Raw genomic sequence first — 57,671 nt, 5'->3', positions numbered from 1 at the left:
GTTCATCGCGCTGCTTCCAAACGATTTGGCGGCCCTTCCTACCGGGGCGATAAACTCATATGACCCAAGTTCTCTAAAAAGTTCTTAGCCCTGCTTTCCCGCGGCAGCCGCCGACTCAGTCTTGATAGGATAAAGCAACGGTCCGGAGTTGTTGCGAGCGTAAGAATCCGACTGTGGGAAAAGGATCTTCTGAACGATGGGGCCGGCGACAATGCCAGCAACAAGAGCAAATGCAGCGACGATCACGCCAACTCGCCCGTAAAGAGCGGCCATATCCTTGAGTGCCATCGATGTCTCCTTGGACTGCTTCGCTCGAAGAATTTTAGGAAATACATTCCGCAGGGCCAAGGCTTGAACGAGATTTTAGCTGTCCGCGCTCTAGAGGAAGGCAGGTCACGAATGGCCAAGATTCAGGAAACCAAGGTAATTTTTCATCAACCATGACAGTGAAATAGTTATCCACAGCCCTAAGAATGTGATCGCATTCTTACATATAGTTACAAAACAGAGGCCAGGGATGCATCTCTGTTTCACAGAATGTGGTAATTTCTAGTCACGATCATCGTCCAGCGAGATCCCCAAACTCATCTGAACAAACCTGTCTGCTTGGTATTGGAAGCAAGATACAAGCGGAAACTCAGCCGATGCCATTTTCAAGCACATTCAAACCGTCGAAACAGCACGAAGGTCTCGGCGCCGAATTTTACGACGTCGTCGAACCGGCCCGATTTCCGCAGCACGTGTTGCGTTACAGAAATCAGCGCTGGGCCGCCCGCATCGGCCTCGAAGAACTGACGGATAAAGAGTGGATCATGCACTTCGGTGAGTTCACGCCACTCCCTGGAAGCCTGGAGCACCCACTCGCTTTGCGCTATCACGGCCATCAGTTCCGAACCTATAATCCACATCTCGGCGATGGCCGCGGCTTTCTCTTCGCCCAAATGCAGGAGCATGAGAATGGACGTCTTCTCGATCTCGGCACGAAGGGCAGCGGCCAAACGCCCTGGTCACGCCATGCGGATGGACGATTGACTCTTAAGGGCGGTGTGCGCGAGGTGCTGGCCACGGAGATGCTGGAAGCGCTCGGCGTCGAAACATCGAAGAGCTTCAGCTTGATCGAGACCGGCGAAGAACTCGAGCGAGGTGACGAGCCCTCCCCCACGCGCTCGTCCGTACTGGTGCGCCTCAACCATTCCCACATCCGGATCGGCACATTTCAGCGGCTGCTCTACCTTGATGACGCGCTTCGTATAGAGCAACTGCTCGATTATACGATCCAGGCCTACATGCCTGATGTGTGGCGTGAGAGGGCGGAAGATCGTGCAGTCGCTTTTCTGGAGGAGGTCTGCAGACGCGTGGCGCGCATGGGCGCGCAATGGATGGCAGCGGGCTTCGTACATGGGGTGTTGAACACGGATAACATCAATGTCACTGGCGAGAGCTTCGATTATGGCCCATGGCGTTTTTTGCCTGCCTATGACCCGTCCTTCACAGCCGCCTATTTCGACGAGACAGGACTCTATGCCTTCGGACGGCAGCCCGATGCCCTTATATGGAATCTCTTCCGACTGGCAGAGTGCTTTCTCCCGCTCGCGGCGCAAGGTACGCTGGAAGCAGCCTTAGGTGCTTTCGAACCCGCATTGCACGAGGAATTCCCAAAGACAATTCTTCGAAGGCTCGGCCTACGTTCCAACGGGCGAGAACGGGATAGCATTCTTGCCAGGGCGCTTTGGACCTTCCTTCACGAAACGCGGGCGCCCTTCGAGCAAACTTTCTTCGATTGGTATGGAGGGCTTGCGAGCGGTGAACGTGCCAAGAATAGCCCATCCGAACTGATTTACTCTCAACCTGCCTTTGATCCTCTTCGCTCGGCCTTGAAAGGTTATGTGCCTAGGACTGACCTTACGCTCGAGCATCCTTATTTTGCGCGACAGGTTCCATGTACGCTGCTTATCGATGAAGTGGAAGCGCTGTGGAAGCCAATCGCTCAATCGGATGATTGGTCAGCCTTCAACCATAAGCTTCGTGACATCCGCTTGATGGCTGATGCTTACGGCAGAAGAGGCCCCTGAGACTTTTATGTACGCGACAAGAAGCGCTCGTAAGGTTGCTCGCGCCTAGGGCCTTATGGATTCGCGGGAGCAGGTGCTGCCGCTCCTCCCTGCTGATCACCCGCAGGGCCGGCGCTGTAGCGCTGGATAACGGCCTGCGTTCGTTGCCCATCGCCATGAATATGAGTGTTCATGACATAGGGAGGCCAGGGATCGGCCGTATGCACCACGCTGTTCCAGGATTGCGCTTCACCGGCGGCAAGGGTGATCGTATCGCGGCGCTTCACGTAATCCGCGCATCCACCCAGGAATACAGCTGGCAGAATGGTGGCGAAGAGCACGAACCGGGCGTTACTGCTTGACGACTTTTTTGACGGCATTCCGTTTCCCCGGTTTCAGTTCGACGATATGTCCATAGGGACCGATGACACCGGCTCCTTCAGCGAACCGTTTCTGCATATCGCTATCGACTTCCATTGTGCCGAGCAGAAAAAGTTCCAGGTCATTGCTGGGCTTCGCACTGTCGAGAGGCGTACGAAGCGGCTGACCGGGCTTTCCGGGCCGCACAAGTCTTGGCGTCACAATGATGACGAGATCAGTTTCCTGCTCCTGAAATGCGGAGGAACTGAAAAGCGTGCCGATGATGGGCAATTGCCCGAGCCAGGGAACCTGCTCACGGCTTTTCGAATGAATGCTCTGAAGCAATCCCGCCATCGCGAAACTCTGGCCATCCCGAATTTCGATCGACGTGCTGGCGCGGCGCGTGATGAATCCGGGAATGGCAATCGTTCCGGTGCTGATGCTGACTGTTTCATCGACCTGGCTGACCTCAGGCTCAAGCTTCAGGTTGATGATCCCGTTCTCAAGGACGGTCGGTGTGAAGTTGAGGCGCACGCCGTATTCCTTGTACGTGACGGTTACCTGCCCATCTTCAGCCGAGACCGGAATGGGAACCTCGCCGCCCGCAAGGAAGCTCGCCTTTTCACCCGACAACGCAATAAGGTTGGGCTCCGCAAGTCGCCGGGCAAGCCCTCTGTCTTCAAGTGCCTGCACGAGGATATCGGCCTTGACGCCGCCGACAAGGAAGTTGGCGATCAACGTACCGAAGGGAGTGCTGCCGCTCGGAAGTAGCGGGTTGTAGGTGATGCCGGACCTTCCGGTTTCGGGAGGCGCGAAGCTTCCCAGCGCGACGCCCCGCCCGGACGAGTCGTTTTTCTTGCGACCAAACCAGCTGACGCCAAGTTCACGTCCAGCGGTACGATTTGCTTCGATGAAGCGCACTTCCAGCATGACCTGTTGGCCACCCGTGACGCGCAATGCATTGATGACGCCGTCGGAACCATATTGCTGTGCGATCTCGACCGCCCTCCGCAGCGCAATCGCATCCGGAACCGTCCCGCTTAGGCGAAGTCGTCCATTGACGGTCTCCACGCGAATGTTGGCGTTGGGAATGGCATCCTGGATGGTCAACGCAAGATCGGGAGTGTCTGCTCCAATCTCGACATTGACTGTACCGAGAAGTGAATCGTCGGCTCCATACACGGCAACATTGGTGCGGCCAGCGGCTTTCCCGAGCACATAGAAGGAGCGTCCCGTCAAAGGAACTGCTGTTGCTATGTCGGGATTGCCCACGACGACCCGCCCTACATCGGCGACAGTCCGTGCAGTGAGGAACTGCCCCTGAGCCACATTAATGTCTCCAACGGCACGACCGCTGGTGAAACGAAGCAGTCGCTCCTGCGCATCTGCGGAGGGCACGATAAGGAGAAGGGCAGCAAGCATACTGAATACAGCGAATGCAGATTTGACCCTGCTCAGCGCAGCTCGAGAGCACGCCAAATTCCATGTCATCCGCATTCCGCGTACCGCCCATATGATGTGAAACTTTGTTCTACAAGTTGATAGAGGAACAGCCGGTCCCTCGATCATCCTGGAACATCATCAGATGTGGCTGCTCGTGGTTAATGGACCGTAAAAAAAGCGACGCCTAGGCCATCTGGTCTATTGCAATGAGATCAATCATCATCCCAGTTATGAAACGGCATAACGCTGAAAGAGCATTGCGGCGTCTGAGGGTTGCGAGCATCGCGTGTCCATTGCTACATCGTGAAGCGAGTCGCATGAACGCCCTCGGCGAAAAGCTGCAGGCATAAACCAAAATAGGCTCGTCGAGCGCGACAGAAAATGCACGAAGGGGGTCGTGGCATGAGATCGTTTGAACGAAATCTGGCGACCGGATTGACTATCTGCATGTTGCCGCTTCTAGCAGCCTGCAATAGCACGAGCGGATCGGCTTGGGGCAACAGTGTCACCGAGCTTGAACTGCCCACCACCGTCGATCYTTATCCCGACAGTGAGGTCTTTACTGTTGCCAAGGTGCAGTTCACCGAAGGAAATTTCGGTCATGCGGCCCGTTACTACGAGCGTAGCGTCGAGATCGAACCGAATAATGGCGAAGCATGGCTCGGGCTTGCAGCTTCCTACGATCGCGTACGGCGCTTCGACCTTGCGGACAGAGCTTACCGCGAAGCCGGACGCCTGATCGGCGATCGAGCCGAATACTACAACAATATCGGCTATTCATACCTTCTGCGAGGCGATGCAACCAAAGCGCGCAGCAATTTCCTGAAGGCTCATGAAATCGACCCGGCCAGCCCAATCATCAGCAACAACCTGGAAATGCTCAGGGATAATTTGATGCGCCCGCGAACCGGTGCCTGATTGCGCGTCAGGGCGGAAATGAATATTTACCAAGTGAACTTTGCCAAGAGCCGACAGCAGCTTGCCAACCGCTCTAGGCCATATGGATGAATGGAAATACGCCTTGATCCGTTCAAGAATGGCGCCGTAGACAAACCGAAGAATGCGCCACTTCTTGCGTTTCGAGCATGGCACAAGTTCGAATAATTTTCTGCCCGAGTAATTTTCAACTCGCACATCCTCAAGAGCTCCGCTGGCAAATCTAAGGATGCAAGTTTCTCATTCAATCACGATGTTATTTTTACTCACTTTTTAGAATGCACAGACAACGCTTACTGGAATCGAAAAATCACTCGGTGACAGCCCGCTCTCTCAGAACAATTGCTCACGTCTTTGATTTCGTAGCTTTCAATATTGCAGCAAGCAACCTCGGGTGAGAGACGCAATCTCGCCGATAAGGATTTTTCCTTAGACCGTTTGGCCGATTTTAGTCCCTCGGAAGCTCTAGGCCATTAAGCTGAATAGACTGGCGCAGGAAAAGGCCTTCTCATTGCATCAACACAGCCACGGGGCTTGTGGGGGGCCGCATCGCGAGTGCGGCAGACCAGTGAATTCAATCGAGGAATAAAAGTTATGATGTCTCTCGTTTCGCGCTTCAAGAAGAACGAGTCCGGCGCCACCGCTATCGAGTATGGCCTGATTGCCGCCCTCATTGCGGTCGTGATCATCGGCGCAGTTGGCTTCGTCGGAGACGAGCTCAAGACGACCTTCACGACCATTCAGACAAAGCTCTCTGCTGCTAATACTCCGGCGCCGGCTACTACGCCGTAACAGCGAAAAGTTAGATGTCTTAAAACTCAAGTCGCTTCCAACTCGCGGAGGAGATCAGTCTCCTCCGCGGAATTTTAAAACAGGTCGCACTTACTGCGTCATAAAGTATCAAGGGGCAGCAATGACGATCTCCGCTATTGCAGCGCTCACGGCAAGCCTCTGTTTCGCCGCCGCAATAGTCTGGGCAGGCTTGATGGATCTTGCCACACTGAAAATCCGCAACGAACTCGTTCTCTTCCTTGTCGGTATTTATGCCGCCTTGGCCCCCCTTGCAGGATTGGGAGCCGTACAGATCGGGATGAGCGCTGCCGTCGCCCTCAGCGTTCTGGTCGGCATGTTTATTTTCTTTGCTCTGGGTTGGATCGGCGGTGGAGATGCGAAGCTCAGCGCCGTCGTTGCTCTCTGGCTAGGCGCAGAGCACGCGCTTCCCTATATTGTCTACACGGCTCTGTTCGGTGGCCTTCTGACCCTCGCCCTGCTCCAGTTTCGCGCGATCTCTCTGCCTGATTCTGTTCGTCGCGTGCCTTGGATCGCCCAACTGCATTCGCGGAATTCAGGCGTGCCTTACGGCGCCGCGATTGCCTCGGCAGCCTTGTTCACATTCCCTCATACTCCATGGGTGAAGGTGCTGTCATGATCAGTCGACACCCCCACGGTCCTGCCCTGCCAAGCACCTCGACTGAGCGAGGTTTTTGACCATGGTTCGCATCATCATTCTCGTCATCGCAATCGGCGCAGGCAGTCTTGCCGGTTGGCTCGCATTGTCCATGAAGCCTGGTGTCGCCGTCACACCAGCGCAGACGCCGGCTCCGCAGGTGGCTATGGTGGATGTTCTCGTGGCGGCCAGTGACCTCGGTCAGGGAAACTTGCTGGCTGAGAATGCCGTGCGCTGGCAGTCTTGGCCAACCAATGCCGTCAGTCCAGGTTTCATCACGCGGACCTCTCAGCCGGAGGCTGTGAAGTCGATGACTGGAGCGATGGTCCGAAGCCAGTTCGTAACCGGTGAGCCTATCCGCGAGGACAAGCTCTCGCGAGGCTCTAACCTTCTCGCTTCCATCCTCGCTCCGGGCAAGCGGGCAGTTGCCATACGCATCTCAGTTGAGAGCACGGCCGGCGGCTTCATACTCCCGAACGACCGTGTCGACGTCATTCAGACGATTGCTCGGCCCGGCCAAGGCGATAACGAGAACTTGAGCCGTACCTTCCTCAACAATATCCGTGTTCTGGCGGTCGACCAGAAGGTGGAGGAGACCAAAGGCCAGGCTGTCGCGGTAGGAAAGACGGCAACGCTTGAGTTGAGCCCCTCTCAAGCGGAGTCCATCACAGCCGCGCAAGCGAGTGGCACTCTCTCCCTATCGCTGCGCTCAGCCTCCGATAACGAGGAGAAACCTCTCGTTTCCACTCCCAGCAGTGCCTCAATCCGCTTCCTGCGCGCGGGCCAGAGCGAAGTAGTAAAATTCTAGTTGGCACATTGGGCTGACAGGGCCGCATGACGATGACGGAATCGACTTTCGACATGACGAACGATATTGCTCGACAGGCTCGCGAAAACGGCTCAAGCGATCCCGCAAACCCAAATATTGAAAACTCTGCCGCAGCAGCCGCGCGCGCCAGAGAAACACTGCGCATTCCAAGAATTACGATTGAAGCGTTTTGCGATACCCCCGACGTTGCTGGCGCCATAGAGAACGCAGCTCGCGATCGCTTGATGGCGCGGACAAGAGTGAACGTCCAGATGGGCGGAGTGAATGCCGCTATCGAACATTACAAGAGCACAGCAACGCCCAACCTCGTAATCATCGAGAGCCGCTCATCAAACGATCTTTTCCTCATTGAACTCGATCGCCTGGCTGAGGTCTGTGACTCCGGCACAAGGCTCATGGCTATCGGCCATGCGAATGATATCGGCTTTTACCGGGAGCTCATCAAACGAGGCGTCAGCGAGTATGCTCTAGCGCCTGTCGATCCTGTTTCACTGATCTCGTCTGTTTCCAGCATTTATGGTGAAGCGAGCGCAAGCAAGCTTGGGCAAACCTTTGCCTTCATCGGCGCAAAAGGCGGCGTGGGCTCCTCGACGGTCGCGCATAATGTCGCCTCTTCCATCTCTCGACGGCTCAGCTCGGACGTGATGGTGGCCGACCTTGATCTGCCCTTCGGCACTGCAAGCCTTGATTTCAATCTCGATGCAGGCGTTGGCATTGCGGAAGCAATTCACGATTCAAGCCGCCTGGACGAGGTTCTGCTCGACCGCCTTCTGACCCAGTGCAGCGATCACTTGAGCTTGCTGTCAGCGCCTGCTGCACTGGAGCGCGCTTATGATCTCTCGGACAGCGCCATTGAGCAGTTGATCGAGGTTGCTCAGGCAAGCATCCCATTTACCGTCTTGGACGTGCCTCATCTGTGGACTTCCTGGGCGAAGAACGTCTTGATCTCAGCGGACGAAATCGTCGTGACGGCAATTCCCGATCTTGCCAATCTCCGCAATGCCAAGAACATCATCAATGTTCTCAAGCAAGCGCGTCCCCACGACCCGCCACCTAAACTGGTTTTGAACCAAGTCGGAATGCCGAAGCGTCCCGAGATAAAGCCGAAAGAATTCGCCAAAGCTGTGCAACTGGAGGCAGTTGCCTGCATCTCCTTCGATGCGCACCTGTTCGGAACGGCAGCCAACAAGGGTGAGATGATCGTGGATGTTTCCGCACGATCCCCATCTGCCAAAAGCTTCATGGACCTTGCGGATCTTTTGTCAGGCCGCCAGAGGTCAAAGCTGAACGGGAAACGCCCTCTTGACCTCGCGTCTCTTTTTGGAAAATTGAAGCGGCGCCCGTAAGGTGCCAGTCAGTCCTTTCTGAAAGCTGGCCCTACTTTTCCGGCGCAACCTTGCCTATGGGCCGACAGGCATCGACGCAGGAATAAGTCTGCTGCGCGGTCCCATTGTAGATGGTCGTAATCTGACTGCTGTTTGCCAGAACTTGGATCCGCAGGCTCGCCAACTCCCGTCCAGCTTCTCCAAGAACGATCATGTTGGTCACCCCTACAGCCTTACCGGTCAGTACAAGAGTGGCCTCGTCATTCAGAGTACCGTCCACAATCCCAGGATTGCCAATAACGATGGTTCGGGCGGGCTCGCTGAAGGACAGGATCCTGGCAAAATCGAGCGTGACATCGACGGAAGACATGTCGTTACTGACTGCGATGACGGAACCTGTTGACGCCAGCGGCCTGACAACCGCTTCATCCGCATTGCCGGGGCCTGAGACAACGAGAGTTCCAAGCAAAAGAGACACGGCGAGAATCGGCGGGGAGCGGTGATGCATTTCGTAATTCCGGCTTTGTGGCATTCTTTCTTCAAAGCATTTCTTCTGCAAGATCGGCAATTAGGCCGTTTGGCTGACCCTGTTCGTCGCGGGACCTAGTCCATGAAGCCGAATAGACCCCAATGACAGGCGGGCTCTAATAGGAAGTCCACGACATGCGGCAGCGAGCCTGAAATTCAGGCCAGAGGATCTGTGGAGAAAAGGCGGGGCGCCATCATGTTCGGCAAAAGAAGTCTGCAGGATGAGAAAGCTGTTCATCTCGAAGCACTCCCATCAAGCCTCTCAACTGAACGGCCTCAGCAGATATCCGCGCCTGCGGGTGCTAAAACCTCCAATGCCAACCAGGACACTTCTTCTGCCCCGGTGCCGGCACAGAGCGCGACAGGCACCGAGAACGCCGCCGCGCGCCCGCAATCGAGCCGCAGGACGGACGAGTACTACTCTCTCAAGGCCCAGGTCTTCGCTGCTCTCATCGAAGCAATCGATGTAGCGCAACTGGGTAAGATGGACGTTGAGCAGGCTCGGGAGGCCATCGGCGAAATCGTCCGGGACATCGTGACAGCCAAAAAGCTCGTCATGTCCGTCGCAGAGCAGGATGAACTGCTAGAGGATATCTGTAACGATGTTCTCGGATATGGTCCGCTCGAACCGCTTCTGGCTCGAGACGATATCGCCGACATCATGGTCAATGGGGCGGATACCGTCTACATCGAAGTGGCGGGCAAGGTTCAGCGGACGGATATTCAGTTCCGCGACAATGCCCAGCTCCTGCATATTTGTCAGCGCATTGTCAGTCAGGTTGGACGCCGCGTCGATGAGTCGAGCCCGATCTGTGACGCGCGCCTTCCAGATGGCTCTCGCGTGAACGTCATTGCGCCGCCTCTTGCCATCGATGGTCCCACTCTCACGATCCGTAAGTTCAAGAAGGACAAGCTCACACTGGATCAGCTCGTAAAGTTCGGGTCGATCACGCCCGAAGGAGCTCAGATCCTGGAGATCATAGGCCGTGTCCGCTGTAACGTGATCGTTTCCGGTGGTACCGGCTCCGGAAAGACAACGCTGCTGAACTGCCTGACCCGCTATATTGAACCGGGCGAGCGCATCGTGACCTGCGAAGACGCAGCAGAGCTGCAACTGCAGCAACCTCACATCGTCCGTCTGGAGACCCGCCCTCCGAATATCGAGGGTGAAGGACAGATCACCATGCGCGATCTCGTCAAGAACTGTCTGCGCATGCGGCCTGAGCGCATTATCGTCGGCGAGGTGCGCGGATCGGAAGCGTTCGATCTTTTGCAGGCCATGAATACAGGCCATGACGGCTCCATGGGCACCCTTCATGCCAACTCCCCTCGCGAGGCGGTATCCCGTATCGAGTCCATGATTACGATGGGCGGCTACAGCCTCCCCTCCAAGACCATTCGCGAAATGATCGTCTCCTCGGTCGACGTCATCGTGCAGGCCGCCCGCTTGCGCGATGGGTCGCGACGCATCACGCATATCACCGAGGTTCTCGGCCTCGAAGGAGATGTCATCATCACGCAGGATCTCTTCACCTACGAGATCATTGGCGAGGATGCGAAGGGCAATGTCATCGGACGGCACCGTTCCACGGGTGTCGGCCGGCCGAGATTCTGGGATCGCGCCCGCTATTACGGCGAGGAGAAGCGTCTTGCCGCGGCCCTCGATGCGGCAGAGAAGACCGGCAGTTAAATGGAACTACGGAAGAGCTGATCCATGTTGACGCCTGAGATGATCCCTGTCGTGATCGCGCTTCTGGCAACCTTCTGCGCTACCGGCGTTGTCGTCGCGATATTCTATTCCTATATCGGCCGGCGGTCCGAGAGCCATAAGCGATTTGCAGCGATTGCTGCATCCGGAAACGTTCCCACGCGCTCTGCCAACCCCGACGATGCCAAGCGAAGGAAGGCCGTCGAGGCGACGCTTCGGGAGTTGGAAGAGAAGCAGAAGCTCAAGAAGACTTCCAAGCTGACTCTAAATGCCAGAATACGGCAGGCGGGGCTGAGTTGGAGCCCGAAAACCTATTACATCATCTGCATTGCCGTAGGAATCCTGACCTTCGGAATCTCATTCACCGTTTTCGGACTTGGATTGTTTACTTCGGTCGGCTTTGGCATCTCCGGTGGCATGCTGATTCCCAATTTCTATGTGAACGGCAAAAGAGCGAACCGCTTCAAAAGATTCTCCAATGAATTCCCGAACGCGGTCGATGTGATCGTTCGCGGTGTGAAGGCCGGCTTGCCTTTGGTCGACTGCCTTAGGATCATATCCCTTGAAGCCCAGGAACCCGTGAAAGCCGAGTTCCGCCTTCTCCTTGAAGACCAAACGCTTGGCGTGCCGATGGATCAGGCCGTACAGAAATTGCCCGAACGCATCCCTCTTCCAGAGGCAAGCTTCTTTGCGATCGTGATCGCCATGCAGACTAAGACGGGCGGTAGCCTCGCCGAAGCGCTCTCGAACCTGTCCAAGGTCCTCCGTGAGCGGAAAAAGATGAAGGCCAAGATCAAGGCTGTCAGCTCGGAGGCGAAGGCTTCCGCCGGTATCATTGGAAGCCTTCCCATCATTGTCGCTACCCTGATCTACTTCACTTCACCTGACTATATCAGCCTCCTCTTCAGCACGAGCACAGGGCATATGACCCTTGCCGCCTCCGGACTGTGGATGGGCATCGGCGTATTGGTGATGCGCAAGATGATCAATTTCGATTTCTGAGGACGCACGAACCCGATGTTGCTTCTCGCAAATACCGAACTATTGATCGCCTTATCCGCGGCCATTTCCGTAGCCGGCGCTATTCTGGTCGTATCCTGGCCTTACTTCGCTCGTGACCACCTCGGCACTCGCATGGCGCAGATGGCCAATGAACGTGAGCGGATCAGGATACGGGAGCGCACACGCCTAAATGCCAAGGCAAAGCCGCTTTCGCTCCGCAGCGAGCCGAAGAAACTCTACAAGGCCATCGTCGACAGGTTCGATCTGGCAAAGCAGCTTGAGGATGGCGAACTGGCGCAACGGCTGCGAATGGCCGGATACCGTGGTCAGGGACCGGTCATAACCTTCCTGGCCATGCGGGCAATTGCCCCCCTCGCCATGGTACTTCTGTCGACCCTCTATGTTTTCGTCATCCTGCGCCTCCAATATCCTCTCTTCATCAAGCTTGCGATCGTCGTTGCGGCTGCTTGGATCGGCTATTTCGGCCCTTTGATTTATGTGAAAAACAAGGTCACGAAACGTCAGAATGCGATCCGCCGATCCTGGCCAGATGCCCTCGACCTGCTTCTGATCTGCGTTGAATGCGGCATGGGCATCGAGAGCGCATTGCGCAAGGTTTCTGAAGAGATCGGCTCACAATGCGTGGAGCTGGCAGAGGAACTAAGCCTCACCACGGCTGAGCTCTCCTATCTGCAGGACCGCCGCAAAGCCTACGAAAATCTCGCCGACCGAACCGGTCTCGACGGAGTGAAAGCCGTCGTCACAAGCCTGATCCAGTCGGAAAAATACGGCACGCCGTTGGGCCAGTCCCTTCGAGTTCTCGCGCAGGAGAACCGCGATATGCGAATGTCGGAAGCCGAGAAGAAAGCGGCCGCGCTTCCGCCGAAGCTGACTGTCCCGATGATCCTTTTCTTCCTGCCGGTTCTCTTCGCAATCATCATTACACCGGCAATCATCCAGATCTCGAACCTCTAGTGAAACCAGGAACCATAGGCGATGTTTCCATCAAAGCGGTTTCTCTTGCCCTACCCTGTCATGCAGCTGAGAGAATTTCCATCTGGGCAATAATATTCCGCACCTTGCGTGACGCTTCGCAGACTCTGTCCAGCGAGATTGCCACATCCTCCCCGGTGACACATTCCCGTTCCAGTATCGTGCAAAGTTCGGCCAATTCGGAGAAGCCGAGCAAGGCAGCCTGTGACGTGATGGCATGAGCTGACTTCCCGATCCGCGCGCGATCCATTTCTACAAAGCATCCTTTGGCGAAGGTTTCTCGCAGTTCTTCATCCAATCGCATCAGCCATTGCCGAACACGCTCCGGACCGATCGTCTTCGTAAAATCCTCGAAGTGACTTTCCTTAAATGATATTCTGGGAGAAAGACGAGGCTCTTCAACCTCAGCTTCATCTTCGGGCAACCACTCGCCGAGCTTCCGAAACAAATCATCGCGCCGAACAGGCTTGCCGATATGGTCGTTGAAGCCCCTCCTCATGAAAGACCGGACCTGCTGGGGCAGGACATTGGCCGTCATTGCGGCAATGAAGACCTGGCTTGTCGGATGCTTCAGGGCACGAATTTCTTTGACTGCGGTAAGGCCGTCCATGCCTGGCATCTGAATGTCCATCAATACCAAGTCATAGTCTACCGCTTGAACGGCGGTGACCGCCTCGTCGCCGTTTGAAACCGCGTCGACCGTGTGGCCCACCGCTTCAAGAAGAACTTGCACGAGCTCACGATTGATCTCCACATCCTCGACTACGAGAATGCGGGAAGGACGCGCGACAGGAAGCGCTACGCCTCCTTCCAATTCGGATAGTGCCTGCGCCTCCGGCAATGTCAGCTCGATCCAGAAAGTCGAGCCTCTTCCCTGCTCGCTCTCCACACCGATCTGGCCGCCCATTAACTCAATGAGGCGCTTCGAAATGGCAAGGCCCAGACCTGTTCCACCGAATTCCCTGCGGATGGAAGGATCGCCTTGCGAGAACCTCTTGAAAAGCCGCTTATGCTGCTCGGGCGTGATGCCGATGCCGGTATCGACAACCGAGATACGAATGGTTTCACCGGCCTCTGAAGATCCGACATAGTGCACGAGCGTCGTGATGTTCCCTTCACGGGTGAACTTAACCGCATTATTCAGCAGGTTCAGGAGAACCTGACGAATACGGGCCTCGTCGCCCATAAGCAGGCGCGGAATGCGCGGGTCCCACTCGATCCGGATCGGGACATCCTTGTTGTCTGCCCCGCTGCTGACGATGGATACCGTATTGTCGACGAGTGCGACGAGCGAGAACGGCTCCGGCTGTAGATTGATCTGATCGGCCTCGATGCTCGAAAAATCCAGAATGTCGTTCGCGACCGTCAGCAATGCCGAGGCCGACACCTGGATCAGGTTAACGGATCGGCGCTGCTTCGCATTCAGCTTTTCGTCGAGAAGTTGTTCCGTGTATCCGATGATCCCGTTGAGAGGAGTGCGGATCTCATGACTCATCGAAGCGAGGAAGTTTGTCTTCGCAGTACTTGCGATATTGGCGCCGCTCAACGCCCTCTCCGCGACTTCCTTCGCGCCGATCAGCTGGTGCTCGCGATCCGCGACAGCCTGTGCCATTCGGTTGAACGCACGCTCGAGAATACGCACCTCACCTGAGCCTTTGTAGGGCGAGCGTATGCTGAAATCTCCACGCTCCAGGGCCTCCGCCGTCTTAACGAGGCTACGGAGCGGGCGCAGAATAAGCCCCTCCACGCCAAGCATCGCGAGCAACAGCGATCCGCTGACGATGACGATGACCAGGAACAGTCGGTAGCGCAGCGTCTGATCAATCGCCCCGATCACGGATGCCTGGTTGAGGCCAATGGCCAGAACCGCGTCAGTTCCTGGTAAAGGCCGGAAAACAAAGAGCCTTGGCTCTCCGGTCAGATCAGCGAGTTCCGCATTGCCATAAGGAGCCTCAAGAGCCCTGCGAATGACAGGCTCTCTCTGCAAGCTCGCCCCTACGAATCCCGTTCTGTCAGGATAATGGGCCACGAGGGTGCCATTGCGATCAACCACGAGCATCTTGGTGTCGAGTACCGGATCCAGCTCGAGCAGCGAGTGCCGTTCCAGAAGCGCAGGGGTCATGTCAAGAGAGACGACACCCAAGGGCCTCCCACTCTGCTGAACGGAAACGGCCGCTGTCATGCCAAGTTTACCGGTGAGCGCATCTACTCGGACGTCGCTCAGAGCAAATCCTTCGCTGTGGAGCAAACGGTCGAAGATTTCATGGCTACCCTGAGACCGTGGCTCATCCCCGACCTGCGAGCTGCATAATTCACGACCGGCCATATCCGAGACACGGAGAGCGCTCATCCAATGATGCATGGCGAGGTGCCGCTGCAGGTATTCACCACAGACACTTTTGTCTGCGTGCAGCTCAGGCGCGGCTGCGAGAAAGCTCAGCGTCGCCTTGGCTTCCTCAATAATGCGTTCCTGTCCCTCAACGGCAAAGGCGATGAGCATCTCAGCCCGTTCGCGCGTTGCCGTTGCGGCCAGCTTGCGCTCATTCTCAGCAAACTGCACCAGGGCAGCACTCAATGGCGCCAAGGTAGCAATGCCGATTAAGAAAAACCGCCAAAGCAAACTGTTGCGGTGCAAACGGCCAAGCCTTGCCCCCGCCCGCACGATCTTTGCGCCCTGCCCCCGCACCTTAGCCCCCTAGAGTCCGCCTAAACGCCGTTCAGAAGATTGCGTCTGCGGTTTGGGTAGGGACGTGCGCCGGCAACCGCGGCCGCCGCACGATTATTGACGCCGAAATATCGGAAAATCGCAGCCATATGGATCTTGACCGTTCCCTCGCCCAGCTTGAGTGCAATGGCGATCTCTTTGTTGGTTTTACCTTGCACGAGGAGGTCCAACACATCCTGCTGGCGTGGAGTGAGCGGGTTGATCGCCTCATGATGATCGGCCACAGGCTCCGGCTTCCCAACCACGGATGCCGAGGGCACCAAGGCGGAGTTCTCCGCCGAGATGGACGAAATATCGGCCAAGCAGGGCGGCACATAGATCCCCCCATCGAAGATCGTTTGAAGCGCTGCTCCGAGCTCGGTGATGCTCAAGCTTTTGAGCATGTATCCATGAACGCCGGCCTCCAATGCCAACAGGATGTTCTGCCGGGAGCTGGAAGCCGAAATTACGGCAACGCGGGTCTCAGGAAAACATTCTCTGACCGCTCTCAGGTTGGTGGGAGTGCGCATGCCGGGCATGGACAGGTCAAACAGGGCAACGCCAATGGCAGCATTGTCGCTTAGACGCTCCAGGGCTTCATCAAGCGATGCTGCTTCAATGATTTGGGAGAAGCCAAACTGACGATCCAAAATCGCGCCAACGGCCATCCGAAAATATGCATCATCGTCAGCAATCAAGCCGACGCGTGCAGCGCCCCCCATTTGAGCTCTCCTTTTCATGAGATACATCGCTGATCAGCGATATTAGGATAAAAAGTCAATTCTTAATAATTACACGTATCAACTTGCCGCACCTGCGCAACAATAATAAAATGAAATATCATTCACTGTAAATTCAAGTAAACATCCATGCATTTGGTTAAGCTTTCCTGGCAACATTCTCTCCAGAAACGCAGCCCCGCCCCTTCAAACAACGACAATGACAAAGATTCCCTTACGTCTTTTGCATCCGTTCAAAAATACAGGATTATTACGGACTCAGCCGCATCGAATTTTATTAAACGTAGCCTTATTTCAGAAGCAATGTTGCATAGTTAGGATCAATCATAATCTTGCATTTTTGCAAATCAAACATCAATAGACACAAGCGCAGACATCGCTGATATCTGCGTTTGCGCAAAAAACAAGATGCCGGCTCAGGTGAGCGTTCGGCCTGAGGGATTATCTCAACTCAGAGCAACCCACAGACCAAGACCGGTAATGGCTGCGCCGGACAAGCGCGCTAGGCGGACCTGAAGGAGCAGACTGAATCCAGCCGCCAAGCCTGAAATGTGGAGGATCAGGCTGCCAAGTGCAAAGCCGACGCAGTAGCTGAACGCCTCACTTCCAGCAGGCATCTCTGAGCCGTGGGCATAGCCATGAAACACGGCAAATACCCCCACCAACATCATGGCGGCGATCAAAGGCCAGGACCGACCCCACGCGATGACTGCCCCAAGGACGATGACGGAAGCCGCAACCCCGGTCTCGAAGTTCGGGATGACAATGCCTGTCATTCCAAGGACGCCGCCCATGAGCATCATGAGAATGAAGCTTGCAGGCACGGCCCAAACAGCCCTCCCCCCGAGCATGGCGGCGAACAGGCCGACGCTTACCATCGCCAGCACGTGATCAAGACCGCCGAATGGATGGGTGAAGCCTGAGGCAATGCCGCCCACCTCGTGCAAACCTGTATGCGCCAGAGCCGGTGTCGCGGATGCGATCGACAGCATCGCCAAAATCAATCGTGTCGTCGTCATGGACTGCCCCCTTGATTTACGCAGCCGCGGATAAGCCGCCGGCTTCCTCGATGAACTTTGCGATGGTACCGACGCCAACGCCGCTACGAATGTTGCTGAACACGTAAGGACGCTGCCCACGCATGCGCTTCGTGTCCTCTTCCATGATCGCAAGATCGGCGCCCACATAAGGAGCGAGATCGATCTTGTTGACGACGAGGAGATCCGAGCGTGTGATGCCCGGACCGCCCTTTCGCGGAATTTTTTCACCACCCGCCACATCGATCACGTAAATCGTCAGATCGGCGAGTTCGGGTGAAAAGGTCGCGGCGAGATTGTCTCCGCCGGATTCCACGAGCACGATATCGAGAGCGGGGAAGCGCTTGCGCATGGTTGCAATCGCGGCCAGGTTGATGGAGGCATCCTCACGGATCGCCGTGTGCGGGCAGCCACCTGTCTCCACGCCCATGATGCGCTCTTCAGGCAGCGCACCCGCGACGGAAAGAAGACGCGCATCTTCCTTGGTATAAATGTCGTTCGTGATGGCACAGATATCGTAACGCTCCCGGAAGGTCTTGCAGAGGGCCTCCATCAGAGCGGTCTTCCCTGAGCCGACCGGCCCGCCGATGCCGACGCGAAGGGGTCCCGTGTGAGAAATCATGATCGAAACAGCCTCGTATATTGGTTCTCATGATGAAAGGATCCAAGATCGGCGCGAAAGGTCGATCCGCCGATCTGATCCAGGGATTGATTCAATGCAGCCTGCGCGACGCTATGAACGGTGCCCGATAAGGCAGCACACACACGAATGCCTGATGTTTGCCCGATAGGCGCCAGCCGGATGGCAGCCGAGACGAGTGTCTGCACCAATCCGAACAGATACGCGGGCACGGTCGTTGCGAGCGGGACGTTATGAGCCGCAGCGGCCATGCCGATTGCGACCGGGAAAGCCACATCACCCTCCAGCGGCATAAGCCGGGGTGACGGCCATGCGGCGAGTGTTGCATCGAGGAAACTGCGTCCCTGCTGGCTGGTTTCGAGATAAAGCTCCGCAGATGGCGAAAGAGCCAGAGCAAGCTCGTTGATCTCTTCGAGCTCCGCCGCATGACCCGTCTCAACGGCGCGATAGGCATGGCTGAGCAGGATTGCATCGTTTCGCCCGAGACCAAGTGTCAGAAGGTCTTCCAGCCATGCAACCAGCGTGTCCTCATTGGTGACATCGCCTGCTTCCACGGCCCATTCGAGCGTATGGGAATAGGCATAGCAGCCAACGGGATAGGAAGGAGACAGCCACGCGAAGAGCGGCAAGATCGCCGTCGCCGTCGCCGTTCCGCCCCTAGAATGGCTACGAGCAAGATCATCCATGCCCGTGCCCGTGATGGTGGTGAGCACCATGCGAACCGTGCTCCTGGTGATAAGCCCCGCGAACAGGTCGAAAGGGACGCTCGACGAGTTCGACTTGAGCGCCCAAGCCACGCAACATGTCGACCAGTACGTGGTCGTAACCAATATAGATCGTGTCCTTTAAGATCTCCGCGGGCACGTGACGATTGCCGATGTGCCATGCCAGGGTCAGAAGCTCGAGAGGATCGCCCGCCTTGATCTCGACGAGCCTTTCAGAGGCCGCCCTCACCTCCACGAGCCAGCCGGAATCCAGCCGGATCGCGTCGCCATCCTCCAGAATGTCAGCCTTGTCGAGGTCCAGCAGGAAGGTCGTGCCGCCATCGGCGCTGAGAACGATGCGGCGGCGGTGCCGGTCTCCATGGTCAAGAGTGATCACATCGACGATGCGATCATGATCGACGGAAGCTCGGCGGATGATGGATGTTGCGCGGATCATGTCAGAACAGAAAGTAGCGTTGAGCCATGGGAAGAACCTTCGCCGGCTCGCAAACCAGCAGCTCACCGTCGGCTCGAACGTCATAGGTCTCGGGATCGACTTCGATATCGGGGGTCGCGTCGTTCAAGATCATATCCTTCTTGCCGATCCCGCCACGCACATTCTCGACTGCGACAAGCTGCTTCTGAACACCGAGCCTTGCGGCCAGTCCATTCTCCACGGCGGCCTTAGACACGAAGGTGAGCGAGGTTGCCGACAGGGCTCGGCCATAGGCACCGAACATCGGACGATAATGGACGGGCTGCGGCGTCGGGATCGATGCGTTCGGATCACCCATGAGCGCTGCGGCGATGCTGCCGCCCTTGATGACGAGATCGGGCTTTACCCCGAAGAAAGCCGGCGTCCAGACGACGAGATCCGCCAGCTTTCCGACCTCGACTGAGCCGACATGCCTGGATACGCCATGCGCGATGGCCGGGTTGATCGTGTACTTCGCAATATAGCGGCGAGCGCGAAGATTATCGTTGTCTCCCGTTTCCCCTGGCAGCGCCCCACGCTGAATCTTCATTTTGTGAGCCGTCTGCCAGGTTCGAATGATGACTTCGCCCACGCGCCCCATGGCCTGACTGTCGGATGACATCATCGAGAGAGCGCCGATGTCGTGGAGGATATCTTCCGCAGCGATGGTTTCCTTGCGGATACGGCTCTCGGCGAATGCCAGATCCTCCGGAATCGATGGCGAAAGGTGATGGCAGACCATGAGCATGTCGAGATGCTCATCGATGGTGTTAACCGTGTAGGGGCGGGTCGGATTGGTGGATGACGGCAACACGTTGGGCAGTCCGGCCACCTTGATGATATCCGGCGCGTGTCCACCGCCAGCGCCCTCCGTATGGAAAGCATGTATGGTCCGCCCCTTGAAGGCCGCAATCGTATCTTCCACAAAGCCCGATTCATTGAGCGTATCGGTGTGGATCATCACCTGAACGTCGTAAGCATCGGCAACCGACAGACAACAATCGATGGCGGCAGGGGTCGTTCCCCAATCCTCATGCAGCTTCAGAGCACAGGCACCGGCCTGGATCATTTCCTCGAGCGCACCCGGCTGCGATGCATTCCCCTTGCCTGTGAATGCGAGGTTCATCGGGAAGGCATCGGTAGCCTCGATCATGCGTGCGATATGCCAGGGGCCTGGCGTACAGGTTGTGGCGAATGTTCCCGTCGCAGGTCCCGTTCCGCCGCCGAGCATCGTCGTGATGCCGGACATGAGCGCTTCTTCGATCTGTTGCGGGCAAATAAAATGGATATGGGAATCGAACCCGCCAGCCGTGATGATCTTGCCCTCACCGGCAATGATCTCCGTTCCCGGCCCGATGATGATATCGACATTGGGCTGCACATCCGGATTTCCCGCTTTGCCGAGACTAGCAATTCTACCATCCTTGATACCGATATCGGCTTTCACGACTCCCCAGTGATCGAGGATCACGGCATTAGTGATCACCGTATCCACGGATCCGGCAGCGCGCGTGGTCTGAGCCTGCCCCATGCCATCGCGGATGACCTTTCCGCCACCGAATTTCACTTCCTCGCCATAGGTGGTGAAGTCCTTCTCCACCTCGATCTGAAGCGACGTATCCGCAAGGCGGATCCGGTCCCCTTTCGTGGGGCCGAACATGTCCGCATAAGCGGCGCGCGGGAGGGAAGCGGGCTTTCGTATATTCGACATCAGAGTGCTCCCATCACACTTTGGCGGAATCCGTAAACTTCGCGCTTGCCCAATAGCGGGATCAGCACGACCTCCCGCGTCGAGCCGGGCTCGAAACGCACCGCCGTACCGGGCGCGATGTCGAGACGCATCCCGCGCGCTTTCTCACGGTCGAACGACAGGGCAGAATTCGTTTCGTGGAAATGGTAATGGCTGCCCACCTGTATGGGGCGATCCCCTTTATTGGCGACGGTTAGAACAGTGCGCTCCGCACCCTCATTGAAAACAATCTCGCCATCGAGCGCCGTCACCTGGCCAGGAATATCCTTCGAAGCCGCGCCGCGGATGGGGTGATGCACCGTGACAAGCTTTGTACCATCCGGAAAGGTTGCTTCCACCTGGACGTCATGGATCATTTCCGCGACGCCTTCCATCACTTGATCGGCGCTTACCACATGCGCACCGGCTTCCATAAGCTCTGCGACGGAACGGCCGTCGCGCGCACCCTCCACAACTGTATCGGTGATGAGCGCGATGGCTTCGGGATGATTGAGCTTCACGCCGCGTTCGAGGCGCCGGCGCGCAACCATGGCGGCCATGGCGATGAGAAGCTTGTCTTTTTCACGGGGGGTAAGCTGCATGGTATGATCCTAGCTGAGCCAGACGCGAGGCAATGGCTCGCCACGAAATGCGAGAAGAAAGGAACAGGCAGACCGCCGCAAGGCCTCGATGGTCTCAGCGCAAAAGCGCACGGCAAGCATGCCATTCCACGCGCTCGCTGCAGCGTCGCATCGATCAGTGGTTGCCAACATCCCCCGCACGGTTTCGAGGCGTGCCTCGGCATCCGGTGCTACATGGATCAGAGTTGCGATAGCGCGCGCACCATTGCCGACGCTGGGCTTCTGCAGAAGATCGGCAATAGGCCCTGAAAGACGCAGCGTATCGGCATAGATGAGACGCCCGCCTCTCCGGATCCGCCAACGGTCCTCGAAAAATCCGCTAACGATCTGCTCATTGCGGGCCTCTCGTCCGAAGACGACCGCTTCGAAAAGAGTGAGCTTGGCATCATCGGCCATCTCGGCATCGAGCCGCCGAATGAGGCGCGCCTCGTTGAACAAAAGCGTTTCCTGCGGCAGCCAATCGATCCGGGCTCCTGCCTGGACATTTAGCTTGACCGCAAGTTCTGCGACGAGACCGTCAGACCTGTAGACCTTTTCCGCCGCCGGTGTCGCAACGGTGACCGACGCTTCGGAGCGCGCATCGATCTCGACAATGAAGTGATCGCCGCAAGCAATCCCTCCCGCCGTATTGACGAGTACTGCATCGAGATCCGCCCCTTCCCGGTTCGGCAGGCGTATCCGCATGGACCCGCTCTCTTCGATCCGCATGGGCCGCGTACGCCCCTCCAGCCCCATCGCAGTAAATGCGACACGGCCGATAGCGCGCTGGCGCTGTGGACCGGCAGAAGAAAGTGCTCCGTCAGATGGCAAGGCGTTGACGTACATTGTCTCCCTCAAGCGCCGCACGATCGCCATGCTGGACGATCTCGCCTCTCTCCATCACCACGAACCGATCAGTCAGTTCGCGAGCAAAATCGAAATATTGCTCGACCAGAAGAATGGCCATGTCCTTGCGATCGCGCAGATATGCAATCGCCCGACCGATATCCTTGATGATCGACGGTTGAATTCCCTCAGTCGGCTCATCCAGGACAAGAAGGCGTGGCCTTGTGACGAGCGCACGGCCGATTGCCAGTTGCTGCTGCTGCCCCCCAGAGAGATCTCCTCCTCTCCGCCCGAGCATGGATTTCAGCACCGGGAAGAGCTCGAATACCTCACCGGGGATGTTCTTCTCCCCCCGCTTGAGTGGCGCGAAGCCGGTCTCGAGGTTCTCCTTGACAGTGAGCAGCGGAAAGATCTCCCGGCCCTGCGGCACATAGGCAATACCGAGCGCCGCACGCTCGAAGGGCTTCATTCTGACGATATCCCGACCGTCAAAGCGGATTGCTCCAGCGGATATGGGCCTATGACCGGCTATCGCACGTAAGAGCGAAGTCTTGCCCACACCATTGCGCCCCAGCACACATGTCACCTCGCCGACAGGTGCTTCCATGGAGACCGCGCGCAGTGCTTGCGCAGCGCCATAATGCAATGAAAGATTATCGACATTCAGCATCGTCATCGGCCCAGATAAACTTCGACTACGCGCTCATTCGCGCTGACCGCATCGAGCGAGCCCTCGGCAAGAACCGAGCCTTCATGGAGGCATGTCACCTTCACAGCGAGATCGCGCACGAATGTCATGTCGTGCTCGACCACGACGACAGCTTTCGTCCTCGCGATGTCGCGCAGCAATTCAGCGGTATCCGCCGTTTCCTGATCGGTCATTCCGGCTGCTGGCTCATCGATGAGAAGAAGCTTCGGCTCCTGCGCCAGAAGCATGCCGATTTCGAGCCATTGCTTTTGTCCATGAGACAATTCTCCTGCCTTCCGGTAGCGGTGCGCCGTCAGGCGGACGCGCTCAAGCAAGGCATCGATCCGCTCCCGTTCTTTGCCCGTTCGTCTGGAGAACAAAGTCCCGAAGGGTTTTCGGTTATCCTTGATGGCAAGCAGCAGATTGTCCTCGACACTATGCATCTCGAACACCGTCGGTGTCTGAAACTTACGACCGATCCCAAGCTCGGCAATCTCCGCTTCATCGAGACACGTCAGATCGTGAGACCCTTCGAACAAGGCCACGCCCTCATTGGGCCGCGTCTTTCCGGTAATCACATCCATCATCGTCGTCTTACCGGCACCATTGGGCCCGATGATGGCGCGCATCTCGGCGTGATCGATGGCGAGAGACAAGGCGTTCAGAGCGCGAAAACCATCGAAGGAGACGGTGACATTGTCGAGATAGAGAAGAGCCGGCGTGACGGGTGCGCTCATATTCTACTCCGCCGCCTGCGTGATCGTCTCAGTTGGCTGCACCGGTCTGGGTTTTAGCCTTAGCTTTTCCCAGAGGCCCTGCCCTGCTCCAAGCAGACCACGCGGCATGAATAGTGTGACAAAAACGAACAGACCGCCGAGCGCGAAAAGCCAGAATTCCGGCAGTGCACCCGTAAACCAGGTCTTGCCCGCATTGACGACGATAGCGCCAAGAATGGCGCCTGCGAGCGTTCCACGGCCACCGACGGCAACCCAGATTACCAATTCGATGGAATTGGCTGGAGCGAACTCGCTTGGATTGATGATTCCGACCTGCGGGACGTAAAGGGCACCGGCGATACCTGCCAACATGGCAGACAGAGTGAACACCGCCAGTTTATAGTGCTCCACGCGATAACCAAGAAATCGTGTCCGACTTTCCGCATCGCGTACGGCAACGAGCACTTTGCCGAATTTCGAGCTGACCGCCCAGCGGCACAAGAGGTAACCGAGAATCAAGGCAATGACCGAGAGGATGAAGAGTACGATGCGGGTCGAGGCTGCTTGAAGCGGAAAGCCGAGAATGTCCTTGAAATCCGTCAAGCCATTGTTTCCGCCGAAGCCCATGTCATTCCGGAAGAAGGCCAGCATGAGCGCGAAAGTCATGGCCTGGGTGATGATGGATAAATAGACCCCTGTGACACGAGAGCGGAAGGCGAACCACCCGAACACGAATGCCAGCAACCCGGGAACGGCCAGGACCATCAGTGCCGCGAAGGGAAACCAGTCGAAGCCATGCCAGAACCAGGGGAGTTCCTTCCAATTCAGGAAGACCATGAAATCCGGCAGCTCAGGATGTGAGTAGACGCCTCTCGGGCCGATCTGGCGCATGAGGTACATGCCCATGGCATATCCGCCGAGAGCAAAGAATGCCCCGTGACCCAAAGAGAGAATGCCGCAGAAACCCCAGATCAGATCGACGGAGAGGGCCAACAGCGCAAAGCAAATATACTTGCCCAGTAGCGGCACCATGTAGTCAGGCACATGGAACGGCGAACTTGGAGGCACGATGCCGTTGAGAATAGGAACGAGAATGGCTGCCGCCCCAAGGAGGGTGAGGACAACGATGCTCTGCCGATCAAGCACGGACTTCGTGTTCATGCTTCAACCGCCCTTCCCCTCAACGCGAACAGACCGCGTGGACGTCGTTGGATGAAAAGGATGATGGCCACGAGCAGGGTAATCTTACCCAGCACGGCTCCGGCAAATGGCTCAAGAAGCTTGTTCGCGATGCCGAGCATCATTGCCCCGACGAGGGTCCCCCAGAGATTGCCCACGCCACCGAACACGACGACCATGAAGCTGTCGATGATATAACCCTGACCGAGATTGGGACTCACATTGTCGATCTGCGAAAGCGCGACACCGGCAATGCCGGCCACGCCCGATCCTAGACCGAATGCCAGTGCATCGATGCGGTTGGTGCGGATGCCGATGGAACCCGCCATGCGCCTGTTCTGCGTGACGGCACGGACATAAAGCCCCAGCGACGTATATCGCATGACAAGCAACAGGATCGCGAAGACCACGAAGGCGAAGACGACGATCGCGATGCGATTGTATGTCAGGCTCAAACCGCCCAGCTCAAGCGCCCCGCTCATCCAGGCTGGCGTGCCGACCTCGCGATTGGTGGGGCCGAAAATGGTGCGCACTCCCTGCTGGAGCATGAGCGACAACCCCCATGTCGCCAAGAGCGTTTCGAGGGGGCGGCCGTAGAGGAACCGGATGACGGTGCGCTCGATGAGGATGCCGACCGATCCTGCGATCAGAAACGCAAGCGGCACCGCGATGAACAGCGATACTCCGAACAGATTTGGTGCGTTGACGCGAATGATCTCCTGCACCACGAAGGTGGTGTAGGCTCCAATCATGACCATTTCACCATGGGCCATGTTGATGACGCCCATGGTTCCGAAGGTGATCGCCAAGCCGATAGCGGCGAGCAGGAGAACGGAGCCCAGGGAAACGCCGTACCAGACATTTTGAAGCCCGCCCCAAAAGGCAAGCTGCGTTCGAATGTCTTCCGCAGCATTACCTGCCGCTTTCGCCACCATAGCTGGCGTACCCATAGGGAGATTGGAAAGAACGGCGAGCGCATCCTGGTTGCCTTGCGCGCGCAACGTTGCAACAGCGGAAACTTTCTCTGCTTCAGAGGCGTCGGATCTATTGAGAACGATGGCCGCACGAGCACTTTCAAGCGCAGCACGAATCTTCGCATCACGTTCTTGGATAATGGCCGACTCAAGCGCGGGCAGCGCCGCAGCGTCCCGCGAGCGGAAGACGGCTCGAGCGGCGCTAAGCCGGGTTCCGGCATCGGCACTCAGCAAGGTCAGGCTGCCGAGTGCGGCTTCGATGGCTCGGCGAACGCGGTTGTTGATACGGACGGCCTTCAGATTGTCGGCAGAGGCGGTTTGCCCGGTCGCGGCATCAATGAGATTACCTGAAGCATCCTTGATATAGACTTTGCCGGTGCCGACCATGAGCCTGCCATCGCGCAATGCCTCGACAAGAGGCAAGGCCAGCGCATGCCCGCTGACAGCAATGGCGGCGAGCCCTTCATCGGTATCGGAGTAATTGTCTGTGGCGAACTTAGGCAACGCAACTTCATAGGGACCGGCGACTGCGCCCGATACCATGACAATCAGCAGAAGAAAGGCCCGCAGGATATTGCGCAAGCTGCTCATGAGAGACACTTCTGACGGAGAGACGATGGGAGCGGCCGGGTGGCCGCTCCTGTCGTGGTGAACGATCAGGCGCCGCACTTCTTGGTGACGGTATTGTAGTTACCGCATTTCAGCGTCTTCCAATCGGCGATCATATCCTTCGAACCGTCCAGGTACTTCGACCATGCATCGCCAGGAACGAGAGCGTCGGTTTGCGAGACAGTCTCGAACTGACCATCCTCTTTGATCTCACCGATCAGAACCGGCTTCGTGATATGGTGGTTCGGAAGCATCTCCGAGACACCACCCGTCAGGTTCGGGACCTGCACGCCGACGATCGCATCGATGACCTTGTCAGGGTCGGTGGTGCCGGCTTTCTCGACGGCCTTGACCCACATGTTGAAGCCGATCACGTAAGCTTCCATCGGATCGTTGGTGACGCGCTTGTCGTTCTTCGTGAAGGCCTTCCATTTTTCGATGAAGGCCTTGTTCTCGGGGTTGTCGATCGACTGGAAGTAATTCCACGCGGCGAGATGGCCGACGAGCGGCTTCGTGTCGACGCCGGCGAGTTCCTCTTCACCCACGGAGAATGCCACGACCGGGATATCGGTGGCCTTGACGCCTTGATTGGCGAGTTCCTTGTAGAACGGCACGTTCGCGTCGCCGTTGATGGTGGATACCACGGCCGTCTTCTTGCCGGACGAGCCGAACTTCTTGATATCGGCGACGATCGTCTGCCAATCGGAATGACCGAACGGCGTGTAGCTGATCATGATGTCCTCGGACTTCACACCCTTGGACTTGAGATAAGCTTCGAGGATCTTGTTGGTCGTGCGGGGATAGACATAATCGGTTCCGGCGAGAACCCAGCGTTCGACTTTCTCTTCCTTGGCAAGATAATCAACAGCGGGAATTGCTTGCTGGTTCGGGGCTGCGCCGGTGTAAAATACGTTTCGCTCGCTCTCCTCGCCCTCGTATTGAACCGGGTAGAAGAGGATGCTGTTCAGTTCCTTGAAGACCGGCAGGACCGACTTGCGCGACACGGAGGTCCAGCAACCGAAAACGGCAGCCACCTTGTCCTGACTGATCAGCTGGCGCGCCTTCTCGGCGAAAAGAGGCCAATCGGAAGCAGGATCGACGACAACGGCTTCGAGCTTCTTGCCCAGAAGACCACCCTTTTTGTTCTGCTCCTCAATGAGCATCAGCATAACGTCCTTCAGCGTGGTCTCGCTGATCGCCATGGTGCCCGACAAGGAATGCAGAACGCCAACCTTGATCGTCTCCTGAGCCTGGGCAGTCGCAGCCATCGTGCCCGAAACCAGCGCCGCCGAAGCGAGTGCAATCAGGCCTCTCCGCGTGAAATTCAACATCGTATGGTCCTTCTCCCTCAACTGCCCCGGTTCCAGGCGCAGCATCGGCTTCTAGGCAAGAACCATGCCAATGATGATGTCAGATACGCTTCCCGCTTTGCACTTCCTCGAAACCCTACCTTGACGGTGCTTGCTTGGGCACCTTGGGCGAAAATGAAGCACGGGCACAGGAATGAGGCAGCAGAAAAGGTTTCTGCCACTTCAACCGGAATAAGTATTCATCAGTCGATGCTTAAGCGTAAGCAGCCGTCTCGCAGGCGCGCTCGTAAACCTCTTTATATTTGGAGGCGGAGCGTTCCCATCCGTGGGGGCGCTTCATCGCTGCGCGTCGCATGGCCGTCAGGCGGGGGCGGGAGCGGAAGGTATCCAGGCCGCGTTTGATCGCATCCATGAACCGATGAACGCAGGGCTCCCCGAACAGGAAACCATCGACCCCATCCTCGATCGTGTCCGCAAGTCCGCCCGTCTTGTGGGCAATCGGCAATGAGCCGAAGCGCTGTGCATACATCTGACTCAGCCCGCATGGCTCGAAGCGTGATGGCATGAGAAGGAAATCGCTGCCTGCATACATGCGGCGGGCAGAACCCTCATCATATCCTATTTTCACGCCGACTGAACCCGGGTGACGATGAGCGAGGCTCTGCAAGGCATGCTCGAACCGGGGCTCGCCTTGGCCGATCACGGCAATCTGCCCGCCCTGCGAGACGATGGTTTCCGCTGCTGAAATAGCGAGATCGACACCCTTTTGATGCACGAGCCGCGAGACGACCGCAAAAAGCGGCCCACTCGACAAGGCCAAGCCGAATTTCTTGCGTACATCATTCGCATTTGCACGCTTGCCTCGGAAATTCTCGGCGCAGAAGCGGCTGACGAGATAGGGGTCACGGCTAGGATCCCAGCTTGCATCGATACCGTTGATGATGCCGTCGAGCCGGCCCTGCTCGGCTTGCGCTCTCAGCAAGCCATCGAGACCGCAGCCGAACTCGGGACGCGTGATTTCATCAGCGTAGGTGGAGCTGACGGTTGTAATGTGAGAGGCATAGAAGATTCCTGCCTTCAGGAACGACAACTTGCCATAGAATTCAACACCGTTGATGTGAAACGCGGCATCGGGGATTCCGAGGTGCGACAAGCGGCTCCTCTCGAAAAGCCCTTGATAGGCCAGATTGTGAATCGTCAGGATCGTCGGGATGTGCTGCCCGCGCCATTCGAGATAAGCAGCGGCGAGTCCCGAAGGCCAGTCATTGAGATGGAGAAGGTCCGCGCGCCAAAGCGGATCGCCGTGACCGCAGGCGATATCTGCCGCCGCGAGCCCAAGCCGTGCGAAACGGATGTCGTTATCGCTCCAGTCGGCTCCGAAGGTGTCAACGTATGGCGATCCATCCCTTTCATAGAGCTCGGGGCAGAGAAGCACATAAACCGTGAGGCCATCTTTCGTCTTGCCGCGGCCAAGACCACAGGCGGGAATTCCGAAGGCCGCAGGCAGATGCGCAATCTGCTCAATCTCGCCTATCTGCGATAGAACCTGCGGGTAGCCGGGAATAAGGATGCGCACGTCGTAATGCGACCGCAGCGCCCGGGGCAATGCGGCAGAGACCTCGCCAAGACCGCCAGCCTTGATGTAGTCGGCGATCTCCGACGTCACAAAAAGAATGGATTGCCGGCGACTAATTGAAATGGAAGTCTGAAAATTGTTTTGCAGATCGGCACACGTCGACGTCTCGAAAGCCGCGCCCGCTTTCGGTGAGTAGGTATCCAGCATGTCATCACGAGGGCGCGTTCCCCATTGACCGCCCGCGCCCAAAGCAGGTCGCGGTCATAACGCAGTGCAGCAAGGAATGTTCCGAACCAATTTTGAATTATTTCCGGGTACCCCGCACGTGGGCATGTTCAAACGGTCAAGCGCATTGAAGATGCTTGTGAAAATCCGCTTTGCGTTTTCCATCGCACCACACGGGAAGGCGCTTCCATCAAGCTCGGCTTTATTTTTTCACAGATAGCGGAACCTTGTACGGCAAAGCTCGTTCGCATCTGCCCTCCCTCAATTCCGGAGTTTTCATGCGGCGATTTCATCCCATGCCTTTTGGAGCGGAAATGACATCTGACGGCATTCGCTTCGCTTTATGGGCACCGAGCGCCGAGCAGGTTCATCTCGTCGTTGACGATACGGAGTTACCAATGACAGCCGAGGGGAGCGGCTGGCACCACTTGTTGTCGAAGGATGCACATGCCGGGATGCGTTACGGCTTCAAGATAGACGGAAAACTTGTAGTTCCCGATCCGGCTTCGCGGTTCCAGCCGAATGACGTGCATGGACGAAGCCAAGTCGTTGATCCGCAATCCTATACGTGGTCGCAAGCCAGCTGGACAGGACGGCCTTGGGAAGAGACCGTTCTCTATGAACTGCATGTGGGCACGGCGACCCAGGAGGGAACCTATGCTGCCCTGATGAGCAAGCTTGAGGGTTTGAGGGATCTCGGGGTTACGGCTATCGAGCTCATGCCGATTGCGGAATTTCCGGGAGAGCGCAACTGGGGTTACGATGGCGTGCTTCCCTATGCGCCGGATGCCGCCTATGGCAACCCTGACGACCTGAAGCGACTTATCGACCGCGCTCATCAGTTGGGGCTGATGGTGTTTCTCGACGTGGTCTACAATCACTTTGGCCCGTCGGGAAACTACCTTCACGCCTATGCCAAGGAATTCTTCACGGACAGGCATCCCACCCCTTGGGGTGCCGGCATCAATGTCGATGGTGAAGACAGCCGGAACGTCCGGGACTTCTTCATCCATAATGCCCTATACTGGTTGGAGGAATATCAGTTAGACGGACTTCGCTTCGACGCGGTCCATGCCATAGTCGACGACAGCAAGCCACATTTTCTCGAAGAGCTGGCAACGCGCATCCGCAAGGCGTTCCCGGAGCGGCACGTCCATCTCGTTCTGGAAAATGAAGCCAATCAGGCCCGCTGGCTGGAGCGGCAGGGCAACGGGAGCCCACATTTGCACACGGCACAATGGGCCGACGATATTCATAATGCCTGGCACGCCCTGCTGACCGGCGAGAGCGAAGGATATTACCACGATTACGCGGATTCTCCGCTGCGCCACCTCGGCCGTGCTCTGGCGGAAGGGTTTGCGTATCAAGGTGATCCATCGCCTCACCAACAAGGGAAGATGCGCGGGGAGCCTTCCGCGCATCTCCCGCCCAGCGCATTCGTGTCGTTCCTCCAGAACCACGATCAGGTCGGCAACCGCGCTTTTGGTGAGAGACTTTCTCATCTCATTCCTGCGGAGCGCCTTGAACTGGCTCAGGCCATCTTTCTCCTCTCCCCTCAGATCCCCATGCTGTTCATGGGAGAGGAATGGGCGGCATCGTCACCGTTTCAGTTTTTCGTAGATTTCGAAAGCGAGCCGGATCTTGCGAAGGCCGTACGCGATGGGCGGCGGGGAGAATTCAAGCACTTCAAAGCCTTCTCGGATCCGGAAATGGCGCAACGCATCCCAGACCCGACTCTTCGAACGACCTTCGAGAGATCGAAGATCGACTGGACCGAAGCCGAGCGCCCACCGCATCGGGACATTCTTGAGCGCACCCGGTTGCTGCTCGAGATACGCCAAAAGGAAATCGTCCCTCTCTTGAAGGGCAGCTACAATGGTTCATCCTATTGCGTGACATCGAACAGCCTTCTCGATGTTACCTGGCGCTTCAGCAATGGGTCTCTCAGGCTTACTGCCAGTTTCGGCAGCGATCCCATCAATGAAACCCTAAAACCTGAATCACGCCTCTTGTGGTCAAGCAGAACGGTTTCATCCGCCGATGGAAACATTCAACTGCAACCGTGGACCGGCATTCTGTTGAAAGAAACTCTTTGATGACGAACCGCGATGCTCTTCTGGAGCGCCTGGCTGAACTTATCGGCATCTCTTCCAAATATAGGGACGCCTTCGAGCGGGAAGTCGAGACGACACCGGATACCCGTGACGCCATCATGGAGGCGCTTGGACTGAATATCGGTTCTGACGCTGAAATTCAGGCGAGCGTGGACCGGTTGAAGCGGCTGCGCTCCGGCTTGCTGCCGGCGGTAGTCGTTGTAAGCGCTGCTGGCCCCGGGCAGATCACACTTCGCAATCCATCTTCACAGAACGATTGGGCTCTTACAGAAGAGAACGGAACCGTTCATAAAGGCTCGGTTGCGAAGGGTGCGCGGACTATTGACCTTCCAACCCTGCCTGTGGGCTATCATCACCTTCAGCTGGGTGAATTCAACGCGAGCGTGATTGCCGCACCCGACCAGTGTTGGCAACCGGACGCACTTGAGGGAAACGCTCGTCTATGGGGTGCGGCCGCGCAGGTCTATTCCCTTCGCTCCGACAATGATCTCGGCATCGGCGACTATACCGATGTCGCCATGGCAGCGGAGGGGGTTGGCGAACTCGGCGGCTCCTTTCTAGGTTTGAGCCCTGTTCACGCGCTCTTTGCCGCCGACCGTTCCAAGATCTCTCCCTATTCGCCGTCCTCACGCCTGTTTCTCGAGTCGATCTATATCGATCCGCGAAATGTGGAAGGTTTCGCTGAAAGCGGTGCGCAGGAAATCCTCGACAGCGAGGACATGCAGGAGCGCGTGTCCGCTCTGCAAAATGCATCCCTCATTGATTATGCCGAAGTCTGGGCCATCAAGCGTCCTCTGCTCGATGCGTTGTGGCATCATTTCCAGCGCTCCAGCAATCACGAAGCCTTCGATGCATTCAGGAAAGGTGGCGGCAGCGCTCTGGAGGCTCACGCCACGTTTGAGACCTTGTCCGAACATTTCCGCGAGCAAGGTATTCATTGGATTGGCCAATGGCCTGAACCTTATCGTTCGGTGCATTCCGATGAGGTTCGACAGTTTCGCATTTCCCATGCAGATCGCATTTCATTTCATGCATGGCTCCAATGGCAAGCGGACAGGCAGCTCGCTCAAGCAGCTGAGCGGGGACGTGATGCAGGCTTGAGCATCGGCCTTTACCGCGATCTCGCTGTTGGCGCGGACGGCGGTGGATCGGAAATCTGGGCAACACCTGAGAGATTTTCACCTGGCCTTGCCGTCGGCGCACCGCCGGATCCGTTGGGTCCGCAGGGACAGAATTGGGGATTGCCGCCGTTCAATCCATTGACCCTCGAGGAGCAAGGTCTCGCGGCCTTCCGCGATCTGGTGGCATCCAATATGCGCCATGCCGGCGCGATCCGCATCGACCACGCTTTCCAGCTTCAGCGCCTGTTCCTCATTCCCTCGGGCGCGCCCGCCTCTCAGGGCGCCTATGTGGATTACCCATTCGAAGCGATGCTGGCGGTGCTGCGCGTGGAGAGCCATCGCGCCCGCTGCCTAGTGATCGCCGAAGATCTCGGCACGGCTCCCACGGGCTTTTCCGATGCCATCATGAAGTCAGGCATGCTGAGCTACCGGGTTCTTCCGTTCGAGCGTGAGGAGGCGGCCTTCAATAGGCCCGACGAGTATCCCCGCTCCGCGATGGCCGTGATCACGACGCATGACCTTCCCACCTTCATCGGATGGTGGCGCGGTCTCGATATCGATCTGCGGCAGACGCTTGCCGTGTTCGACCCTGCAAATGCCGGACGCGAGCGGTCATCTCGGGAGAGCGACAAAAGGGAATTCGCAAAAGCCCTGGCAAAGCAAGACTTGCTCACCTCACCGGATGTGCCGCACGAACCTCCTTTGGAGGCTGCTGTGCGTTATCTCGCCCGCACGTCCTGCGCCTTGACCGCTCTGCAGATCGAGGACGCATCCGGCGAATTGAACCAACCAAACATGCCGGGCATGGATGCGAGCCTTCCCAACTGGCGCAGACGTCTTTCGAACACGCTTGAATCCATCATGGCTCCCAATGCTCTCTTGCCCCGCTTGTCCGTGGCCCTGGCCGAGGAAGGGCGCAATGCCCTGAAGCGTCGAAACATCCTCGCCGCCCCGCCTCCGCGCGCAACCTATCGTCTTCAATTCCATAAGGACTTCACCTTCCACGATGCGGCGACCATCGTGCCGTATCTGGCGCAGCTGGGCATCAGTCATGTCTATGCATCGCCCATACAAGCGGCAAGCCCGGGCTCAACGCATGGCTATGACATTGTCGATCACTCAGCCATCAATCCGGAACTTGGCGGCGAGGAAGGCTTCAGACATTTCTCGGATGTGCTGAAAGCGCATGGATTGAAGCTTCTTCTCGACATCGTCCCCAACCATATGGGCATTGGTGGGCAAACCAATTCCTGGTGGCTGTCCGTGCTGGAATGGGGGCGTCGTTCGCCCCATGCCGACGCCTTCGACATCGATTGGAGACGGCCCGGCGTCAGCGGCAAGATCATCGTCCCGTTCCTGGGATCTCGCTATGGAGAGGCGTTGGAGAAGGGCGAATTGCAATTGAGGTTTGATGAGAATGAAGGAAGTTTCAGCGTGTGGCATTGGGAGCATCGCTTCCCGGTTTGCCCTCTCACCTACCCGCTCATTCTCGATCAAGGCCTGGGGTCTATCCTTGATCCATCCGCGACAAGCGAGCTGAGGACCATCACCGAGCAGTTTCGCAGTTTAGATAGAGAGAGCGGCACAGGCATTGTGCAAACGGCAGATCAGTTGAAAAAGTCTCTTGCCGAAGCCTATGCTCGACCCGACATCCAGAACGCCATCGTCAGCTCCATGGGGGCGATCAATGGCACTGTTGAAATTCTTGAAAGCTTTGACAAGCTGCATCGTCTTCTCGAAGTCCAGGCCTACCGTCTCGCCTATTGGAGAGTCGCCTCAAGCGACATCAATTATCGCCGCTTCTTCGACATCAACAATCTCGCCGGCATACGTGTCGAGAGCCCAGAAGTTTTCGAGCGCACCCATGAACTCATCTTGCGTCTCGTCAAAGAGGACAGGATCCACGGCCTTCGTATCGATCACATCGACGGTCTCGCAGATCCCGAAGGCTATTCACGGGCATTGCAAGCCGAAGTTGGTCCCGGTTTTTATGTCGTGGTGGAGAAGATTCTGGAGCCGGGCGAGGCTCTGCGTCCATGGCCGGTTGCCGGAACGAGCGGATATGATGCCCTCAACCTGATCGATGGTGTTCTGGTCCATGCCGATACAAGCGCTGCCATGGACAGGATCTATCGGGAAACAGCTGGCATTGAAGGTTCCTATGAGGGGATGTTAAGGGAAGCGAAGCTTCAAATCACGCAGGGCAGTTTCGCAAGCGAGCTTGAGGTTCTTGTCTCCGATATCAAGGCCATTGCCGATGCCAACCGCTCAACGCGAGATCATACAGCCTTCGCGCTTCGACAGGCACTCGTCGAGATTATCGCCTCATTCCCGGTTTACCGCACATATCTCGGCAACGATGAACCTTCGCCTGAAGACGTGAAGTTACTGGAAGAGACTATCAGTGCCGCCAAGCATGGAAGCATTCTTCCCGATCAAGTGTTTCACAAGTTCATCGCAGATGCACTTCTGGGCCACTTGAAAGAGACGAGCGCCGAAGACCTCTCCCGTTTCCGGCGCCGATTCCAGCAACTCACCGGACCTGTCATGGCCAAGAGCCTGGAAGATACTCTCTTCTATCGCTATGGGCGCCTGATCGCTCTGAACGAGGTCGGTGGCGACCCTGGGCATTTCGGAATATCTCCGGAGGATTTCCACAAGGCCAACATCGTGCGGAAGGCAAGCTGGCCGCATGCCATGATCACCACTGCAACCCACGACACGAAGCGCGGCGAGGACGCGCGCGCGAGACTTCTTGCGCTTTCCGAAATCCCTGACGAGTGGGAAACGGCGCTCGAACAATGGCGCAAGCTGATTTCACCCCATCTCTCCGAGATCGACGGCCTGCCAAGTCCGGACGCGAACGATCAGGTCATTCTGCTTCAGGCTCTCCTCGGCGCATGGCCTCTCGATCTTCTGGAGAAGGACGATGCGAAGCAGCTCGCCTCGTTCAAGGAGCGCATGGAGGGCTATGTCATCAAGGCGTTGCGGGAGGCCAAGCGGCATACGAGTTGGGTCGATCCGCGTGAGGAATATGAATATGCGACCTTGGCCATGCTCCGCGCCGTGCTCGAGCCGAAAAGCGGCATTCTTGATCGCCTGAGGCCCTTGGCGCAGCGACTGTCCGTTCTCGGCATGCTCAATGGCCTCAGCCGGACTGTGCTGAAAATGACCCTGCCAGGTGTCCCCGACATCTATCAAGGAACCGAGTTCTGGGACTTCTCGCTGGTGGACCCTGACAATCGCAGGCCCGTCGATTATGGCGCCCGCGCCCACGCTATCACCACCTCAGGATCGCACGATCAGCTTCTTGCCCATTGGCAGGATGGCCGGATCAAGCAGTACATGCTCGCGAAACTGCTCCAGGATCGCGAGCAGGCCCCCAAGCTCTACAGTGATGGAAATTACCGACCGCTCGAAGTTCAGGGCAGCCTGTCCGATCACCTTCTTGCCTATGTGAGGCACGAAGGACATGAGCGGATTGCCGTCATCGTCCCACGTCTCTGGGCCTCGCTTGTGGCTGGCACCAGCATGGACGTAGACTCGAAGGTCTGGAGCGGCACGAGCATCGTTCTGCCTCATGGACGCTGGATGAATGTGATAACAGGCAGCGCTGTGAATATCACAAGCGAAGCCCAGGTTGCCGACATTTTGGCAGGCTTCCCCTTTGCGGTCCTGCGATCATCGAACGGCAGCCTGGAGAAAAGCCACTAAATCTCGCCCTCGGGCAGGTGGGTCCTTCTGGTCACGGATCGCGCCCGCCCCATAATAAATTCCTCTCATGGAGCAAGAACGTAGCCGGGCCTGCGGCCCATGACTGCAAACAGATCGCAAGGGGATGCCTGAATGGCTCAGCGCAGGGGTGCATCGCAGAGCGCAAAGGCGCGCTCAGCGGAGCCGCATTCAGTTTCGGACATAATCGCCTCCGGCGACCCCTTCTCGGTCCTCGGTCCTCATGAAGTGTCGCCCGGACACTGGGAAATTCGCGCCATCCTTCCAGGGGCGGAGAGTGCGGCCGTCGTCGGCCGCGATGGCGAGACAGTTCTCACTGCCATGGGGAAACGGCATCCCGAAGGGTATTTCGTCGGCACATTCCATGGTGCGGAGCGGCCCGATTACAGATTGCGGGTCGAGTTGCCGAGCGGCGTTGAAATCCGCCACGACCCTTACAGCTTCGGGACCTTTCTCTCCCATGACGATCTCATGCGCCTGCAGGACCCCGCTTCCGATGCGGTTTACACGAAGCTCGGCGCTCATCATCTCGATCTTGGCGGCATCCAGGGATACCTGTTCGCCATCTGGGCGCCCAATGCCCGACGCATCAGCATCGTCGGCGACTTCAACGGATGGGACGGGCGGTACCACCCCATGCGGCGGCGGCACGATGCGGGCGTTTGGGAGCTCTTCATTCCCGATGTGACAGCCGGGCAGCGCTACAAATTCGAGATCGTCGGACTTAACGGCAATCTCCTCGCCCTCAAGGCCGATCCAATCGCCTTCACGGCTGAGCATCCGCCCGCAACGGCCTCGATCGTCAAGGGCGCGCCCGATTTCGAGTGGCGCGACGAAGAATGGATGAAGGCGCGGGCCGCGCAAAACCATCGCAAGGCCCCGATGTCGATCTACGAGTGCCACCTCGCCTCCTGGGCGCGCGTGCCGGAGGACGGCAACCGCTATCTCTCCTATCGCGAGCTGGCTGTCAGGCTCATTCCCTATGTGAAGAATTTAGGTTTCACCCATATCGAGCTGTTGCCGATCACGGAATATCCGTTCGACGGGTCATGGGGTTATCAGCCGATCTCGCTCTATGCACCGACGAGCCGCTTCGGCGGGCCGGAAGATTTCGCGGCCTTCGTCGAGGCGGCCCATGCGGCCGGCATCGGCATCATTCTCGATTGGGTGCCAGCGCATTTCCCCAATGATCCTCACGGCCTGAGCTATCTCGATGGCACGCATCTCTATGAGCATGCCGATCCGCGCCTCGGCTTTCACCAGGATTGGGGCACATATATCTACAATTACGAGAGGCAGGAGGTCGCCACCTTCCTGGTCGCCAATGCGCGGTTCTGGCTGGAGCGCTACCATCTCGACGGCCTGCGCGTCGATGCAGTGGCCTCGATGCTCTATCTCGATTATTCGCGAAAACCGGACGAGTGGATTCCCAACCGCTACGGCGGCAACGAGAACCTGGGCGCCATCGACTTCCTGCGCCACATGAACGAAGTGGCCTATGCCACAGCGCCTGGCGCGGTGACCATTGCGGAGGAATCCACCGCATGGCCCGGCGTGTCGCACCCGACCTATACCGGCGGCCTTGGCTTCGGCTTCAAGTGGAACATGGGGTGGATGCACGACACCCTTCGCTACATCAGCAGGGACCCGGTTTTCCGCCGCCACCACCACCACGACCTGACGTTCGGCCTGCTCTACGCTTTCTCCGAAAACTTCATCCTGCCGCTCAGCCATGACGAGGTCGTCCACGGCAAGGGCTCGCTCATCCGCAAGATGCCGGGCGATCAATGGCAGCGTTTCGCGAACCTGCGCGCCTATTACGGTTTCATGTGGGGGCATCCCGGCAAGAAGCTTCTGTTCATGGGCGGCGAGTTCGCGCAGGAGCAGGAATGGAATCATGATTACAGCCTCGACTGGCACCTACTGGAAGACCCTTTCCATCGGGGAGTGCAATCACTCATCCGCGATCTCAACGAGGCCTATCGCTCGATCCCGGCTCTTCATGAGCGGGATTGCGAGTCGAAGGGATTCGAATGGGTCGTGTCCGATGACCGTGACAACAGCGTGATCGCATGGGCGCGTCGGGGCGATGCCGAGGATTCCATCGCCATCGTGGTGTCGAACTTCACGCCAGTAGTGCGCGAGGGATATCGCATCGGCGTGCCGCTTCCCGGTTTCTACCGCGAGGTCGTGAACACCGATGCGGCTGAATATGGCGGGGGCAATGTGGGCAACCTCGGTGGTGTCATGGCCGAGGACACGCAGAGCCATGGCCGCCCCTGTTCTCTGACCCTTACACTGCCGCCTCTGGGCACCATCATTCTCGTGCTCGAGCGCAGGGGTCCTGAGGCGAAGATATAGTTCAGCTTGCAAGGGACTTCCGACCGAGTTGCGCGTTGATCGAGCAGATAAATCTGCTCCGCTTCCCGAGACCTGTTTATGAACGATAAAGTCGAGACCCGCGAACCTGCACCAGCCGAGATCGTGACGCCTTCCGTCAGGCGGACATCGAGGATCCGCGAGGGGTTGCCCTACCCATTAGGAGCGACATGGGACGGCCTCGGCGTCAATTTCGCCCTCTTCTCCGCCAACGCCACCAAGGTCGAGCTTTGCCTGTTCGATGCGGGAGGAAAGCGCGAGCTGGAGCGGATCGAACTGCCCGAATATACGGACGAAGTCTGGCACGGCTATCTGCCCGACGCACGCCCCGGCACGATCTATGGCTTTCGCGTCCATGGGCCCTACGAGCCCGATGCCGGTCATCGTTTCAATCCCAACAAGCTGCTGCTCGATCCTTATGCCAAGCAGATCATCGGCAACCTGACCTGGAATCCCGCTCTCTTCGGTTACGAGATCGGATCGCCCGATGCCGACTTGTCATTCGACAAGCGCGACAGTGCGGCCTTCATGCCCAAATGCCGCGTGATCGAGCAGGCTTTCACCTGGGGGCATGAACGCCGTCCCCAGACGCCCTGGGAACGCACCATCATCTATGAAGCCCATCTGCGCGGCTTCACGATGCAGCACCCTGCGATTCCGAAGGATATTCGTGGCACGTTCTCCGGGCTCATGCATCACGAGTCGATCAACTACATCAAAAGCCTCGGCGTCACAGCCGTAGAGCTTCTACCGATCCACGCCTTTGTGGATGACAGCTATCTCATGGAGAAGGACTTACGGAACTACTGGGGCTACAACACAATCAGCTTCTTCGCCCCCCAGCCTCGCTACCTCGCCACGCCCTTCGTAAACGAGGTCAAGGAAATGGTGAGCCATTTCCACGACGCCGGAATCGAGGTCATGCTCGATGTGGTTTACAACCATACGGCAGAGGGCAACGAACTGGGTCCGACCCTCTCGTTCAAGGGCATCGACAACGAGTCCTATTACAGGCTCGCGCCGGACAAGCGCTATTACATCAACGACACAGGAACCGGAAATACGGTGAACCTCAGCCATTCCCGCGTCCTGCAGATGGTCAATGACAGCCTGCGCTACTGGGCGCAGGAACTGCACGTGGACGGCTTCCGCTTCGATCTCGCGACGATCCTCGGCCGCGAGCCGCATGGCTTCGAAGAAGATGGACGTTTTCTCGATGCCGTCAGGCAGGATCCCATTCTCAGCAAGGTCAAGCTGATCGCCGAGCCCTGGGATTGCGGTCCCGGCGGGTATCAGGTGGGACGCTTCTCCCCCGGCTGGGCGGAGTGGAACGACCGCTATCGCGACACGGTGCGCGCCTTCTGGAAGGGCGAGGACGGCAAGCTGCCGGAACTCGCCTCCCGCCTCACCGCATCCGCCGATCTCTTCAACAAGCGCGGGCGCAAACCCTGGGCATCCGTGAATTTCGTGACGGCTCACGATGGCTTTACGCTCAATGACCTGGTGTCCTACAACGACAAGCATAACGAGGCGAACGGCGAGGACAACAAGGATGGGCACGATCACAACCTGTCCTGGAACCACGGCGTCGAGGGCCCGACCAACGATCCGGAGATTCGCACCCTGCGTTTCAGGCAGATGCGCAACATCCTTGCCACCCTGCTCTTCTCGCAAGGCACGCCCATGCTGCTGGCAGGCGACGAGTTCGGCCGCACGCAGCATGGCAACAACAATGCCTATGCCCAGGACAACGAGATTTCCTGGATCGACTGGGAAGGTGTGGACGAGGACGGAGCCGAACTCTTCGAATTCACGCGCAGGCTGATCCAGCTGCGTCAAAGCTTGCCGCTCCTGCGTCGTGGACGTTTTCTGAGCGGCGTCTACAACGAGGAACTCGACGTCAAGGATGTCACTTGGCTTACTCCCGCCGGCGATGAGATGATGCCTGAACACTGGGAGGATGCGCATGCCCGTTGCATCAGCATCCTGCTCGACGGCCGCGCGCAGCCGACCGGCATTCGCAGGCGAGGTACGGACGTCACGCTCCTGCTGATCCTCAACGCCCATCATGACGTGGTGAAGTGCAAGCTTCCTGAGGTCACAGGCGGCAAGGCCTGGATGTGCCTGGTAGATACCAACAAGCCTGAGCTTGCCTTTCCGACGCCGTTTAGCTTCGGTAAGGATTATACGGTGACCGGGCGCTCGCTGCTGCTGTTCCAGGTTCAGCCGGAAGATCAGCCGAAATTCGCAAAGAAGAGGAGCGCCTGACTAGAGCATCGGATCAATCCAAAAAGTGCAGATCCGCTTTTTGGATTGATACTGTATGCGCTCCTATGCAGTTTCCAGCAGACACTCTCGATAGAGCTGCGCGTATTGCCGCGCGGGTCTGCTCCAACCGACTTGCGCCTCCATGCCATTCGCCTGCAGGAGCCGCCAAGCCTCTTTATCCCTCCAGAGATCTTTCGCCCGCGCGAAAGCGTCAATAGCGCCGGTCAGATTGACGGGCGAGAACTGGAAGCCTGTCGCGACGCTCGATGCGATTGCTATTTCATTGGCATCGATAACAGTGTCGGCCAATCCACCGACCCTGGAAACGATGGGGACATTCCCGTATCGCATAGCGCATAATTGCGTCAGGCCGCAGGGCTCGAAACGAGACGGCACCAGCAATGCGTCGCTTCCGCCCTGGATCTGATGCGCGAGCATTTCATCGTAGCCGAAGAAGCAGCCGACCTGTCCCGGATAGACGATGGACGCTGCTCGAAAGCTGTCCTCGATGCCTCTGTCGCCGGAGCCGAGCAATGCGAGCTGCGCGCCATCGGCGAGCAGCACGGGCAGCGCCGCGAGAACCAGGTCGAGGCCCTTCTGCTCCGAAAGGCGGCTGACTACACCGAAGAGCATGACATCGGAATCGACATCGAGGTCCAGCCTATCCTGAAGTGCCCGCTTGTTTTCAATGCGGGCTTCCAGAGACTGCCTGTCATATTGCCTTAGCAGACTTCGATCTTCCGCCGGATTCCATACCCGCTCGTCGATGCCGTTGAGGATACCGTGTACATCCTTCGACCGAGTGCGCAGCAGACCATCGAGGCCCATGCCGCCTTCAGGAGTCTGGATTTCCTTGGCATAGCTCGGAGAAACGGTTGTGATGCGATCCGCCAAGCGCAAGCCGGACTTCAGAAAGCCGATCTGGCCGTAATATTCCACTCCGTCCACGGTAAAGGCGCTCGGCGGAAGACCGAGCTCATAGAGCAGGTCCGCAGGAAAGATGCCTTGAAACGCGATGTTGTGGATCGTCATGACCGTGCACGGGCGCGGGGCATCGTCGAAATGCAGATAGGCCGGAGCAAGGCCTGCCTGCCAGTCATGGGCGTGAACGATATCGGGCACGAAGCCGGGCACGAAGCCATGGCCGATATCGGCGGCGACCCGGCCAAGCGCCGCAAAGCGGCGGGCGTTGTCGGGCCAGTCCCGCCCTTCCGGCGTGAGGTAAGGTGAGCCAGGGCGCTCGTAGAGGTGCGGCGCGGCGATCACGAGCAGGTCCATGTTCGCCGCACGCCCGGACAGCAATCGCGCAGGCCCGCCGAAGAGGCTTGGATAGTCGCGTACGACCTCCAAACACTCCAGAGACTTCATGACTGCCGGATATCCGGGAAGGAGCGAGACCACATGGACCCCTTCCCTCTCCAGCGCCGCCGGCAAGGCGCCCGCAACATCGGCAAGGCCGCCGGTTTTGATGACGGGAAAGAGTTCGGATGTGACCGACAGAACGGACAGAGGCGTCATCCAGCCAACCTGTTGATCATCGGCTGGTTGATGAGACAGATGCCGCGCTCAGTCCGGCGGAAACGCCTGTCGTCATCTTCAGGATCTTCGCCGACCACCATCCCATTCGGAATTTTCACGCCACGGTCGATGACGACATTCTTCAAACGCGCGCCACGCCCGATGTCGACATTGGGAAGAATGACGGCGCCCTCGACCTGGGCGTGGGAATGAAGATGCACGCCCGTGAAGACCAGGGACTGGCGCAGGGATGCGCCGGATACGATGCAGCCGTTGGAGACAAGAGAATTGATGGCGCTGCCGCGGCGGCGGTCCTCGTCATGAACGAACTTCGCCGGCGGCAGGATTTCGGAATAGGACGAAATCGGCCAGTCGCGATCATACAAGTCGAGCGATGGCACGATAGCGGTCAGGTCGATATTGGCTTCCCAATAAGCATCGACAGTTCCAACGTCCCGCCAATAGGCCTCCGCGTTGATCCCCCCTGCTTCGGAGCCGGAGCGAACACAGGAATTGGTGAAGCGGTGCGCGACCGCTTTCCCGTGCTGCACGAGATAGGGGATAATATCCTTGCCGAAGTCGCGGCTCGATGCGGGTGTCGCCGCATCGCGATGCAACTGATCGAAGAGGAACTTGGTATTGAAGACGTAGATGCCCATGCTGGCCAGGGCCTTCGAAGGGTTCCCTGGAATTCCCGGCGGATCTTTCGGCTTTTCGAGGAAGGAGATGATCCGGTCGGTTTCATCGACGCCCATGACACCGAAGCCCGTGGCTTCCATCCGAGGCACTTCAAGGCATCCGACGGTCACGTCAGCTCCCGAGGCCACGTGCTCGCGCAACATGATCTCGTAGTCCATCTTGTAGATGTGGTCGCCGGCCAGGATGATGATGTATTCGGGATCGATGCTCGCGATGATGTCGAGATTCTGATATACGGCATCCGCCGTGCCCTCATACCACATGGTTTCGGAGACGCGCTGGCTTGCCGGAAGAATGTCGAAGCTCTCGTTGCGCTCCGAACGAAAGAAATTCCAACTCCGTTGCAGATGCCGGATGAGGCTGTGCGCCTTGTACTGGGTCGCCACACCGATGCGGCGAATTCCCGAGTTCAAGGCATTCGAGAGCGCGAAGTCGATGATCCGGGTATTGCCGCCGAAATAGACCGCAGGCTTGGCGCGCACATCAGTCAATTCCATGAGCCGGCTGCCACGGCCTCCCGCAAGAATGTAAGCCATGGCATGACGGGCAAGAGGTGCATAGGCGGTCGGTTTGGGCAAGTTCTACTCCTGACAGACGGGCGATCTCCGCCCTTCTTTTGAGGGCCGAGCCCGGCAGGCATTTTTTGTGCCTGCGCCGGGCTGCGGCGGAATTCCTGCCCCGTGATCCTCCGGTCTTGGGCCGAAGGGTAACGCAGTTCTTCGTCAGGTCGACCGAGGGGTGCGCTTGCGCTTAGGCTCCGTGGCCACAACTTCGCCCGGCTCGGCGGCAATGACCGGCACGGAGCTGCGGCGCTTGCGCGTCTTCGGTGCGGGATTCGTCAGCACTTCATCGGTCGTCTCGCTCGTCATCCCGAGAGGAGCGGCGCTCACCTCGACAGAAGCCTCCTCTTCGCTTCCCACCATGGAGAGCGGGCCGATCGATGGAGGCTCCTCTTTCAAGATTTCCTGCTCGGCCTGACACCAATATTCCTCGGCGCGGCCGGGAAGACTCCCGTGCTGCATCCAGATTTCGTATGCCCGCTCTCGGATTCTCTGTTCAATCTGCTTGTCCATAATCACCCTTTTGCCGTCACGAATGGTCTTACTCAATAAGATGAGGAGCAGACTGGCGTTCGCCAGCCGCGTGGCTGTGTGCTCAACGAATTCGAACAGTTTAAATTATTAGGCGCGGTTTTCGATTGGCAACGTCCCCTCTCCGCGATGCTGAGGTTTTGGAGCGCATTTTCGGATTATTTTTTGAGCTGTTTCCCAAGCCAGTCCAAAAGACTTCGATATAATGTCCCACAATGGGAACCTTGGCTTCACTTCCGAGTTCTTGTGAGGGCCCTCATGACGATGATGAACGTGCATTTTTTCGAGAACACAATCGGACAGACCGGAAACGGCGCAGTTTCCCAGCCTGCGCGCGCGCAGGCTGGCCCAATTCTGCAGCCCGACCGGAATTGCTGGCGCGTCATCCCTGCCGACAAGGCATCGGTGCTTGTCGATGGCGCTTCCTACTTCACCCATCTCGAGGCTGCCTTGCGCAGGGCGGAACGGTCGATTCTGATCATCGGTTGGGACTTCGACGGGAGCATCCGCCTCCGCCCTGATGCCGACCCGGAAGATTCACCGCCGCTCGGCCCTCTGTTGTGTTCCCTCGTGGAAGAGCGGCCGGAACTGGAAGTCCGCATTCTGGTCTGGAGCATCGCAGTGGTGCATGCACCCGGCGCCCCGGGTCCATTGATCTTCGGAGCGGAATGGCAGGAACACCCGCGCCTCCATTTGCGTCTCGACAAGCATCATCCGCTCTATGCCGCTCATCATCAGAAGATCGTCACGATCGACGACAATCTGGCCTTCGTGGGCGGCATGGATCTGACTGTCGAGCGCTGGGACACCAGAGACCATGCCTGCGACGACCCTCACCGCGTAAGGCAGGACGGCACGGCCTACGATCCGGTGCATGATGTGCAGATGGCCGTTTCAGGGCCAGCCGCCCGGTCCGTCTCCGAGCTGGCTTACGAGCGCTGGAAGATTGCGACCGGAGAGGAACTGAGCCTCAGCCAGCCTGCAAAATCCGATCTATGGCCGTCGGAACTCACTCCTCAATTCACGAATGCTCCTGTCGCAATCGCGCGCACTTATCCGGCCTGGGGAGAGCACAAGGCCGCTCAGGAAGCGATGGCTCTGAACATCGATGCTTTGGCGGCGGCCAAGAAGAGCATATATATCGAAGCGCAGTACATGACCGCGCCCTGCATCGGGGACGTTTTAGAGCAGCACCTCGCCAATCCGGATGGTCCCGAGATCATCATCATCCAGACGCATGAATCGCACGGATGGGCGGAGCAGCGTGTCATGGGCACCAACCGCGACCGCCTGATCAGACGCCTCCGCAAGGCCGACCGTTATGATCGCCTGCGGGCCTATTACCCGGTCGTTCCGACTAAAGACGGCGAGTGCCAGGTGCTGATCCATTCCAAGCTCATTATTGTGGACGATGACTTCCTACGTGTCGGTTCCTCGAACATGAACAACAGGTCTATCGGCCTCGATACAGAATGCGATCTCGCGATTGAAGCATGCAATGACGAGATCCGGAAAACGATCGCGCACTTGCGTAACGATCTGCTGGCCGAACACCTCGCTACGAGCGTGGATTCTTTCAATTCTGCCGTGTCGGAGGGAGGCGGTTCGCTGATCGCCGCCATCGAGCGGCTCAACACCTGCGACCGCCGCTTGCGTACCTTCGACGCCATGTTCGATGAGGGCCCCATGGAGCCTGCTCTCGGAACCGGCCTCTTAGACCCGCTGGAGCCTTTCGAGCCGCTGTGGTTTCTCAAGCGGATGAGCGAGTGACAATCTCGCTCCGGCCCATCGTACGAGCGCTTCATTCTTCATAAATCCGCATTGCCCGATCTGGTGAGCGCAAGTCCGCTTTCGGCTTTTATGCTCTCGCCTGAGCTTGGGAGATGCCGGTGGAGACATCCCCTTTTCGCTTGTAGAACAGCTCTGTCACGAGGAAGACCACCAAGCCGATGCAGAGCGGAATGAGGAAATAGACGAAGCGGAAAACCAGGAGCGGGCCGATCAGATCCTTGCCCGGCAGAAGATACATCACGACGCTCTCTATTACCCCGAGGCCGCCCGGAACGTGGCTGATGAGTGCGGTCGTGTTCGCAATCACATAGACGGACGCCACGCCGATATAGGCGACATCCGTCACGGCGGCGAGCGCCTGATGGAGACATGCCGCCACGAAGGCGAAATTGACCGATCCGACAACGACCTGCCCGACGGCAAGCCGAAGCGGCGGCATTTCCAGGCTCCAATTTCGTATCTTCAAAGGCTTCTTCACAAACGCCGCCAGGGCCAGATAGGCCGCCGGCAGAAGGAGGATGACCGCGCCCAATCCGATGACCAGCCCCTTCGATAATCCTGTAATTTCAATCGCTAGATCCGAGCGCAATATAAGCGCCGCGCCGCCCAGGACCATGAGACCCAAGCCGACCGTTATTCCGCAGAAAAGGATGACCTTCGCCACATCAGCCGCGTTCAGCCCCCAGCGCGTGTAGAAACGGTACCGAACCGCGCCGCTGCTGAGAAAGGCCAAGCCGATATTGTGCCCGAGAGACAGGCTCGTGAAGGAAGCCCATGCGGCCTTGTAGTAAGGCAGAGGCTTGCCGACATAACGCAGCGCCAGATAATCGAAGCCGCTCAGGCAAAGATAGCTGGCTGCCGCAAAGGCGCCTGCCGCCGCAAGCCGCGCCACGGGAATGGCGGCAACGGCTGCAAGCAACTCATCCATGCTGTAGCGGCTGAGCGTCCGGTACAGCAGGAAGGCGGCAAGGCCGATCGCGGCAACGGCAATCAGAGGTTTCCAGATCTTACGCATAGACTCTCCCGCACGGCCTGTCCGCTTAAAGCCAGGCTTGGCTCTTCGGGGTGGTCAACGCGGAAGACGGGCAAGTGATCCGTAACGATACTTCTGACATTCGTCCTATTCGCTCGCCTGCTCCACCCCGAGCTTTTGGACCCGCACCGGCTGGACCTGGAACTCGACCATGAGCGGTAGATGATCCGATGCGACGCGTGCCATTGGCGTGCGCACGGATTCCACCCGCGTCACATGGACCGAGCTGCTGACGAAGACATGGTCGATACGCAGAACCGGGAGCCGAGAAGGGAAAGTCGGCTTGGCCTTTTGATGGGGCGCCGATTTTTGCGCATCCCGCAGGAGCGCCGTCAGGCGCTGATAGGCGCGCGAGCGCGGCGAAGCATTGAAATCTCCAAGCAGGATCACCGGATCTCGACAGGCTTGGTGTCCCAGCCATTGCGGGCCAAGGAGGCAATCGGCCTGAGTGAGCCTTTCCCCCTGACGAAGGCCAAGATGGGTGGTGATGACCTGCACATTCGTACCGCCGAAATTGATCGAGGCCCAAAGCGCTCCCCGCGGTTCCGGCGCGAAACGTCCGGTCGGTCCCGGCAACGGCCCCGACTTGATGAGCTGGGAAGGGCGGTGTGTGAGGATGGCATTGCCGTACTCCTCTTCCAAGACTCGCAGGCTGGCGTGGAAATGCATCTGCATGCCGAGAGCCTGAGCGATCAGGTGGGCCTGATCGACGCCGCCGGTGCGCGCACGCCCCACATCGAGCTCCTGGAGTGCCACCACATCGGGCTCATAAGCCGCGATGACATCCGCGATCCGCCCTGGTGACAGCCGTTTATCCGTGCCCAGACAACGGCGCACATTGTAGGTCAATATCCGGGGCACCTCGCCTCTTTCCCTTTCATCCTCGTGTGGGCGCTCTTGAGGCCGTCATTCTACGATCTCAAGATCGATAACCCCGCAAAGCTTCAGAGTTTCCCTGCCGGCTCAGGTTTCCACACGACAATATTCCTGAGAGAAAGGTTCCCTATGCCGTCAGCCCCAGAACGGCAGCTTCCTCGTCCGAGAAGAGGCGGGAACGGGTGAGGAAACGGATGTCGCGTCCGTTCTCGAGCGAGAACATCCCTCCCCGTCCGGGAACGACATCGATGATAAGCTGGGTATGCTTCCAATACTCGTATTGCGATGGGCTCATGTAGAACGGCGCGCCGCCGATATGGCCGAGCATCACATCGGCATCGCCGATAATATAGTCATCCTGCGGATAGCACATGGGCGATGACCCATCGCAGCAGCCGCCCGATTGGTGGAACAGCAGGGGCCCGTGTTCCTGTTCCAAGGTCTTGATCAGATCGAGCGCGGCGGGCGTCGCCGTCACGCGCAGGACCGGCGCGTCATCCATGGCATTCCTCCAAGATTCATGATCGGTCTGGGCGCAAATTCGCGCCCAGACCAAGTGTCGAAGCCTTAGAAGAAACCAAGGGCCTTATTGCTGTAGCTCACCAGCAGGTTCTTGGTCTGCTGATAATGGTCCAGCATCATCTTGTGGTTCTCACGCCCAATGCCGGATTGCTTGTAGCCACCGAACGCGGCGTGAGCAGGATAGGCATGGTAGCAGTTCGTCCAGACGCGGCCCGCATGGATGGCACGACCGAACCTGTAGGCCCGGTTGCCGTTGCGGGTCCACACGCCTGCGCCCAGACCGTAGAGCGTGTCGTTGGCGATAGAGAGCGCTTCGTCCTCATCCTTGAAGGTCGTAACCGACACGACGGGGCCGAAGATCTCCTCCTGGAAAACGCGCATGCGGTTGTGGCCGCGGAACACGGTCGGCTTCACGTAGTAGCCGCCGGAAAGATCACCATCCATCATGTTGCGCTCACCGCCCGTCAACACTTCAGCGCCTTCCTGACGACCGATGTCGAAATAACTCAGGATCTTCTCCAGCTGCTCGCTGGAGGCCTGCGCGCCGATCATGGTGGCGGGATCGAGCGGGCTTCCCTGCTTGATGGCCTCGACGCGCTTGAGCGCCTTCTCCATGAAGCGATCATAAATCGATTCCTGGATCAGCGCACGGCTCGGACAGGTGCAGACCTCGCCCTGGTTGAGCGCGAACATGACGAAACCTTCGATAGCCTTGTCGAAGAAATCGTCATCCTCGGCCACCACATCCGAGAAGAAGATGTTCGGCGATTTTCCACCCAGTTCGAGAGTCACAGGAATGAGATTCTGGCTGGCATATTGCATGATCAGCCGGCCTGTCGTCGTCTCGCCGGTAAAGGCAATCTTCGCAATGCGCGAGCTCGATGCCAGAGGCTTGCCGGCCTCAAGACCGAAGCCGTTGACGATGTTCAGCACGCCGGGCGGCAGCAAATCTCCGACCATCTCGGCCCAGACCAGAATGGATGCGGGCGTCTGCTCCGCCGGCTTCAGCACCACGCAGTTGCCCGCTGCGAGTGCGGGGGCCAGTTTCCACGTCGCCATCAGAATGGGGAAATTCCAGGGAATGATCTGACCGACGACACCCAGCGGCTCATGGAAATGATAGGCAACCGTGTCGTGATCAATCTCGGCAGCCGAACCTTCCTGCGCGCGGATGCAGCTTGCGAAATAGCGGAAGTGATCGATGGCAAGCGGAATATCGGCAGCCGTCGTCTCGCGTATCGGCTTGCCGTTGTCCCACGTTTCGGCGAGAGCGAGCGTATCGAGGTTCGCTTCCATCCGGTCGGCGATTGCGTTCAGGATCTGGGCTCGCTCGGCCGGCGCAGTCTTGCCCCACGCATCCTTGGCCGCATGAGCGGCATCGAGCGCCCGTTCGATATCGTCCTTGTCGGATCGGGCGATCTCACAGATCACCTTGCCAGTGATAGGCGAAGTGTTTTCGAAATATTTCCCTGAAACCGGCTCGACCCATTGGCCACCGATATAATTGCCGTAGCGGTCCTTATACGGCGCCTTCGACAGCGACAGAAATTCCGGCTTGTTCATTGGCTTCCTCCCTGGATGAACGAAACCAAGACAGCAATTTACGTGCCAAATCGCGCTATCGCAGAGCAGCATTCATCACCGCAACGCAGCAAGTCATTATCGCGATTAAGAAGATTGTCTGCTCACGTGTTCCTGTATTTTTGGAGACTTCGCTTTATCTGAAGTTCAGCTATCATCGGCGCGTCACAAAAAGGAACGCATCTGCGACACCTGTCGCAATTTGCGACACCGGGACAGGAGGAAGCCTTGTCGTCCGATAAGATCCTTTATGCGCGCCAATCCTTCTTTTCGAACGGACAGGTTCCCGGCGGCCTTGTTCCGCAATCCATCCTGCGATCCTGGAAACGCTGTGCGGCCCTTGGCTTGGAAGGACGTACCAATTCCCTTCCAGAGCCGCTCACGGCCTACGAATTCGCCGCGAGCGCAGAAAAGGCGGAAGCCTTCCGCCGCCTGTGTCGGCCCGAGGTCGAGGCTCTCTATGCGGATGCAGAGGCGACTGACAGCATCGTCATCCTCACCGACCCCCAGGGCCTCGTCCTCGATACGATCGGCAGCGTCGATTTTGCTCAGCGCGCCGCGCAGGTGGCGCTCCGCCCCGGTGTGCCCTGGAGCGAGCGGATCGTCGGGACGAATGCCATCGGCACGGCGCTTGCGGAGAGAGGCCCCATCGAGGTCAGAGGCGCGGAACATTATCTCGAATGCAATCGCATCCTGAGCTGCTCGGCCTCTCCCATCTTCGGACCGCATGGTGAAGTGTTAGGAGTGCTGGACCTGTCCGGCCCCGCCGATGTGCATCATGCGCATGCCCTCGGACTGGTGCGGCTCGCAGCCGAGCAGATCGAGCACAGACTCTTCGAAAAGGATTTCGAGCAAGCGGATCTGGTCAGGATACACACGGACCCCGCCATGCTGGGAACAGCTCGCGAAGGCATCCTGGTTTTTGAAAACGGTCGCCTCAAGGCCGCGAACCGGCATGGCCTCATGCTGATCGGACGCGACTTCAATGCCCTCGGCAAGGCGGCATGGGCAGACCTGTTCCAGAATGGCGTCGCAGCCCTGTCGGATTCCGGTCGCCTGAGGCGAGCCGATGGCGCCCCCCTTCTCGGCCGGATCGACGGAAAGACAAAGCCTCACCCGTCGCTCACACACACGGCCCGGCCGGTGCCCCCCACTCAAATCAAACCGATCTTCGATGAAGAAACGGAGAAGTCGCTGAGCCGAACTATTCGCCTGCTCGATGCCGATGTTCCCGTGCTCGTCTGGGGCGAAACAGGAACCGGCAAGGAGATATTCGCGCGAGCGGCTCACCAGAGAGGTGCCCGATCCGGCAAGCCTTTTATCGCGGTCAACTGTGCCGCCCTGCCGGAAACGCTGATGGAGGCGGAGCTGTTCGGCTACCGGACCGGCGCCTTCACAGGAGCACGCCAAGGCGGATCGAAAGGGTATTTGCGGGAGGCTGACGGCGGCATCCTGTTCCTCGACGAGATCGGAGACATGCCGCTTGCCCTTCAGACCAGGCTTCTGCGCGTCCTCCAGGAGCGCGAGGTCGCTCCCCTTGGCGGCAGCCGTTCCATTCCGGTCGACTTCACCCTTATCTGCGCCACGAACCGAAACTTGGCGGATCTCGTCAAGGCGGGCAGCTTCCGCTCGGATCTCTATTTCCGCATTGCGCAGTACACCATTGAGCTCAAACCCCTCCGCACGCGAGCGGACCGGGAACAGCTCATCGATGCTGTATGGACATCGCTGGGCGCCTCTCAGCGAAGGGTCACGATGGAGGATGAATGCCAGCATAACCTGGCGCTTTACGACTGGCCTGGCAACTTCCGCCAATTGGTCGGCTGCCTGCGTGCCATGCTGGCGCTCTGTGAGCCGGGAGATCGGCTTGGCGTCGATGCCTTGCCGCTGGATGTCAAATCCGGAGCGACGATCACGGCAGGACCGGATATGCCTCAGCCCTCCTCTACCCTCGATGCCGTGACAGTAAACATCATGCGGAATTCTCTTCAGGCCTCCGGAGGAAACGTATCCCTGGCCGCCCGCAATCTCGGGGTGAGCCGAAGCACCTTCTATCGCAGGCTAAGGGGAGGCATCTGAGCGCAAAAAGCGGGAGCCGTGCGTACATCCGGCACCAGCTCCCGCCTTCTCGACCAGCCGCCGCAGCAACCGGATTGACAAACGATAGACCCTAAACCCCGATTTAGGCCTGCGCATAGGAGGTACGAGGGTGCCTCGTTTGAGGAGCCAACCCACCAGATAGGCTTTATAACCTGAAGAGGGTTGAGCATTCCGAGGGCGCCCATTGCACCGGGAGGGATTTTCCTGGCTCTCCCGGCAGGTTATGGGCATAGCCGTGCAGGCAACCTGCCCGCAGAACGGAGCCGAAATGTCAGAGCAGTACTCTCTCCAGAAAGACAAGATCCGCGTTCTTCTGCTGGAGGGCGTGAACGAGAGTGCTGTCGAACTGATCAGGGCGGCCGGCTACACCAATCTCACCTTTCTCAAGACCGCACTCGACCAGGAAGCCCTGATCGAGGCCATCCAGGGCGTTCATCTGCTGGGCATCCGCTCCCGCACTCAGCTGACCCCTGAAGTCTTTGCGGCAGCAAACCGCCTCATCGCCGTAGGCTGCTTCAGCGTCGGCACGAACCAGGTCGATCTGGACGCTGCACGACATGCGGGTGTTCCGGTCTTTAACGCCCCCTTCTCCAACACGCGCAGCGTCGCCGAACTGGTGATCGGCGAGATCGTCATGCTGCTGCGCCGGGTGCTTCCCAAATCCACGGCTGCCCATGCGGGCGGTTGGGACAAGTCCGCCATCGACAGCCACGAGGTGCGCGGCAAGACCCTCGGCATCGTCGGATACGGCAATATCGGCTCACAGCTCTCATACCTTGCTGAGTCCATGGGTATGCGGGTGATCTTCTTCGATCAGACCGACAAGCTGCGCCACGGCAATACGGAACCCGCCGAGAGCCTGCATGACCTTCTGAGACAGAGCGACGTGGTCAGCCTTCACGTCCCCGAAACGCCCGCCACTCATGGCATGATCGGCGCTGCCGAAATCGGTGCCATGAAGCAGGGCGCTTACCTGATCAACAACAGCCGCGGCACGGTCGTGGATCTCGATGCGCTGGCCGCGGCCTTGAAGAGTGGTCATCTGCGCGGCGCCGCCGTGGACGTGTTCCCTGTCGAGCCCGCCTCCAACAAGGATCGGTTCATCAGCCCGCTCCAGGGCCTTGAGAACGTGATCCTGACACCGCATATCGGCGGGTCGACGGAGGAGGCCCAGGAGCGCATTGGAGCCGAGGTCGCCAAGAAGCTCGTGGAATATTCCGATGCCGGCACGACTGTCGGCGCCGTAAACTTCCCTCAGGTGCAGCTGCCATCCCGCGCAACGGGCACCCGCTACATTCATGTCCATCGCAACGTGCCGGGCATTCTCGGGCGTCTCAACCAGGCCTTCTCTCAACGCGGTCTCAACATTACCGGTCAGCATCTCCAAACTGATGGGGAGATCGGCTATGTGGTGATCGAGGTGGAGGGACAGCCGGAGCAAAGCCAGGAGACCTTGCGGGAAATCCGCGCTCTCGAAGGCACAATCCGCGCCCGTCTGCTTTATGCGCGCGGGTGAGATTATCCTCGTAACATCCTATCCCGACCCCTCATCAGCATTGGCTGAAAGACGTGCTATCCTTGCCGAAATGGCTCCGTTAAGCCTAAATTTGCGCCTGACGGGTCAAAACTTGACGGGCTAGCAAGACTTGACTGGCCAAGAGAGGAAACGTGATCGCACGGGTTCATGATCGGATTCGAAGCCTGTTTCAACAGACAGCCTCGAAATTGGTCGAGGCCAGACGAATGCCTGCGGTCACCAAAGAGGAGACGGAGGTTGTCTTGGGCCAATCCTCATCATCGTGGAAAGCGGATCGTCTCAGTGGCTCCAACGGAACAGTCCCTGTCAGCCCTTCCTCCCCTCGGAACCTTGAAGATCTAGGAATATCCGCAGACATGAATGCCTCCGTCGACACTTTGGCCGACCAGATGCTGACCCTCGTGGAAATCGTTTCCGCGCAGGAAAAGGATATCAAGAGCCTCAAGGAACAGTGCCGAAAGCTCGAGGAGCATAATCAGGCGATCATGGTTGGATTTTCAGCCTTCTTCCATGTCCTGGCGGTGGGCCGCGTGGCGAAAGCGAGCGAAATCGCGTCCCTACTGCAGAACATCAGCAAGATCGCCCAGCAGGAAGGCCGGCCCAAGGAATCCGTGAAATTCCTTCAGGATCTTGCCAGGATGGTTCCTGGCCACTCGGACGGCGAGACGTAATAAATGAGGCTCCTTTCCTAAAAGGAGAGGACGCCGCCGGTCCGTTAACCACCCATTAACCATACCGTCCCATCTTCCCGGATGGCTGCCGGAGAGTCGGCGGACCTTGTGCGGCATGGCTGATGTGTTTCGACGTTCCGCCAGGATTGCGACCGTTGACGGCACCTTCGGGGGAGAAGGAAGCAGTTTATGTCAATCGACAGAGCATATGTCGCAGTCGAGGCCATGATTGCGGATCACGTTGCCGTTTCCTTCCAACGGAACGCCGCGCTTGAAATCGAAACAACCGCATCGCAAATCCGCAACCGTATCACCGATCGGTTCGAGCGCACCAAACCGGGCAGCGAGCAGGACAACCGTCCTCCCGCACTCACGGAATTGCGCAATAACATCATCGAAATTTTCGGGCCTGTTCGCGAAGAGCCTATCTCACATGAACGAACCGAGGCCCTGGAAGGTCTGCAGCAATCGCTGGAGAGACTTCGCAACACGAGCATGAGGATCGCCTTTCAGGGCAATAATCCTCTGCACATGCAATTCCTGCTCGAGAGGCAGCAGCTTACTCTGAAAAACGAGGTCACCGAAGGCTTCGGACGTGTTGAGATCTGGCTTGTCTCCATCGCAGCTCTCGGCCTCGTTCTTCTCAACGCTATCGACTTCGTCTGGTCCCTGCCGATCCTGGCCCTGGGAATTGGACGCTCCTGCTTTTTGGATCGCCGGTGCAAGAAGCGGCATGCAAGAATTGCCGAGATCGACGCTCTCATCGGCGTAGACAGTATGGATGGCGACTGAGCATCGCTGACTGCTTTTACGATTTCGATCCCAGCAAAGCATCGCGGACAGCCTGCCAACTGTCCTTGTTCGGTGCGCTGATGAGACCGCCATCGCGATTGACCGGCCGGTACGGCGAGCCGTCAAAGTGATCCGTGTATCCGCCCGCTTCGCGATGGATCAACCAGCCGGCCGCGTGATCCCATGGCATCACGCTGGATGAGAACGAGAAGTGCTGATTGCCGCTGGCTATCAAACGATAGGCATGAGCCGAACACCGGAAATTCGTGACCATTGCCACGCGTGCAAAATTCCCCGTCACAACGGGTTGAAGCTCTTGCGGCAGGTAGCGCCATGAGACATTGCCTGTCATCTCTGTGAGTGGAGCGGGCGAAGCGACACGAAGCGGTGTAGTGCTTCCATCGGGCCGCTGGGACCATGCACCCTCACCCCGTATGGCAATCGCGGCATCATCGGAAACCGGATCAAGAATGATGCCGCAGACGATCTCGCCTTTGACGGTCACAGCCGCCATGACGCCAAAGAGAGGAAGGCCTGATGCAAAATTCAGGGTTCCGTCGACCGGATCGAGAATGAAGGCGAGGTCGGCATCGCCCAATCCGTCAAGGAGGCCGGCATTCTTGCTGACACCCTCTTCGCCGATCACCGCTGCCTTCGGAAATGCGCGAAGGATCTCCGCCTCAATAAAGCGCTCCGCAGCCTCATCAGCATCGGTGACGAGATCGAGGTTCGATGTCTTCGTTCGGATTGATCCTGCCGTCAGGTTCCGAAATCGCGGCAGGATCTCCAATTGCGCGGCACGCCTGAGAATTTCAGCGAGTTTGAGGGCGTCGTTTCCGGAAAAGCTCATTCGATCCGCGTAGGTTTTGCTTCAAGGTGACCCTGCTATCTAAACCATGTTATCAGATCATCTCAAGCGTCTGCTTGCCTTTCGGAGGAGGAAACTCGGCATCGATTTCCTGAAGGTCATCAGCGCTGAGAGTGATCTCCAAAGCCCCATGATTGTCACGTACGTGATCAGGGCTGGATGCCTTGGGAATCGCGATCACATTCGGCTTTTGAAGCAGCCACGCAAGCGCAATCTGAAAAACGCTTGCCTCATGCCGTTGAGCAATTCTTTGCAGGGCACCCGATGCAGGGAGCCTGCCTTGCTCGATGGGGCTGTAAGCCATTAACGGCAAGCCGTGCTTACTCATCCATGGGAGCAGATCGAATTCCGGCCCGCGGCGTGTCACATTGTAGAGAATCTGGTTCGTCGCGCAGTTCTTCCCGTTAGAAATGCCGAAGAGCTCCTCCATATCGTCCGTGTCGAAATTGCTCACGCCCCAGTGGCGGATCTTGCCGGTTTGACGCAGTTCCTCGAATCCTGCCACAGTTTCCTCGAGAGGCACGCCCCCGCGCCAATGCAGCAGGTACATATCGAGGTGATCCGTGTTCAGGCATCTGAGACTGCGCTCACAGGCCTGAATCACACCCTTGCGGCTCGCATTGTGCGGATAGACCTTGCTGACCAGAAACAGCTTGTCCCGGTCGCCCGAGAGAGCCTCGCCGATCAGCTTCTCGGAAGCGCCTTCTCCATACATCTCCGCGGTATCGATGAGGGTCATTCCCAGTTCGACACCGAGACGAAGCGCCTCGATCTCGTTAGACCGCTTCGATGAGTTTTCGGCAATTTGCCATGTTCCCTGCCCCAATGCAGGAACGGTCTCGCCCTTCGGCAGCGTGACGTCATGTTTCATGATCATTCCTGGATATATGAGGTGGATCTTTTCAGACCTTACTGAAGGCGCGGCGGCTTCATGAACCGGTTGCGATCGGCGGACGTGATGATCACGTCGAACCTGTCTCCTTCTCGTTCGAGAGTGAGCGGCACATCGACGCCGGCAGGTCCCAGAGCCCAGACCGCACGATAGAATTCAGCCAGAGACGTAACGACTTGGCCGGCCACTGCATGAATAATGTCTCCGGCGCGCAAGCCCGCCCGCTGGGCAGGCGCGTCGCCGGCGAGGCCGATGATCGATATCTGGTCTTCGTCCGCTTCAGAAGCATAGAAGCCAAGCCACGGTCTTGGCGGCTTTCCGACCCTGCCGAGCGTGAGCAGGTCGTTGAGGATAGGCTTCAGAAGATCGATGGGTACGCTCATGTTCAAGGGAACGACTGTTCCCCCTGCCGCCTGGTGCTGAAGCTGCAGCGACCCGATGCCGACCAGATCGCCGCGCGGGCCGATCAGGGCCGTTCCGCCCCAGTTGGGGTGGGACGGAACCGTGAAGATGGCATTGTCGATCAGGTATTCCCAATAGCCCGCGAATTCCTGGCAGGCCACGACCTGCGCCGAAATGGAATGTGAACGGCCGCCGCTTCCGCCGACGACAACCTCATCGCCGGGCGACAGGCGATGCGAGTCTCCCAAAGACAAGGCAGGCGCATCCAAGGCCCCCAAAGCCTGCACGAG

General features: G+C 58.1%; 48 protein-coding genes (2 of these 48 cut by a window edge). 18 read left to right on the top strand and 30 right to left on the bottom strand.

Annotation, left to right across the window (positions count from 1 at the left end; all coding sequences use genetic code 11):
• Positions 1-6, bottom strand: the 5' end (the start) of a protein-coding gene (locus AB4Y85_RS05700) for a hypothetical protein (RefSeq protein WP_441983896.1). 369 nt of this gene lie to the left of the window's left edge; 6 of the gene's 375 nt are visible here — the first part of the coding sequence; its start codon is at positions 4-6; its stop codon lies beyond the left edge, outside the window.
• A gap of 78 nt (positions 7-84) precedes the next feature.
• Positions 85-288, bottom strand: coding sequence for a hypothetical protein (locus AB4Y85_RS05695; RefSeq protein ID WP_441983895.1), 204 nt, complete (start codon positions 286-288; stop codon positions 85-87).
• A gap of 356 nt (positions 289-644) precedes the next feature.
• Here AB4Y85_RS05695 and AB4Y85_RS05690 point away from each other — a divergent pair, with 356 nt between their 5' ends.
• On the top strand, positions 645-2,072 hold the full coding sequence (locus AB4Y85_RS05690; RefSeq protein WP_441984015.1) for a protein adenylyltransferase SelO: 1,428 nt from the start codon (positions 645-647) through the stop codon (positions 2,070-2,072).
• Positions 2,073-2,125: 53 nt separating this feature from the next.
• On the opposite strand, the gene AB4Y85_RS05685 is transcribed toward AB4Y85_RS05690, so the two are convergent.
• Together AB4Y85_RS05685 and AB4Y85_RS05680 are read right to left on the bottom strand one after the other, a co-directional pair.
• On the bottom strand, positions 2,126-2,431 hold the full coding sequence (locus tag AB4Y85_RS05685) for a hypothetical protein (RefSeq protein WP_441983894.1): 306 nt from the start codon (positions 2,429-2,431) through the stop codon (positions 2,126-2,128).
• Positions 2,403-3,740 (bottom strand): type II and III secretion system protein family protein, encoded by a 1,338-nt coding sequence (locus AB4Y85_RS05680; RefSeq protein ID WP_441983893.1) that lies wholly within the window; start codon positions 3,738-3,740, stop codon positions 2,403-2,405. Before AB4Y85_RS05680 ends, AB4Y85_RS05685 begins: the two co-directional genes overlap by 29 nt.
• A 516-nt stretch (positions 3,741-4,256) precedes the next feature.
• Between AB4Y85_RS05680 and AB4Y85_RS05675 the strand changes: the two genes are divergently transcribed.
• The 5 genes from AB4Y85_RS05675 (at position 4,257) to AB4Y85_RS05655 (ending at position 8,412) form a co-directional block, all read left to right on the top strand.
• The gene (locus AB4Y85_RS05675; RefSeq protein ID WP_441983892.1) at positions 4,257-4,772 is read left to right on the top strand and encodes a tetratricopeptide repeat protein; all 516 of its coding nucleotides are present in this window, start codon (positions 4,257-4,259) and stop codon (positions 4,770-4,772) included.
• Between the two features lie 612 nt (positions 4,773-5,384).
• On the top strand, positions 5,385-5,582 hold the full coding sequence (locus AB4Y85_RS05670; protein WP_441983891.1) for a Flp family type IVb pilin: 198 nt from the start codon (positions 5,385-5,387) through the stop codon (positions 5,580-5,582).
• 121 nt (positions 5,583-5,703) lie between these two features.
• Positions 5,704-6,219, top strand: a complete 516-nt coding sequence (locus AB4Y85_RS05665) for an A24 family peptidase (protein WP_441983890.1) — start codon at positions 5,704-5,706, stop codon at positions 6,217-6,219.
• 61 nt (positions 6,220-6,280) lie between these two features.
• The gene (gene cpaB / locus AB4Y85_RS05660) at positions 6,281-7,045 is read left to right on the top strand and encodes a Flp pilus assembly protein CpaB (protein ID WP_441983889.1); all 765 of its coding nucleotides are present in this window, start codon (positions 6,281-6,283) and stop codon (positions 7,043-7,045) included.
• Between the two features lie 53 nt (positions 7,046-7,098).
• A complete protein-coding gene (locus AB4Y85_RS05655; RefSeq protein ID WP_441983888.1) occupies positions 7,099-8,412 on the top strand; it encodes an AAA family ATPase in 1,314 nt (437 codons plus the stop codon).
• 31 nt (positions 8,413-8,443) lie between these two features.
• Here the strand turns inward: AB4Y85_RS05655 and AB4Y85_RS05650 are convergent, their stop codons facing one another.
• A complete protein-coding gene (locus AB4Y85_RS05650; RefSeq protein ID WP_441983887.1) occupies positions 8,444-8,899 on the bottom strand; it encodes a pilus assembly protein N-terminal domain-containing protein in 456 nt (151 codons plus the stop codon).
• Between the two features lie 216 nt (positions 8,900-9,115).
• Here AB4Y85_RS05650 and AB4Y85_RS05645 point away from each other — a divergent pair, with 216 nt between their 5' ends.
• The 3 genes from AB4Y85_RS05645 (at position 9,116) to AB4Y85_RS05635 (ending at position 12,604) form a co-directional block, all read left to right on the top strand.
• Complete coding sequence (locus AB4Y85_RS05645) at positions 9,116-10,609, top strand: CpaF family protein (protein WP_441983886.1); 1,494 nt, start codon at positions 9,116-9,118, stop codon at positions 10,607-10,609.
• A gap of 240 nt (positions 10,610-10,849) precedes the next feature.
• On the top strand, positions 10,850-11,629 hold the full coding sequence (locus tag AB4Y85_RS05640; RefSeq protein WP_441983885.1) for a type II secretion system F family protein: 780 nt from the start codon (positions 10,850-10,852) through the stop codon (positions 11,627-11,629).
• A 15-nt stretch (positions 11,630-11,644) separates the two neighbouring features.
• Complete coding sequence (locus AB4Y85_RS05635) at positions 11,645-12,604, top strand: type II secretion system F family protein (RefSeq protein ID WP_441983884.1); 960 nt, start codon at positions 11,645-11,647, stop codon at positions 12,602-12,604.
• Positions 12,605-12,662: 58 nt separating this feature from the next.
• Here AB4Y85_RS05635 and AB4Y85_RS05630 read toward each other — a convergent pair whose 3' ends face one another.
• The 15 genes from AB4Y85_RS05630 to glgA (AB4Y85_RS05560) all read right to left on the bottom strand — a co-directional run bounded on the left by AB4Y85_RS05630 (position 12,663) and on the right by glgA (AB4Y85_RS05560) (position 29,376).
• The gene (locus AB4Y85_RS05630; RefSeq protein ID WP_441983883.1) at positions 12,663-15,308 is read right to left on the bottom strand and encodes an ATP-binding protein; all 2,646 of its coding nucleotides are present in this window, start codon (positions 15,306-15,308) and stop codon (positions 12,663-12,665) included.
• A gap of 20 nt (positions 15,309-15,328) precedes the next feature.
• Positions 15,329-16,048: a LuxR C-terminal-related transcriptional regulator gene (locus AB4Y85_RS05625; RefSeq protein WP_441983882.1), complete on the bottom strand. Its 720-nt coding sequence runs from the start codon at positions 16,046-16,048 to the stop codon at positions 15,329-15,331.
• A gap of 464 nt (positions 16,049-16,512) precedes the next feature.
• Positions 16,513-17,085, bottom strand: coding sequence for a HupE/UreJ family protein (locus AB4Y85_RS05620; RefSeq protein WP_441983881.1), 573 nt, complete (start codon positions 17,083-17,085; stop codon positions 16,513-16,515).
• A 16-nt stretch (positions 17,086-17,101) separates the two neighbouring features.
• Positions 17,102-17,725, bottom strand: a complete 624-nt coding sequence (gene ureG, locus AB4Y85_RS05615) for an urease accessory protein UreG (RefSeq protein WP_441983880.1) — start codon at positions 17,723-17,725, stop codon at positions 17,102-17,104.
• Positions 17,722-18,429, bottom strand: coding sequence for an urease accessory protein UreF (locus tag AB4Y85_RS05610; protein ID WP_441984014.1), 708 nt, complete (start codon positions 18,427-18,429; stop codon positions 17,722-17,724). The genes ureG and AB4Y85_RS05610 overlap by 4 nt, the downstream gene beginning before the upstream one ends.
• On the bottom strand, positions 18,422-18,904 hold the full coding sequence (locus AB4Y85_RS05605) for an urease accessory protein UreE (RefSeq protein ID WP_441983879.1): 483 nt from the start codon (positions 18,902-18,904) through the stop codon (positions 18,422-18,424). Before AB4Y85_RS05605 ends, AB4Y85_RS05610 begins: the two co-directional genes overlap by 8 nt.
• A 1-nt stretch (position 18,905) precedes the next feature.
• Positions 18,906-20,633 (bottom strand): urease subunit alpha, encoded by a 1,728-nt coding sequence (ureC, locus tag AB4Y85_RS05600; protein ID WP_441983878.1) that lies wholly within the window; start codon positions 20,631-20,633, stop codon positions 18,906-18,908.
• Positions 20,633-21,253: an urease subunit gamma gene (locus AB4Y85_RS05595; protein WP_441983877.1), complete on the bottom strand. Its 621-nt coding sequence runs from the start codon at positions 21,251-21,253 to the stop codon at positions 20,633-20,635. Before AB4Y85_RS05595 ends, ureC begins: the two co-directional genes overlap by 1 nt.
• A 9-nt stretch (positions 21,254-21,262) precedes the next feature.
• On the bottom strand, positions 21,263-21,976 hold the full coding sequence (locus AB4Y85_RS05590; RefSeq protein ID WP_441983876.1) for an urease accessory protein UreD: 714 nt from the start codon (positions 21,974-21,976) through the stop codon (positions 21,263-21,265).
• Between the two features lie 115 nt (positions 21,977-22,091).
• The gene (gene urtE / locus AB4Y85_RS05585) at positions 22,092-22,787 is read right to left on the bottom strand and encodes an urea ABC transporter ATP-binding subunit UrtE (RefSeq protein WP_441984013.1); all 696 of its coding nucleotides are present in this window, start codon (positions 22,785-22,787) and stop codon (positions 22,092-22,094) included.
• Between the two features lie 2 nt (positions 22,788-22,789).
• Positions 22,790-23,542 (bottom strand): urea ABC transporter ATP-binding protein UrtD, encoded by a 753-nt coding sequence (gene urtD / locus AB4Y85_RS05580; protein ID WP_441983875.1) that lies wholly within the window; start codon positions 23,540-23,542, stop codon positions 22,790-22,792.
• A 3-nt stretch (positions 23,543-23,545) separates the two neighbouring features.
• Entirely contained in the window at positions 23,546-24,682 is a 1,137-nt protein-coding gene (gene urtC, locus AB4Y85_RS05575) for an urea ABC transporter permease subunit UrtC (protein WP_441983874.1), read from the bottom strand.
• Positions 24,679-26,265: an urea ABC transporter permease subunit UrtB gene (urtB, locus tag AB4Y85_RS05570; RefSeq protein ID WP_441983873.1), complete on the bottom strand. Its 1,587-nt coding sequence runs from the start codon at positions 26,263-26,265 to the stop codon at positions 24,679-24,681. The genes urtC and urtB overlap by 4 nt, the downstream gene beginning before the upstream one ends.
• Positions 26,266-26,330: 65 nt before the next feature.
• Positions 26,331-27,614, bottom strand: a complete 1,284-nt coding sequence (gene urtA / locus AB4Y85_RS05565; protein ID WP_441983872.1) for an urea ABC transporter substrate-binding protein — start codon at positions 27,612-27,614, stop codon at positions 26,331-26,333.
• A 232-nt stretch (positions 27,615-27,846) separates the two neighbouring features.
• Positions 27,847-29,376, bottom strand: coding sequence for a glycogen synthase GlgA (glgA, locus tag AB4Y85_RS05560; protein ID WP_441983871.1), 1,530 nt, complete (start codon positions 29,374-29,376; stop codon positions 27,847-27,849).
• A gap of 296 nt (positions 29,377-29,672) precedes the next feature.
• Between glgA (AB4Y85_RS05560) and treZ the strand changes: the two genes are divergently transcribed.
• The 4 genes from treZ (at position 29,673) to glgX (ending at position 41,008) form a co-directional block, all read left to right on the top strand.
• On the top strand, positions 29,673-31,490 hold the full coding sequence (gene treZ / locus AB4Y85_RS05555) for a malto-oligosyltrehalose trehalohydrolase (RefSeq protein ID WP_441983870.1): 1,818 nt from the start codon (positions 29,673-29,675) through the stop codon (positions 31,488-31,490).
• Positions 31,490-36,343, top strand: a complete 4,854-nt coding sequence (gene treY, locus AB4Y85_RS05550) for a malto-oligosyltrehalose synthase (protein ID WP_441983869.1) — start codon at positions 31,490-31,492, stop codon at positions 36,341-36,343. Before treZ ends, treY begins: the two co-directional genes overlap by 1 nt.
• A 132-nt stretch (positions 36,344-36,475) precedes the next feature.
• Positions 36,476-38,722 carry a 1,4-alpha-glucan branching protein GlgB gene (gene glgB / locus AB4Y85_RS05545; RefSeq protein WP_441983868.1) on the top strand — a complete coding sequence of 749 codons (2,247 nt, stop codon included), beginning with the start codon at positions 36,476-36,478 and terminating at the stop codon, positions 38,720-38,722.
• Between the two features lie 78 nt (positions 38,723-38,800).
• Positions 38,801-41,008 (top strand): glycogen debranching protein GlgX, encoded by a 2,208-nt coding sequence (gene glgX, locus AB4Y85_RS05540; protein ID WP_441983867.1) that lies wholly within the window; start codon positions 38,801-38,803, stop codon positions 41,006-41,008.
• Positions 41,009-41,071: 63 nt separating this feature from the next.
• Here the strand turns inward: glgX and glgA (AB4Y85_RS05535) are convergent, their stop codons facing one another.
• The 3 genes from glgA (AB4Y85_RS05535) to AB4Y85_RS05525 form a co-directional block, all read right to left on the bottom strand.
• Entirely contained in the window at positions 41,072-42,526 is a 1,455-nt protein-coding gene (glgA, locus tag AB4Y85_RS05535) for a glycogen synthase GlgA (protein ID WP_441983866.1), read from the bottom strand.
• On the bottom strand, positions 42,523-43,803 hold the full coding sequence (gene glgC, locus AB4Y85_RS05530; protein ID WP_441983865.1) for a glucose-1-phosphate adenylyltransferase: 1,281 nt from the start codon (positions 43,801-43,803) through the stop codon (positions 42,523-42,525). The genes glgA (AB4Y85_RS05535) and glgC overlap by 4 nt, the downstream gene beginning before the upstream one ends.
• Before the next feature lie 144 nt (positions 43,804-43,947).
• Positions 43,948-44,298, bottom strand: a complete 351-nt coding sequence (locus AB4Y85_RS05525; protein WP_441983864.1) for a DUF2934 domain-containing protein — start codon at positions 44,296-44,298, stop codon at positions 43,948-43,950.
• Positions 44,299-44,574: 276 nt separating this feature from the next.
• Here AB4Y85_RS05525 and AB4Y85_RS05520 point away from each other — a divergent pair, with 276 nt between their 5' ends.
• Positions 44,575-46,086 (top strand): phospholipase D-like domain-containing protein, encoded by a 1,512-nt coding sequence (locus AB4Y85_RS05520; RefSeq protein ID WP_441983863.1) that lies wholly within the window; start codon positions 44,575-44,577, stop codon positions 46,084-46,086.
• Positions 46,087-46,174: 88 nt separating this feature from the next.
• Here AB4Y85_RS05520 and AB4Y85_RS05515 read toward each other — a convergent pair whose 3' ends face one another.
• The 4 genes from AB4Y85_RS05515 to adh form a co-directional block, all read right to left on the bottom strand.
• Complete coding sequence (locus AB4Y85_RS05515; protein WP_441983862.1) at positions 46,175-47,122, bottom strand: lysylphosphatidylglycerol synthase domain-containing protein; 948 nt, start codon at positions 47,120-47,122, stop codon at positions 46,175-46,177.
• A gap of 105 nt (positions 47,123-47,227) precedes the next feature.
• Positions 47,228-48,001 carry an endonuclease/exonuclease/phosphatase family protein gene (locus AB4Y85_RS05510; RefSeq protein WP_441983861.1) on the bottom strand — a complete coding sequence of 258 codons (774 nt, stop codon included), beginning with the start codon at positions 47,999-48,001 and terminating at the stop codon, positions 47,228-47,230.
• Between the two features lie 142 nt (positions 48,002-48,143).
• Positions 48,144-48,518 carry a DUF779 domain-containing protein gene (locus AB4Y85_RS05505; RefSeq protein WP_441983860.1) on the bottom strand — a complete coding sequence of 125 codons (375 nt, stop codon included), beginning with the start codon at positions 48,516-48,518 and terminating at the stop codon, positions 48,144-48,146.
• A gap of 65 nt (positions 48,519-48,583) precedes the next feature.
• Entirely contained in the window at positions 48,584-50,101 is a 1,518-nt protein-coding gene (gene adh / locus AB4Y85_RS05500; protein ID WP_441983859.1) for an aldehyde dehydrogenase, read from the bottom strand.
• A gap of 246 nt (positions 50,102-50,347) precedes the next feature.
• On the opposite strand from adh, the gene AB4Y85_RS05495 reads away from it, so the two are divergent.
• The 4 genes from AB4Y85_RS05495 to AB4Y85_RS05480 all read left to right on the top strand — a co-directional run bounded on the left by AB4Y85_RS05495 (position 50,348) and on the right by AB4Y85_RS05480 (position 55,219).
• Complete coding sequence (locus tag AB4Y85_RS05495; protein WP_441983858.1) at positions 50,348-52,198, top strand: sigma-54-dependent Fis family transcriptional regulator; 1,851 nt, start codon at positions 50,348-50,350, stop codon at positions 52,196-52,198.
• A 289-nt stretch (positions 52,199-52,487) separates the two neighbouring features.
• The gene (gene serA, locus AB4Y85_RS05490) at positions 52,488-53,735 is read left to right on the top strand and encodes a phosphoglycerate dehydrogenase (RefSeq protein WP_441983857.1); all 1,248 of its coding nucleotides are present in this window, start codon (positions 52,488-52,490) and stop codon (positions 53,733-53,735) included.
• A 377-nt stretch (positions 53,736-54,112) separates the two neighbouring features.
• Positions 54,113-54,427, top strand: a complete 315-nt coding sequence (locus AB4Y85_RS05485; RefSeq protein WP_441983856.1) for a hypothetical protein — start codon at positions 54,113-54,115, stop codon at positions 54,425-54,427.
• Positions 54,428-54,616: 189 nt separating this feature from the next.
• Positions 54,617-55,219: a hypothetical protein gene (locus AB4Y85_RS05480; protein WP_441983855.1), complete on the top strand. Its 603-nt coding sequence runs from the start codon at positions 54,617-54,619 to the stop codon at positions 55,217-55,219.
• Positions 55,220-55,235: 16 nt separating this feature from the next.
• Here the strand turns inward: AB4Y85_RS05480 and AB4Y85_RS05475 are convergent, their stop codons facing one another.
• The 3 genes in view from AB4Y85_RS05475 to AB4Y85_RS05465 are tightly spaced (at most 52 nt apart) and all read right to left on the bottom strand, a layout consistent with a single transcriptional unit that may run on beyond the window.
• Positions 55,236-56,069, bottom strand: a complete 834-nt coding sequence (locus tag AB4Y85_RS05475; protein ID WP_441983854.1) for an inositol monophosphatase family protein — start codon at positions 56,067-56,069, stop codon at positions 55,236-55,238.
• Between the two features lie 52 nt (positions 56,070-56,121).
• Complete coding sequence (locus AB4Y85_RS05470; RefSeq protein WP_441983853.1) at positions 56,122-56,958, bottom strand: aldo/keto reductase; 837 nt, start codon at positions 56,956-56,958, stop codon at positions 56,122-56,124.
• A 38-nt stretch (positions 56,959-56,996) separates the two neighbouring features.
• Positions 56,997-57,671, bottom strand: the 3' portion of a protein-coding gene (locus AB4Y85_RS05465) for a S1C family serine protease (protein ID WP_441983852.1). The gene runs 306 nt beyond the window's last position; only the last 675 of its 981 coding nucleotides appear in the window; its start codon lies off the right edge, out of view; it ends in the stop codon at positions 56,997-56,999.

It is taken from the genome of Microvirga sp. 2YAF29 (assembly GCF_052114605.1).
Classification (GTDB): domain Bacteria; phylum Pseudomonadota; class Alphaproteobacteria; order Rhizobiales; family Beijerinckiaceae; genus Microvirga.
Note: the sequence above shows the minus strand (reverse complement) of the source record. Positions and strands in the feature narration are given on the sequence as shown.

Bases quoted from the DNA above. Each gene is read 5' to 3' on its own strand.
- AB4Y85_RS05695 (WP_441983895.1), bottom strand. From the start codon at position 288: ATGGCACTCAAGGATATGGCCGCTCTTTACGGGCGAGTTGGCGTGATC.
- AB4Y85_RS05690 (WP_441984015.1), top strand. From the start codon at position 645: ATGCCATTTTCAAGCACATTCAAACCGTCGAAACAGCACGAAGGTCTC.
- AB4Y85_RS05685 (WP_441983894.1), bottom strand. From the start codon at position 2,431: ATGCCGTCAAAAAAGTCGTCAAGCAGTAACGCCCGGTTCGTGCTCTTC.
- AB4Y85_RS05670 (WP_441983891.1), top strand. From the start codon at position 5,385: ATGATGTCTCTCGTTTCGCGCTTCAAGAAGAACGAGTCCGGCGCCACC.
- AB4Y85_RS05665 (WP_441983890.1), top strand. From the start codon at position 5,704: ATGACGATCTCCGCTATTGCAGCGCTCACGGCAAGCCTCTGTTTCGCC.
- cpaB (WP_441983889.1), top strand. From the start codon at position 6,281: ATGGTTCGCATCATCATTCTCGTCATCGCAATCGGCGCAGGCAGTCTT.
- AB4Y85_RS05655 (WP_441983888.1), top strand. From the start codon at position 7,099: ATGACGAACGATATTGCTCGACAGGCTCGCGAAAACGGCTCAAGCGAT.
- AB4Y85_RS05650 (WP_441983887.1), bottom strand. From the start codon at position 8,899: ATGCATCACCGCTCCCCGCCGATTCTCGCCGTGTCTCTTTTGCTTGGA.
- AB4Y85_RS05645 (WP_441983886.1), top strand. From the start codon at position 9,116: ATGTTCGGCAAAAGAAGTCTGCAGGATGAGAAAGCTGTTCATCTCGAA.
- AB4Y85_RS05635 (WP_441983884.1), top strand. From the start codon at position 11,645: ATGTTGCTTCTCGCAAATACCGAACTATTGATCGCCTTATCCGCGGCC.
- AB4Y85_RS05625 (WP_441983882.1), bottom strand. From the start codon at position 16,048: ATGGGGGGCGCTGCACGCGTCGGCTTGATTGCTGACGATGATGCATAT.
- AB4Y85_RS05620 (WP_441983881.1), bottom strand. From the start codon at position 17,085: ATGACGACGACACGATTGATTTTGGCGATGCTGTCGATCGCATCCGCG.
- ureG (WP_441983880.1), bottom strand. From the start codon at position 17,725: ATGATTTCTCACACGGGACCCCTTCGCGTCGGCATCGGCGGGCCGGTC.
- AB4Y85_RS05610 (WP_441984014.1), bottom strand. From the start codon at position 18,429: ATGGATGATCTTGCTCGTAGCCATTCTAGGGGCGGAACGGCGACGGCG.
- AB4Y85_RS05605 (WP_441983879.1), bottom strand. From the start codon at position 18,904: ATGATCCGCGCAACATCCATCATCCGCCGAGCTTCCGTCGATCATGAT.
- ureC (WP_441983878.1), bottom strand. From the start codon at position 20,633: ATGTCGAATATACGAAAGCCCGCTTCCCTCCCGCGCGCCGCTTATGCG.
- AB4Y85_RS05595 (WP_441983877.1), bottom strand. From the start codon at position 21,253: ATGCAGCTTACCCCCCGTGAAAAAGACAAGCTTCTCATCGCCATGGCC.
- AB4Y85_RS05590 (WP_441983876.1), bottom strand. From the start codon at position 21,976: ATGCGGATACGCCTGCCGAACCGGGAAGGGGCGGATCTCGATGCAGTA.
- urtE (WP_441984013.1), bottom strand. From the start codon at position 22,787: ATGCTGAATGTCGATAATCTTTCATTGCATTATGGCGCTGCGCAAGCA.
- urtD (WP_441983875.1), bottom strand. From the start codon at position 23,542: ATGAGCGCACCCGTCACGCCGGCTCTTCTCTATCTCGACAATGTCACC.
- urtC (WP_441983874.1), bottom strand. From the start codon at position 24,682: ATGAACACGAAGTCCGTGCTTGATCGGCAGAGCATCGTTGTCCTCACC.
- urtB (WP_441983873.1), bottom strand. From the start codon at position 26,265: ATGAGCAGCTTGCGCAATATCCTGCGGGCCTTTCTTCTGCTGATTGTC.
- urtA (WP_441983872.1), bottom strand. From the start codon at position 27,614: ATGTTGAATTTCACGCGGAGAGGCCTGATTGCACTCGCTTCGGCGGCG.
- glgA (WP_441983871.1), bottom strand. From the start codon at position 29,376: ATGCTGGATACCTACTCACCGAAAGCGGGCGCGGCTTTCGAGACGTCG.
- treZ (WP_441983870.1), top strand. From the start codon at position 29,673: ATGCGGCGATTTCATCCCATGCCTTTTGGAGCGGAAATGACATCTGAC.
- treY (WP_441983869.1), top strand. From the start codon at position 31,490: ATGACGAACCGCGATGCTCTTCTGGAGCGCCTGGCTGAACTTATCGGC.
- glgB (WP_441983868.1), top strand. From the start codon at position 36,476: ATGGCTCAGCGCAGGGGTGCATCGCAGAGCGCAAAGGCGCGCTCAGCG.
- glgX (WP_441983867.1), top strand. From the start codon at position 38,801: ATGAACGATAAAGTCGAGACCCGCGAACCTGCACCAGCCGAGATCGTG.
- glgA (WP_441983866.1), bottom strand. From the start codon at position 42,526: ATGACGCCTCTGTCCGTTCTGTCGGTCACATCCGAACTCTTTCCCGTC.
- AB4Y85_RS05525 (WP_441983864.1), bottom strand. From the start codon at position 44,298: ATGGACAAGCAGATTGAACAGAGAATCCGAGAGCGGGCATACGAAATC.
- AB4Y85_RS05520 (WP_441983863.1), top strand. From the start codon at position 44,575: ATGACGATGATGAACGTGCATTTTTTCGAGAACACAATCGGACAGACC.
- AB4Y85_RS05515 (WP_441983862.1), bottom strand. From the start codon at position 47,122: ATGCGTAAGATCTGGAAACCTCTGATTGCCGTTGCCGCGATCGGCCTT.
- AB4Y85_RS05505 (WP_441983860.1), bottom strand. From the start codon at position 48,518: ATGGATGACGCGCCGGTCCTGCGCGTGACGGCGACGCCCGCCGCGCTC.
- adh (WP_441983859.1), bottom strand. From the start codon at position 50,101: ATGAACAAGCCGGAATTTCTGTCGCTGTCGAAGGCGCCGTATAAGGAC.
- serA (WP_441983857.1), top strand. From the start codon at position 52,488: ATGTCAGAGCAGTACTCTCTCCAGAAAGACAAGATCCGCGTTCTTCTG.
- AB4Y85_RS05485 (WP_441983856.1), top strand. From the start codon at position 54,113: ATGAATGCCTCCGTCGACACTTTGGCCGACCAGATGCTGACCCTCGTG.
- AB4Y85_RS05480 (WP_441983855.1), top strand. From the start codon at position 54,617: ATGTCAATCGACAGAGCATATGTCGCAGTCGAGGCCATGATTGCGGAT.
- AB4Y85_RS05475 (WP_441983854.1), bottom strand. From the start codon at position 56,069: ATGAGCTTTTCCGGAAACGACGCCCTCAAACTCGCTGAAATTCTCAGG.
- AB4Y85_RS05470 (WP_441983853.1), bottom strand. From the start codon at position 56,958: ATGAAACATGACGTCACGCTGCCGAAGGGCGAGACCGTTCCTGCATTG.